39 protein-coding genes (1 of these 39 running past the window's edge) are annotated in these 42637 nt (G+C 45.2%); 37 read left to right on the top strand and 2 right to left on the bottom strand.

The annotated features are described in order from the left end of the window. Window positions 1-238: 238 nt before the first annotated feature. Window positions 239-1189: a mannose-6-phosphate isomerase, class I gene (gene manA, locus BM049_RS05865; protein ID WP_091529440.1), complete on the bottom strand. Its 951-nt coding sequence runs from the start codon at window positions 1187-1189 to the stop codon at window positions 239-241. Between the two features lie 191 nt (window positions 1190-1380). On the opposite strand from manA, the gene BM049_RS05860 reads away from it, so the two are divergent. The 17 genes from BM049_RS05860 (at window position 1381) to BM049_RS05775 (ending at window position 20061) form a co-directional block, all read left to right on the top strand. Beyond that, window positions 1381-1977 carry a thymidine kinase gene (locus tag BM049_RS05860; protein WP_091529438.1) on the top strand — a complete coding sequence of 199 codons (597 nt, stop codon included), beginning with the start codon at window positions 1381-1383 and terminating at the stop codon, window positions 1975-1977. A 5-nt stretch (window positions 1978-1982) separates the two neighbouring features. Then, complete coding sequence (gene prfA, locus BM049_RS05855; RefSeq protein ID WP_091529640.1) at window positions 1983-3059, top strand: peptide chain release factor 1; 1077 nt, start codon at window positions 1983-1985, stop codon at window positions 3057-3059. Continuing rightward, window positions 3049-3915: a peptide chain release factor N(5)-glutamine methyltransferase gene (gene prmC, locus BM049_RS05850; RefSeq protein WP_091529437.1), complete on the top strand. Its 867-nt coding sequence runs from the start codon at window positions 3049-3051 to the stop codon at window positions 3913-3915. Before prfA ends, prmC begins: the two co-directional genes overlap by 11 nt. A gap of 16 nt (window positions 3916-3931) precedes the next feature. Next, window positions 3932-4942, top strand: coding sequence for an L-threonylcarbamoyladenylate synthase (locus BM049_RS05845; RefSeq protein WP_091529435.1), 1011 nt, complete (start codon window positions 3932-3934; stop codon window positions 4940-4942). A gap of 93 nt (window positions 4943-5035) precedes the next feature. Then, window positions 5036-5665, top strand: coding sequence for a uracil phosphoribosyltransferase (gene upp / locus BM049_RS05840; RefSeq protein ID WP_091529433.1), 630 nt, complete (start codon window positions 5036-5038; stop codon window positions 5663-5665). Between the two features lie 158 nt (window positions 5666-5823). Then, window positions 5824-6054 carry a DUF1146 family protein gene (locus BM049_RS05835; protein ID WP_091529431.1) on the top strand — a complete coding sequence of 77 codons (231 nt, stop codon included), beginning with the start codon at window positions 5824-5826 and terminating at the stop codon, window positions 6052-6054. Window positions 6055-6265: 211 nt separating this feature from the next. Further along, the gene (gene murA, locus BM049_RS05830) at window positions 6266-7567 is read left to right on the top strand and encodes a UDP-N-acetylglucosamine 1-carboxyvinyltransferase (RefSeq protein WP_091529430.1); all 1302 of its coding nucleotides are present in this window, start codon (window positions 6266-6268) and stop codon (window positions 7565-7567) included. A gap of 217 nt (window positions 7568-7784) precedes the next feature. Then, window positions 7785-8771 (top strand): rod shape-determining protein MreB, encoded by a 987-nt coding sequence (gene mreB / locus BM049_RS05825; RefSeq protein WP_091529428.1) that lies wholly within the window; start codon window positions 7785-7787, stop codon window positions 8769-8771. Window positions 8772-8812: 41 nt separating this feature from the next. Then, window positions 8813-9001, top strand: a complete 189-nt coding sequence (locus tag BM049_RS05820; RefSeq protein ID WP_091529426.1) for a DNA-directed RNA polymerase subunit beta — start codon at window positions 8813-8815, stop codon at window positions 8999-9001. A gap of 152 nt (window positions 9002-9153) precedes the next feature. Then, entirely contained in the window at window positions 9154-9477 is a 324-nt protein-coding gene (locus BM049_RS05815; RefSeq protein ID WP_091529425.1) for a single-stranded DNA-binding protein, read from the top strand. 197 nt (window positions 9478-9674) lie between these two features. Next, window positions 9675-10385: a response regulator transcription factor gene (locus BM049_RS05810; RefSeq protein WP_091529423.1), complete on the top strand. Its 711-nt coding sequence runs from the start codon at window positions 9675-9677 to the stop codon at window positions 10383-10385. Further along, the gene (locus tag BM049_RS05805; RefSeq protein ID WP_245751872.1) at window positions 10363-11799 is read left to right on the top strand and encodes a sensor histidine kinase; all 1437 of its coding nucleotides are present in this window, start codon (window positions 10363-10365) and stop codon (window positions 11797-11799) included. Before BM049_RS05810 ends, BM049_RS05805 begins: the two co-directional genes overlap by 23 nt. 183 nt (window positions 11800-11982) lie before the next feature. Further along, complete coding sequence (locus BM049_RS05800; RefSeq protein ID WP_091529421.1) at window positions 11983-14136, top strand: LTA synthase family protein; 2154 nt, start codon at window positions 11983-11985, stop codon at window positions 14134-14136. 127 nt (window positions 14137-14263) lie between these two features. Next, window positions 14264-15445, top strand: coding sequence for a class I SAM-dependent rRNA methyltransferase (locus BM049_RS05795; RefSeq protein ID WP_091529420.1), 1182 nt, complete (start codon window positions 14264-14266; stop codon window positions 15443-15445). 519 nt (window positions 15446-15964) lie between these two features. Then, complete coding sequence (locus tag BM049_RS05785) at window positions 15965-16669, top strand: ABC transporter ATP-binding protein (protein ID WP_091529416.1); 705 nt, start codon at window positions 15965-15967, stop codon at window positions 16667-16669. Between the two features lie 25 nt (window positions 16670-16694). Then, on the top strand, window positions 16695-19679 hold the full coding sequence (locus tag BM049_RS05780; RefSeq protein ID WP_245751871.1) for an ABC transporter permease: 2985 nt from the start codon (window positions 16695-16697) through the stop codon (window positions 19677-19679). Window positions 19680-19725: 46 nt separating this feature from the next. Next, window positions 19726-20061 carry a thioredoxin family protein gene (locus tag BM049_RS05775; protein WP_091529415.1) on the top strand — a complete coding sequence of 112 codons (336 nt, stop codon included), beginning with the start codon at window positions 19726-19728 and terminating at the stop codon, window positions 20059-20061. Window positions 20062-20210: 149 nt separating this feature from the next. On the opposite strand, the gene BM049_RS05770 is transcribed toward BM049_RS05775, so the two are convergent. Continuing rightward, window positions 20211-20738, bottom strand: coding sequence for a Gfo/Idh/MocA family protein (locus BM049_RS05770; RefSeq protein WP_091529414.1), 528 nt, complete (start codon window positions 20736-20738; stop codon window positions 20211-20213). A gap of 284 nt (window positions 20739-21022) precedes the next feature. On the opposite strand from BM049_RS05770, the gene BM049_RS05765 reads away from it, so the two are divergent. The 20 genes from BM049_RS05765 to BM049_RS05675 all read left to right on the top strand — a co-directional run. Then, a complete protein-coding gene (locus BM049_RS05765) occupies window positions 21023-21523 on the top strand; it encodes a glycoside hydrolase family 73 protein (protein ID WP_177188609.1) in 501 nt (166 codons plus the stop codon). A 24-nt stretch (window positions 21524-21547) separates the two neighbouring features. Next, complete coding sequence (locus tag BM049_RS05760) at window positions 21548-22237, top strand: beta/alpha barrel domain-containing protein (RefSeq protein WP_091529411.1); 690 nt, start codon at window positions 21548-21550, stop codon at window positions 22235-22237. A gap of 22 nt (window positions 22238-22259) precedes the next feature. Then, entirely contained in the window at window positions 22260-24317 is a 2058-nt protein-coding gene (gene pbp4, locus BM049_RS05755) for a penicillin-binding protein PBP4(5) (RefSeq protein ID WP_091529409.1), read from the top strand. 98 nt (window positions 24318-24415) lie between these two features. Then, the gene (locus tag BM049_RS05750) at window positions 24416-25765 is read left to right on the top strand and encodes a hemolysin family protein (RefSeq protein ID WP_091529407.1); all 1350 of its coding nucleotides are present in this window, start codon (window positions 24416-24418) and stop codon (window positions 25763-25765) included. A 111-nt stretch (window positions 25766-25876) separates the two neighbouring features. Beyond that, window positions 25877-26452: a DUF2179 domain-containing protein gene (locus BM049_RS05745; protein WP_091529405.1), complete on the top strand. Its 576-nt coding sequence runs from the start codon at window positions 25877-25879 to the stop codon at window positions 26450-26452. 13 nt (window positions 26453-26465) lie between these two features. Beyond that, window positions 26466-27587 carry an ATP-grasp domain-containing protein gene (locus BM049_RS05740; RefSeq protein WP_091529403.1) on the top strand — a complete coding sequence of 374 codons (1122 nt, stop codon included), beginning with the start codon at window positions 26466-26468 and terminating at the stop codon, window positions 27585-27587. A 15-nt stretch (window positions 27588-27602) separates the two neighbouring features. Further along, a complete protein-coding gene (locus tag BM049_RS05735; protein WP_091529402.1) occupies window positions 27603-28253 on the top strand; it encodes a GntR family transcriptional regulator in 651 nt (216 codons plus the stop codon). A 142-nt stretch (window positions 28254-28395) separates the two neighbouring features. Then, window positions 28396-28605 carry a hypothetical protein gene (locus BM049_RS11735; RefSeq protein WP_143079462.1) on the top strand — a complete coding sequence of 70 codons (210 nt, stop codon included), beginning with the start codon at window positions 28396-28398 and terminating at the stop codon, window positions 28603-28605. 234 nt (window positions 28606-28839) lie between these two features. Beyond that, entirely contained in the window at window positions 28840-31077 is a 2238-nt protein-coding gene (gene pcrA / locus BM049_RS05730; protein ID WP_091529400.1) for a DNA helicase PcrA, read from the top strand. 19 nt (window positions 31078-31096) lie between these two features. Then, window positions 31097-33118, top strand: a complete 2022-nt coding sequence (gene ligA / locus BM049_RS05725; RefSeq protein WP_091529399.1) for an NAD-dependent DNA ligase LigA — start codon at window positions 31097-31099, stop codon at window positions 33116-33118. 22 nt (window positions 33119-33140) lie between these two features. Further along, the gene (locus tag BM049_RS05720; RefSeq protein ID WP_091529397.1) at window positions 33141-34361 is read left to right on the top strand and encodes a CamS family sex pheromone protein; all 1221 of its coding nucleotides are present in this window, start codon (window positions 33141-33143) and stop codon (window positions 34359-34361) included. A gap of 39 nt (window positions 34362-34400) precedes the next feature. Then, window positions 34401-34706: an Asp-tRNA(Asn)/Glu-tRNA(Gln) amidotransferase subunit GatC gene (gene gatC, locus BM049_RS05715; RefSeq protein WP_091529395.1), complete on the top strand. Its 306-nt coding sequence runs from the start codon at window positions 34401-34403 to the stop codon at window positions 34704-34706. After that, the gene (gene gatA, locus BM049_RS05710) at window positions 34706-36172 is read left to right on the top strand and encodes an Asp-tRNA(Asn)/Glu-tRNA(Gln) amidotransferase subunit GatA (RefSeq protein ID WP_091529394.1); all 1467 of its coding nucleotides are present in this window, start codon (window positions 34706-34708) and stop codon (window positions 36170-36172) included. Before gatC ends, gatA begins: the two co-directional genes overlap by 1 nt. A 3-nt stretch (window positions 36173-36175) precedes the next feature. After that, a complete protein-coding gene (gene gatB, locus BM049_RS05705; RefSeq protein ID WP_091529392.1) occupies window positions 36176-37609 on the top strand; it encodes an Asp-tRNA(Asn)/Glu-tRNA(Gln) amidotransferase subunit GatB in 1434 nt (477 codons plus the stop codon). 30 nt (window positions 37610-37639) lie between these two features. Beyond that, window positions 37640-38656, top strand: a complete 1017-nt coding sequence (locus BM049_RS05700; protein WP_091529391.1) for a diacylglycerol kinase family lipid kinase — start codon at window positions 37640-37642, stop codon at window positions 38654-38656. A 103-nt stretch (window positions 38657-38759) separates the two neighbouring features. Continuing rightward, the gene (gene rlmD, locus BM049_RS05695; protein ID WP_091529389.1) at window positions 38760-40142 is read left to right on the top strand and encodes a 23S rRNA (uracil(1939)-C(5))-methyltransferase RlmD; all 1383 of its coding nucleotides are present in this window, start codon (window positions 38760-38762) and stop codon (window positions 40140-40142) included. A 220-nt stretch (window positions 40143-40362) separates the two neighbouring features. Further along, window positions 40363-41760, top strand: coding sequence for a F0F1 ATP synthase subunit beta (gene atpD / locus BM049_RS05690; RefSeq protein WP_091529387.1), 1398 nt, complete (start codon window positions 40363-40365; stop codon window positions 41758-41760). Next, window positions 41750-42127, top strand: coding sequence for a hypothetical protein (locus tag BM049_RS05685; RefSeq protein ID WP_091529386.1), 378 nt, complete (start codon window positions 41750-41752; stop codon window positions 42125-42127). Before atpD ends, BM049_RS05685 begins: the two co-directional genes overlap by 11 nt. 12 nt (window positions 42128-42139) lie before the next feature. Further along, a complete protein-coding gene (locus tag BM049_RS05680) occupies window positions 42140-42454 on the top strand; it encodes an AtpZ/AtpI family protein (protein ID WP_177188607.1) in 315 nt (104 codons plus the stop codon). Continuing rightward, window positions 42447-42637, top strand: partial view of an ATP synthase subunit I gene (locus BM049_RS05675; RefSeq protein WP_091529383.1) — the 5' portion only. The gene runs 88 nt beyond the window's last position; the window shows 191 of its 279 coding nt (coding positions 1-191); it begins with the start codon at window positions 42447-42449; the stop codon falls past the right edge of the window. The genes BM049_RS05680 and BM049_RS05675 overlap by 8 nt, the downstream gene beginning before the upstream one ends.

The raw sequence follows: 42637 nt of genomic DNA, 5'->3' as shown, positions 1-42637 counted from the left end.
AGGCATCATTAGCATCACCCACCCCAGAATGGTCGCGAGTACGTTCAATGAAGGCGTCATTAGCATCACCCACCCCAGAATGGTCACGAGTGCGCGCAATGAGAGTTTCATTGGTTTTATTCAAAGTAGAATCAGTCACTACCAGCTATAAAGCACACTGTATAGTAATGCTTCACTGAAATTATAAAACACCCGAATACTCGATCCCAGCTGACCGAGTATTTGGGTGTACGTTTCTTTACTGTCCTGGATGAGAAGCGATCATATGCAGCGGCCCGTCGAAGTCCCAAGATTCAATAGAGGAAGGAAGGATGAAGTGATCTCCTTTTGAACAAGAGTAGGTCATTCCATCAACGATCAGTTCGCCTTGTCCATCCAATACACTGACCAGGGTGTAAGGTGCGTCCTTTTTAAACGATGCTTTGCCATCCGTCCGCCATTCTTTGACCGTAAAGAATGCATTGGAAACCAGTGTCGTTTCTGTGTAGCCGTCTTTTTCAGCTGACGCCATCTCGAGATCCGGATCGATGTGAGGAACCGTGGTTACTGCAACAGAGTCTTCGATATGCAAATCTCTTTTCTCTCCATTATCCTGGACGCGGTCATAATCATACACACGATAAGTGGTGTCGCTTGACTGCTGTGTCTCCAGAATCACTATACCTCCCCCGATAGCATGGATCGTTCCGCTTGGGACATAGAAGAAGTCGCCGGCCTTCACTTCTTTTCTTCTGAGGAGCTGATCCCACTGACCGTTTGCGATCATGCTCTCAAGTTCTTCCTTAGTTTGGGCATGATGGCCGTAGACGATTTCCGACCCTTCTTCAGCTTCTATGATGTACCAGCACTCGGTCTTTCCCAGTTCGCCTTCATGTTCTTTTCCGTAGACATCATCTGGATGGACCTGAACCGATAGATCAGTCTGCGCATCAATGATTTTAGTCAGCAGCGGGAAGACATCTCCTTCAGCGTTGCCGAATAATTCTTTGTGCGTCGACCAGAGCTCATCGAGTTGCTTCCCTTTGAATGGACCGTTCTGTACGGTGCTTGGGCCATTAGTATGTGCACTGATCGCCCACATTTCCCCTGTACGTTCACTTGGTATTGCGTAGTCAAAGAGGGCCTTCAGCTGTTCTCCGCCCCAGATTTTCTCTTTAAAGACACCGCTTAAAAATAAAGGTTCAGTCATGCAAAAAAACTCCTATCACTTTTTTCTTTAGTTTAGCATATAACTCTGAAGCATGCAGAAAAAAGCGGCAGTCTTCATTGCGGACTTGTACTTTTCCACTTCATCACTTATAATTTATTAGGATTGGAGTCTATCTGAAATAGACGAAGAATGCGTAGATAGAGTATACTAAGGAAAGTAGGTAATCAGTCATGGCACAACTGTTTTTCCGATATGGAGCAATGAACAGTGGAAAGTCGATCGAAATTTTAAAAGTCGCACATAACTACGAGGAGCAGGAGAAGCCGGTGGTCTTGTTTACCAGTGCGTTGGATGACCGCGATGGTGTAGGTTACATATCCAGTCGTATCGGTTTGAAGCGAAAAGCGATCCCTGTTACAGAAGAAATGGATATTTTTTCTGTCGTTCAGGATATGGATAAATCCATTGCCTGTGTGCTGATCGATGAAGCGCAATTTTTAAATAAACAACATGTCAGGCAGTTAGCCAAAATCGTCGATGACCTGAAGATCCCAGTCATGGCTTTCGGATTGAAAAATGATTTTAGGAATGAGCTGTTCGAAGGTTCCCAGGAACTACTGCTTCTGGCTGATAAAATCGAAGAAATGAAAACGATCTGTTGGTTCTGTCATAAAAAAGCCATTATGAATCTGCGTGTACATGAAGGGAAGGCCATTTATACCGGTGAACAGATCGCTATCGGCGGAAATGAGTCCTATTACCCTGTATGCAGAAAACACTACCATGACCCTTTGATAAACCGTGACCAAGAGAGAGGTAAAAAATAATGAGTATGATTGATCGATTAGAAGATGTTGAAAATCGTTACGATGAATTGAATGAATTGCTCAGCGATCCTCAAGTAATCAATGACACTGAGCGCTTAATGAACTTGAGTAAAGAAGAAGCGAGTTTAAGAGAGACTGTTGCGACATTCAGAAAATACAAGGATGTCGTTTCTGAACTGAAAGATACGGAAGAAATGCTTAATGACTCCCTGGATAAAGAAATGGAAGAGCTTGCGAAAGAAGAACGTAATGAGCTTTCAGAACAAAAAGAAAAAATGGAAGAAGAACTGAAAATCATGCTGCTTCCTAAGGATGAAAATGATGAACGTAACGTTATCATGGAGATCCGCGGCGCTGCAGGTGGAGATGAGGCGCAGCTCTTCGCCAGCGATCTGTTTGAGATGTATCAGAAATATTCAGACAACCAGGGCTGGAAAACAGAAGTGCTGGAAGCCAGTGCGGGTAATGCCGGAGGTTTCAAAGAAATCACTCTCATGATCACTGGAACAAATGTGTATTCGAAACTGAAATATGAAAATGGTGCGCATCGTGTACAGCGTGTGCCGCAGACGGAATCCCAGGGGCGCATCCATACCTCGACAGCAACGGTCGTCGTTATGCCGGAAGCTGAAGATGTAGAAGTGGATATCGACGAGAACGATATCCGGGTCGATATCTATCACGCCAGTGGAGCCGGCGGCCAGCACGTCAACAAGACAGCCTCTGCTGTCAGACTGACCCATGAACCGACGGGTATCGTGGTAGCCATGCAGGATGAACGTTCTCAGTTGAAGAATAGAGAGAAAGCGATGAAGATCCTGCGTTCCCGTATTTACGATAAAATCACTCAGGAAGCACAGGCTGAAATGGATGCAGAAAGAAAGTCTGCTGTTGGAACCGGGGATCGTTCTGAACGTATCCGTACGTATAACTTTCCGCAGAGTCGTGTGACGGATCACCGTATCAACTTGACTATCCAGAAACTGGACCAGGTATTATCAGGTAAACTGGATGAGATCATCGAACCGCTGCTGATGTGGGAAACGTCCCGTAAGATGGAACAGTTGAAGAATGAGTATTAAATCACTGAGCGAAGCCTCAACATATGCAGAAGTCCTATCCTGGGCTTCTTCTTTTTTAGAGCAGAACCACCTTGATCCTCAGATAGCCAAATGGCTGATGAAAGAGCGGTTTGTCTTATCACTAACAGATTTTATCCGCCTTCAAAAACAAGTCATGGACGAACGAGATAAAGATATTTACGTTAAAGACATCACAGAGGCAGGCAAAGGCAGACCGCCTCAGCAGATCGTAGGACATGAATGGTTCTATGACCGTCAGTTTGAAGTGACGGAAGCGACACTTATTCCCCGACCGGAAACGGAAGAGTGGTTCGACTCTTATATCAGGGAACTCCCGAACCGTCCGCTGCGTGTCATCGATATAGGGACCGGCACGGGTGTCCTCGCTGTCAGCCATAAGCTTGAGCGGCCCCAGGATGAAGTCATTGCTGTCGATATCAGTCAGGAAGCACTTGAGGTTGCCAGGAAGAATGCCAGTAACCTTGGTGCAGAGGTCACATTTTATCTGAGTGATATGATGAAGGAAGTAGAGGGGACGTTTGATCTGATCCTCTCTAACCCGCCCTATATCAGTCTGTCCGAACGGAGTGTGATGGATGAGTCGGTCATCGATTATGAACCGCATATTGCCTTGTTTGCAGAGGAAGAAGGGCTTTACTTTTATAATAGGATAGCAGCTGATGCAGTCAGCCGGTTGAATCCGGGAGGTTATATGATCCTTGAATTCGGCTATAAGCAAGGTGAACGGATCAGACAGTTGTTTCGCAGCTGTTTTCCAGAAGCAGATATAACGATAGGCAAAGATTTTAATGGTCATGACCGGACGATCCATATCAAAAATGAGACGAAGAAATAGAAAGAAGGAGAGTAATATGCAGACAGCTTTTCTTGACTCCAGTAAACTTGACGAAGCTGCGGAATATTTGAAAAGCGGCGAAGTCGTGGCTTTTCCAACTGAGACGGTGTATGGCTTAGGGGCAGATGCAACGAATGAAAAGGCAGTCAGAAAGATCTTTGAAGCAAAAGGGCGTCCCAGCGACAATCCGCTGATCATCCATGTTGCCTCTGTCGACCAGCTGGAGCGTTATGTTGAAACAGTCCCGGCTATCGCCAGAGAAGTCATCAGTCATTTCTGGCCGGGCCCCTGCACGCTGGTGTTGAATAAAAAAGGTCCTATAGCCTCATCGGTGACAGGCGGTCTGGAAACGATTGGGGTAAGGATGCCAAGTCATCCTGTCGCCCTCGCGCTCATCGAAAAGGCCGGTGTCCCCCTGGCAGCGCCCAGTGCCAATTCTTCGGGTAAACCCAGTCCAACGACGGCTTTGCATGTCAAGAGAGATCTGGAAGGCAAAATTAAAGCGATCGTTGATGGGGGAACAACGGGTGTGGGATTGGAGTCCACCGTTCTCGATTTAACTGATCCCAAAAAACCTACAATCCTCCGTCCGGGAGGGGTCACTTTGGAAGAACTGGAAGCTGTGCTGGGCCAAGTGTGGCTGGATCCCCATTTGAGAGATGACGCGGCTGTCCCTAAATCTCCAGGGATGAAATACAAACATTATTCTCCTGAAAAGCCTGTATGGGTATTGCCTGAATCTATAGACAGATCCAGAGCTGTTCTGGAACAGCTGGAAAAAGAAGGAGAAAAAGTGGGGGTGCTGGCAAGCGATCAATGGCTTGAGCAATTAAAGAGTGACCAGAGAAAAAGCTGCTCTTTAGGAAATGAGAACATGCCTCAGCAGGCAGCCGCCCGCCTGTTTTCTTCTTTGAGGGCGCTTGATGACGAAGCTGTATCGGTCATTCTGGTCGAACCGTATGAGAAAAAAGGCATCGGCACCGCTTATATGAACCGACTGGAAAAAGCCGCCAGTCGCATCTTATAAACAACAGGATAAATCCTGATTTTTCTGGAAACTTCTCCGGACTTTCTGTACAATAATAAAAGAAATAGAATAGCATAAAAAAGGAGCCGGATCATGGGAAACTTTCAAGTTATAGATCATCCGCTTATACAGCATAAGTTGACAATTATCAGAGACAAGAACACAGGGACGAAATATTTTAGAGAAGTTGTTAATGAAATCGCACGATTATTGGCGTACGAAGTTTCAAGAGAAATGCCACTTCAGGATATTGAAATCGAAACACCGCTCGTAAAAACCGTCCAGAAACAGCTGGCAGGTAAAAAAGTAGTGATCGTTCCTATTTTAAGAGCAGGCTTGGGTATGGTCGATGGCATGCTGGATCTCATTCCGGCAGCTAAAGTTGGGCATGTCGGTATGTATCGTGATCACGACACGATGGAGCCGGTTGAATACTTCATAAAAATGCCTTCCGACTTATCAGAACGTCAGCTGCTTGTCGTGGATCCAATGCTGGCAACCGGTGGTTCAGCCGTTGCTGCCATCGATGCATTGAAAAAACGCGGCGCATCAAACATTAAATTCGTCTGTTTAGTTGCTGCACCAGAAGGCGTCAAAGTGCTGCAGGATGCTCACCCGGATGTGGATATCTACACAGCCTCATTAGATGAAAAGCTTAACGAAAATGGTTACATTTTGCCTGGTTTAGGTGATGCAGGCGACCGATTGTTCGGAACCTTATGATCGTTATAGGAAAATGAAAGAATCCCGATAAGAGTTTTTGCTCTTATCGGGATTTTTCCGGTATTGCAGGTCTGAAAGCGTGTAATATTGGTGTAACATGCATAACAAATGAAATATTTGAAGGTTTATGCTAGTATTATAGCGAAAGGATGAATCCTATGCCACTCGTCATGATGCAGTCACTGATCGATCTGGTCTCGCATGTGTTCTTCGTACTTGTTGTATTCTGGGCAATGCAGGCGCTAAAGACTGATGTACTCATAAAAAAGCATCATATTCCTCAAGCACGGATATTATATATAGTGATCTCAATAGCAGTCGGATACAGTGTAAGTAATTTTTTTATCGATTTTGTTCTTTCGATTCAAAACTTATTCTTTCTCTTATAACCCATTGCAGGGTATTGACAAATTAGGGTTTATTGTCACAAAGATGTCACGAAGGAAGGGATTACATACTGTTCCCCTTCACCAAGCTTTCTGATATACTATATCAAGTATGTGTCAAAATACAACTACCGTTATTTTATTAATTGACAATGAATCAACCACTTAGACATGAAATGAAGAATCGCTGGAACAGAAAATTGGAGGCTATAGAATGGAGAAAATCATAGTAGGCGGAGGGAAACGGCTGAAAGGTTCTGTCGATATTGGCGGAGCGAAGAACGCTGCACTTCCCATACTAGCTGCCACAGTATTAGCGAGTAAAGGAACAAATGTTATAGACAATATACCGCTTCTTTCAGATATTTATATTATGAACGAAGTTTTGAACCATTTAAACATCGATGTTGCGTTCGACGAGGAAAATCAAGTCATTCGAACCAATGCGGAAGCAGAACTGAATAATGAAACACCGTTTGATTTCATGAGTAAGATGCGTGCATCGATCGTTGTCATGGGGCCTTTGCTTGCCCGTACCGGCTATGCCAAAGTGGCGTTGCCCGGTGGTTGTGCAATCGGCTCCAGACCTATCGACCTGCATTTGAAAGGGTTCGAAGCGATGGGTGTCGATGTGAATGTGGGAAATGGACATATCGAAGCTTCTGTAGACAAACTGAAAGCTGCTCATATTTATCTGGATTTCCCGAGTGTGGGAGCAACTCAGAATATTATGATGGCGGCTACCCTGGCCGAAGGGACCAGTGTCATTGAAAACGTCGCAAGAGAACCTGAAATCGTTGATCTGGCAAACTTCCTGAATAAAATGGGTGCTAAAATCATTGGAGCAGGCACAGATTCCCTGCGGATTCAAGGTGTGAAATCCCTTGAAGCAACAAGTCATTCCGTGATCCCCGACCGCATCGAAAGTGGAACATTTATGATTGCCGCTGCGATCACTCAGGGAGAAGTACTGATCAAAGAGGCTGTCAGTGAACATAATAAACCCCTCATATCCAAATTGAGAGAGATGGGTACGACCTTTGTTGAAACGGCCGAAGGACTGAGAGTTATCGGGCCTGAAAAGTTACTGCCGACAGATGTCAAGACTCAACCGTATCCCGGTTATCCTACAGATCTCCAGGCGCCGATGACGATCGCCCAGCTCGTTGCTGAGGGGACGAGCATCATGAGAGAAACAGTATTTGAGAACCGCTATATGCATATGGAAGAACTGCGTAAAATGAACGCGTCCTTTAAAATCGACGGACAAAGTCTGATCATTCAAGGCGGAAAAACACTTCAGGGTGCTGAAGTCGCTTCGACAGACTTGCGTGCTTCAGCATCACTGATCCTGGCTGGATTAGTGTCGAAAGGCCATACACAAGTGACCCAGCTCCATCATCTGGATAGAGGATATTCCAAGTTCCATCTAAAGATGAAACAATTAGGTGCAGATATCGAACGCATCAATGAAGAGGTCAAAGAGACCAGCGATTCTGAGACCGTATCTGCTTAAACATCTTCAATAAAAGAGAGAGAAGGAAAGAAGCCTGGCTTCGCTCTTCTCTCTCTTTTTGTCTATCCCTTGACAGTGCTTAACAAATCCTAAAGATTGTCAATTAGGTGTTGCTCTTTTTTATCATCTTAAGTATCATAGAAAGGGTGAAAACATTTTTAGAACAATGCATCCCGATACAGTGAACGTTTAACGAAACGGTGAGAGGAGAAACACGATGGCTAGAGATATTGGCATCGACTTAGGTACAGCAAATGTACTTGTACATGTAAGAGGCAAAGGTATAGTATTAAACGAGCCCTCTGTCGTGGCTCTAGATACAAAAACGAATGAAGTATTGGCAGTTGGTTCAGAGGCTTACATGATGGTAGGCCGTACACCAGGAAATATCAAAGCGATCCGTCCCTTGCAGGGAGGAGTTATTGCTGACTTTGATATCACAGAAGCTATGCTGACCTACTTTATCGATAAATTGAATGTAAAAGGCTTTTTAACGAAACCCAATATTCTTATCTGCTGCCCGACGAATATTACGGCAATCGAGCAAAAAGCGATTATTGAAGTAGCAGAAAAAAGTGGCGGAAAGAATGTATACCTTGAAGAAGAACCGAAAGTCGCTGCGATTGGTGCGGGTATGGACATTTTTCAGCCAAGTGGTAACATGGTCATAGATATTGGTGGAGGAACCAGTGATATCGCCGTCTTGTCCATGGGAGGCATCGTTACAAGCCGTTCCATCAAGATAGCCGGAGATACATTGGATAATGATATCACTCAATATGTCAAGAAAAAACACAAACTGCTCATAGGTGAGCGGACAGCTGAAACGATCAAAAAAGAAATCGGTGTGATGTATGATCATGGCCGAAATGATGAAATGGATGTCAGAGGCCGCGATATGGTCACAGGTCTTCCGCGTACGATCACTATTTCATCATTAGAAGTGCTGGAAGCAACACGTGAATCGATGGTCATCGTTGTAGAAAAAGCCAAAGCTGTTTTAGAACAGACACCACCTGAACTGTCTGCAGATATCATCGATCGTGGCGTCATTCTGACAGGTGGCGGAGCACTTTTAGACGGAATCGAGCTCTTATTTGCTGAAGAGTTGAAAGTTCCGGTATTTAAAGCAGAAAACCCATTGGATTCTGTTGCATTGGGAACCGGGATCCTTCTTGAAAATTTAAAAAACAGAAAAAAATAAAGAGATAAACTATTCTGGAAAATCGACTGAGGTGGATGCTGATGACATGGAAAACAGTAGTTAAAGACATACTTATATATATCTTGAAAGTTTTAATTGTCATCCTATTGATTGCTGCGGCTTTTGTAATAGGAACGATGATCGGATACAGTGTCATTGGCGGAGCAGGCGAGCCAATGGATGTATTCAATCCTGAAATCTGGCAGAATATTCTGGATTATATATTTTAAGGAATACGTTAAAAAGTAGTTTGCAGAGGCGATGCCTTTTCTGCAGACTACTTTTTTTAAATTTATTCATGAGATTTTTTTTCTTTTCACAATATTATTATATAGAGGAAAGAGAAGGCTCATTCCTACTACTATATGAAAAGAGGAAGAACATGAATACAGTCTCATTGATAGGACGAATAGTCAAAGATATCGATTTGAGGAGTGTGGGAGACAGTCGCATGGTCACTAATAATGTACTGGCGGTAAGGAAATCATTTAAAAAAGATGGAAGTACGGATGCGGATTTCATTCCTTTTGTGGCCTGGGGAAAGAAAGCAGAGATCCTTGAAAAACATTGTGGTAAAGGGGATCTTATTGCATTAAATGGTAAGATGCAGTCCCGTTCTTACCAGACAAATGAGAATGAAACGAAATATGTCATCGAGATGCTTGTGGATGATATAGAGTTTATACAGAAAAAAGTGAAAACGTAAAGATTCAAGTAAATACTGTAGAAAGCTTTGGCGCGGTATGCAGCGGCACATTCTTACAGGAATGTGGTCCGCCTGCCGTGCTTTTCAATTAACTGTCACAAATACTGTGAATTCTAGGTTTCATGCATTGATTTACACAAAAAATTCAACTATGGTATGTATAATAAAGTAGAATGAAAAAAGAAAGAAGGTAAATCATGCATATTTTAATGATCGAAGATAATGAATCTGTATGTGAAATGATTGAAATGTTTTTCTTGAAGGAAGAATGGGAAGCCACTTTTGTTCATAACGGTAAAGAAGGTCTCAACGTATACCTTGCGGCTCCTGACCAGTTTGACCTGATCATATTAGATATCATGCTGCCTGAAATGGATGGCATAGCTATCTGTAAAGAAATCAGAAAAGAATCCCCGTCGGTGCCGGTCATCATGCTGACGGCTAAAGACTCAGAAAGCGATGAAGTGATCGGTCTGGAAATCGGTGCGGATGACTATGTCACTAAACCCTTCAGCCCGCTGACACTTGTCGCGCGGATAAAATCACTGCTGAGACGAGTATATAATAAGGAATCCGCTCATTCAGAAGAAATAACCTATGACATTGAAACAGAACATCTGAAAATGGACCGTATGACTCGCGAAGTCAGTCTGTATGATCAGCCACTGAACAATCTGACTCCAAAAGAATTCGACTTGCTCTTTACTTTAGCAAACAGTCCAAGACGTGTTTTCTCCAGAGAGCAGTTGCTTCAGCTGGTCTGGGACTATGAATACTTCGGTGATGAGCGTACAGTGGATGCACACATAAAAAAACTGCGCCAGAAGGTCTCTGCTAATGGTCCGCAGGTGATCAAAACAGTATGGGGAGTAGGGTACAAGTTCGATGATACCGAAACGATTGACTAAAATGAAACTCCCTTACTTTTTCCAGCAGTTTCTTGGTTTTTTAGCTGTGATCATTCTCCTAATGACAGTAACTGTCTTTTCTCTGGTCCTGTTTGGGAGACGCACTGCTTTGAATGCCACAGAAAACAGGTTGTTCACTTATGCAGAATCTGTTGTCAACGAAGATTTGGATCCGACACAGCTGGACACCATCCGCCGTGTGCTCATTGCTCAGGAAGTATCGTTTTTTGTCTTTGACGATGATGGAGCGATCGTTTATCCGGATCTGCCCCGAAATTTTCGAGCGAATATCGATGATGAGCAGCTGAACCAGCTGGAATCAGGTGAGCGGATCGCCTTAAAGACACATCATGAGGATCTGCTGGGCAATCCCAGAGAAACAACCTTGGTGTATCTCCCGTATTTCAGCGAAAACACTGAGGAATTCGCAGGATTTATCACTGTCAGCGCGCCGATCAGCCACATTAACCGCCAAATGGAAGAGTTGAAAGGGAATCTCTTCAGTGCCTTTCTTATCTCTGCGGTCGTTGCGATCCTCATGAGTTTAGTCTTTGCTCATTACCAGGTCAAACGTGTCAACCGTCTGCGGAAGGCTGCTCATAAAGTGGCTGAGGGGGAATATACGATCCAGCTTGAGCACAATGAACGGGACGAAATAGATTATCTCACCCGAGATTTCAACCGAATGGTGATCGCCCTGAAAGAATCACAGGACGAGGTGATCAAACAGGAAGAGCGGAGAAAGAGTTTCATGCAGGATGCCGCTCACGAGATGCGGACACCGTTGACGACCATCAATGGCCTCCTGGAAGGGCTGGAACATAATGTTATCCCGGAAAGCCAGCGGCTGAGAAGTATCAAACTGATGAGAAAAGAAACCAGACGGCTGATCCGTCTGGTCAATGAAAATATGGATTATGAAAATATCCGTTCCAATCGTATCATCTTAACGAAACACAGTATTCCACTTTCAGAAATCGTCGAGGAAATCAGCGAACAGATGAAAGATATCGTTAAGGAATCTTCGAACGAGCTGATTATTGGAGAAATGGATGATATCCATGTTTACGCTGACTATGACCGGCTGAAACAGATCCTGGTCAACTTGATAAAAAATGCCCTTCAGTTCACGAAGAATGGCACAATTCAAATAGCCAGTCAGTATACATCTGAAGGCACCGAGATAACAGTCAGCGATACAGGTATCGGAATGACAGATGCGCAGATGGAAAACATTTTCGAACGCTATTATAAAGCAGACTTATCCCGTACCAAAACAAAATTTGGAGAATCCGGTCTGGGTCTGGCGATCGTTCAGCAGTTAGTTCATCTTCATGGTGCCAAAATCACTGTTGAAAGCGAAGTGGATAAAGGGACGACCTTTAAGATCGTTTTTCCAGAAAAAATAAGTTAAGACATTAACGACCCCTGTGTATGGCAATCAGCTACTACATAGGGGTCTCATTTATGAGAGCTTTTTAATTGCTAAAATCATCTCATTTGCCTTATAATGAGGTTTCGTTTAGAATGTTCGAGAGGATAGAAACAATTAAAAAACGGATTAACATGAAAATTAAAATAAAAAGGAGGGCTATTTATGTTTAAAATCAAACAGCTCACAAATAAACGGAATTTATTGTTCGGTTTAGTGAGTGTTATATTCTGGATAAAGACATACTTGGCCTATTGGATCGAATTTGACTTGGGTGTGACTGGAGTCATCCAGCATTTCCTGTTGTTTATCAATCCACTAGCTATAACACTTATACTTTTCTCTATTTCACTCTATTTCAAGAAATCCAGAACGTCCTGCTTCGTTTTATTTGGACTTTTGATGGGAGCGACGCTGTTACTCTATTCTAATGTATTGTATTATAGAGAGTTTTCGGACTTTCTGACAACCAATATTCTCGTTGGTTCCAATAATGTATCATCCGGGTTGATTGCTTCGACCTTTGCCATGATGAGACCCTGGGATTTAATCTACTGGTTCGATATCGCGTTATTTATCGGCATCTATTTTCGCAGACGAGAGGTGTTTGCCAAGTATTATAGAAAACCGGCTAAAAAGCGAGATATTTTCGCTGTCACAGCTTTAGGATTGTCTTTGTTCGCAGGGAATCTGGCATTAGCTGAAATCGACCGGCCGCAGTTACTGACACGAACATTTGACAGAAACTACATCGTCAAATATCTGGGACTGAATTTCTTTGCGGGATATGATCTCTTTCAGACGGCCCAGAACAGTCAGATCCGTGCCAGTGCAGACGAAACACAGTTGAACGACATTATTGATTTCTCTAGAGAGAACTACAGAGAACCGGATGAGGAATACTTTGGCGCTGCAGAAGGCCGCAATGTCATCGTCATTTCTCTGGAAAGCGTCCAGCAGTTTTTGATCGATTATGAACTGGAAGATGAACATGGTGTAAAACATGAAGTCATGCCTTTTGTTAACAGCCTATTCAATAGTAACGACTCATACAGTTTCAATAATTTCTTCCACCAGACCAGTCAGGGGAAATCAAGCGATGCTGAAGTCCTTGGTGAAACGTCCCTTTATGGCTTGCCGGAAGGGAGTGCGTTCCAGACCCTCGGTTCGACAAATACTTTCCACGCCGCACCAGCTATCTTGGGAGAAAAAGCCGGCTATACTTCAGCTGCTTTTCATGGAAATGTCGGATCCTTCTGGAACAGGACAGATACCTACCGTCATTTCGGTTATGATTACTTCTTTGATTCCCAGTTCTATAACGTCGCAGGGGACCGTTCACTGGAATATGGCTTGAAAGATAAGCTGTTTTTCAACGACTCAGTTGAATACATTGAACAGCTGCCGCAGCCTTTCTATACCAAGTTCGTTACGGTGACGAACCACTTCCCGTATCCTTTGGATGAAAAAAATCAGGGGTTCCCGGAAGCACAGACATCTGATGAGACCATAAACCAGTACTTTGCGACTGCCAACTATCTGGATCAGGCTGTAAAGGAATTTTTCGATTATCTGAAAGCGAGTGGACTTTACGAAGAGTCGATCATCATGCTGTACGGAGACCATTACGGTATTTCCAATATGCGTAATCCCCGTCTGGCTGAGCTGGTCGGAAAAGAACGAGAAGAATGGGACGACTTTGATGACGCTCAAATGCAGCGTGTTCCTTTGATCATGCACGTACCCGGCGTCAATAATGGTGAAGTATTTGAAACTTACAGTGGACAGGTGGATATGCTGCCGACGCTGCTTCATTTACTGGGGATCGAAACGGATGAATTCCTGTTCATGGGACAAGATCTCTTGTCCGGGGAACATGACAACACGGTGCCTCTGAGAAACGGCCGCGTCATGACAGAAGACTATGCGTTCCTCGGCCAGTCGGTTTATGACCGGGAAGGTAATGATATTACTGAAGAGCTGACTGAAGAAGAGCTGCAAGAACTGCATAAGCTACGTGATGAAGCCAGAGAAGAGTTGACGCATTCTGACAACATCATGATGATGGATCTGCTGCGTTTTTATTCTCCATCATCCATTCAGGGATTTAAACCTAACGATTATATTTATGCCGATCAGCTGAATATCCTGAACGAAGAGGCTCAAAGCGGCAATAGTCTCTTGAAAGCAAGAGATGGCCAGTCGAGTGAACCACTTTATGATTCTGATGCGCCGGAACTGATCGATGAAATGGATTTTAGTGACTTCATTCAGACACTCGATCCTGATATCAAACCAAATATTGAAAAACTGAACTAAACGTAAAAGTGGGTGTTGATCTCTTTCGCACCCGCTTTTTATATATGATCGACTCTGTGGACGCACATTATCTATGGTATACTGGGTGTGAAAAGTAAAAAAGATAACCATCAAAAAGGAGCACGTTATGAACGTATTAAAAATCAAAGAATTAGCAACGAAACGCATAAAAAACGGCTTTCCCGTTTTAGAAGAACTGGATTTTGTCAATAAGGATCATCTGGTGGAAGGGGACTTCGTCAAACTGGTCGATAAGCACAATAAATTCGTGGCTTATGGTTATATCGGGGACGAAAGAAAAACAGCAGGTTATGTGTTGTCACTGGATGAATCAGATGATTTGGATTACGCTTTTTTTGATAGACGCTTTAGAATCGCACGAGAAAAAAGAACGGCCTTTTATGCTGATGACAAAACCACAGCTTTCCGTTTCTTCAATGGAGATGGAGATGGCATTGGCGGGCTGACGATCGATTACTATGAAGGATATTACGTCTTTTCATGGTACAGTGCCGGCATTTACATGCACCGAGACATGATCATTAAAGCGTTCAAAGTCGCGATCCCTGATTTTAAAGGTATCTATGAAAAATGCCGTTATCCTGATGCGCCGCACAAAAGCCGTTTCGTTGAAGGAGAGATGGCAGAGGAACCGCTGGTCATTTCTGAAAACGGGATCCATTATAATGTCTATCTCAATGAAGGGTGGATGACAGGACTTTTCCTTGATCAGCGTAATGTCAGAAATAAAATCATGGAAGAGTGGGGACTGGGTAAAACAGTCCTGAATGCCTTCAGTTATACAGGCGCCTTTTCTGTAGCTGCCGCTATGGGTGGTGCACTCAAAACAGTCAATGTGGACGTCGCAAATAGAAGTAAAGATCGGACAAAAGAGCAGTTTGAAGTGAATGGTCTGGACAGTGACCAGCACGAGATCCGTGTGATGGATGTCTTCTCATATCTTGATTATGCACAGAAACATAAACTCCAGTTCGATCTGATCGTTCTGGATCCGCCAACCTTTGCCCGCACCAAGAAAAGAACATTCAGCGTCGATAAAGACTACACAGAACTAGTGAAGGATGCCGTTCAGGTCCTGGCACCCGGTGGCTTGATCATTACATCGACCAATGCATGGAACGTCTCAAGAGATGATTTCTTTGACAGTGTCAACTTGGCCTTTGAAGATATGAACGTCGATGCGTATCTGGTAGACGAGTTCAAATTACCTGAAGATTTCGCTGTGAATAAGCAGCATCCAGAATCAGACTATCTGAAAGTCTTTGTACTTGAAAGAGCGAAAAGCTAATTGGACTGAAGAAGCAGGGTCTCCTGCTTCTTTTTTTATGCTGTTGAAAAAACCTTGGAGAGAGCTTATAGATGATTCATGAAGTTAAGATAAATACTTATGTGCCCTTCACGGGTGGGAAGCTTCCACAAAGGTCACAAAACCAGTGGATAAGTGCCCTTCGTGATTGGAAAGTCTCCACAAAGGTCACAAAACCAGTGGATAAGTGCCCTTTGCGAGTGGAAAGGTCCCACAAAGGTCACAAAACCAGTGGATATGTGACCTCCGCGAGTGGGAAGTTCCCACAAAGGGCACAAATACAGATATTAAAAGGCTTTCGCTTTAGTGATTAAGAAGTGTTTTGCTTTTACCAGTTATCCTAGAAATATTATAAAGATAAAAATTGTTCACAAATCGTCAATATAAGTTAAATATGATTTATTAGTGAAGATTTATTGAATCGGGCAAATAAACGAAGACTGTCTAGTTTTATATGATAAAATATAGAGATAGGTACACGAGTAGAAAGGACGAAAAGATATGACAGCATATATATCTGTAAAGAATGAAGTGAAACGATATCAGTCAGGAGAAACTGTAGTCGTTGCCAACGACGGGATAACGTTCGATATCGAAAAAAATGAATTTGCTGTGATCGTCGGACCCAGTGGAGCCGGAAAAACAACGGTTTTAAATATTCTGGGCGGAATGGATTCTGCTGATGAAGGTGATGTGATCATCGATGGAACGAATATCGTCGGCTTCAAAGAGAAGCAGTTGACAGAATACCGTCGCAATGACGTCGGCTTTGTTTTTCAGAACTACAATCTGATCCCTAATCTGACTGCTAAAGAGAATGTGGAACTGGCTGCAGAGATTTCACCGAACGCCCTGGACGCTGAAGAAATACTTATCAGTGTCGGTTTGCAGGACCGTATGGACAATTTTCCCGCTCAGTTGTCAGGGGGGGAACAGCAGCGTGTGGCTATTGCCCGGGCACTGGCCAAGCAGCCTAAACTCTTGTTGTGTGATGAGCCTACGGGTGCATTGGACTTTGAAACAGGTAAAAAAGTTCTGGACCTGTTAAGCCGCTCTAAAGATGAATTTGGGGCGACAGTCGTTGTCATCACGCACAACCGTGCGATCGCTCCAATGGCTGATCGAATCATTGATATTAATAACGCAAAAGTCAGAAAGATAACGATGAATGATCATCCCCAGCCGGTCGAATCGATCGAGTGGTAAAAGGGATGCGAAATGAGGGTTTAAAGTGAAAAAAGGTGCAATATGGAAGGATACATTCAGAGAGATCGGACGAAGCAAGACACGTTTCCTGTCTATTTTTGCGATCATTCTGATCGGTGTCGCATTCTTTGCCGGCTTGAGTGCCACAGGACCCGTCATGATCGAGACGGCGGATTCATACTATGACGAACAAAATTTAAGTGATCTGCATGTCTTCTCGACGATGGGACTGGAGGAAGAAGACAGCGAGCTTCTGAATTCTGTTGATAATGCAGAGGTCGATTATCTTTACAGTCAGGATGTCATCTTTGATGGATCCGGACTGACGTCAAAAGTCTATGGCTGGGATGCAGTCCAGCATACCATTAATGAATTCGAAATCATTGAAGGACGTTTCCCAAAAGAGACTAACGAGATCGCTTTAGACCAGACGAACAGTTACGCTGATGAGTATGCCATAGGTGATACGATTCAGATTACCGAAGAACAGTCAGAAAATCAGGATAACGTCTTTACAGAAGACACTTTTGAAGTCGTCGGATTCTTGAAGACCCCCTTGTATATCGAACGGGCAAATAGAGGAAACACGACGATCGGCAGTGGTAACCTTGATGGCTTCTCTGTCGTTTCTCCGGAAGTGTTTGATATGGATGTCTATACGGATGCGTTCGTTTTATTTGATCGATCAAATCAGTATGTCTCTTATTCAGAAGAGTATCAGACTTTTATCGATGAACAGACGACCGACATCGAAGAGCGCGTCGCTCACCGGCCTGAGGAAAGATATGAAGAACTTTATGCTGAAATAGAAAGTGATATCGAAGAAGGCTATGCAGAAATCGAAGAGGCAAGGCAGGAGCTTGAAGACGGCCGAGAAGAACTCGAAGAAGCACGAACTGATATCGAAGAAGGCTATGAGGATTATGAAGCCGGCTTAGAAGAATTTGAAGCGGAAGAAGCTAATGCCCGAGCTGAAATTGAAGATGAGCGTCAGCAGCTGGAAGAGGCACTCAGTGAAATCGAAGCGAATAAAGATCAGCTTGAAGCCGCTCAAATGCAGAACACCCCCACTTACGAAGAAGTACTTGCTCAGGAAGAACAGGTTTTAGCAGGGCTTCAGGAACTGGAAAATGCTGAAAGTGAACTGAATGCTGAACTTGCAGCTTCAAGAGAAGATCTTGAGCAGGCACGGATAGAGCTGGGAGAAGCTGAGGCCGATTATGAAGAAGGTTTGGCTGAATTCGAAGCAGAAGAAGCAGACGCAGAAGAAGAAATCGATGAGGCACTGGTCGATCTCGAAGAAGCGGAGGAAGAACTGGCAGAGCTGGAAGAACCGGAATACTTCGTCTATGACCGGACATCCTATCCAGGATACGAAGAGTTTGACGAAAACGCTGAAAGGATCAGCGCGATCGCAAGGATCTTCCCGGTTTTCTTCTTTATGCTTGCGGCTCTTATATCCTTGACGACTATGACCCGAATGGTGGATGAAGGAAGGAATCAGATCGGTACCCTGAAAGCTTTAGGGTATGGGAACATGGCCATTGCGGCAAAATACTTTGTTTATGCCTTTATTGCCACATCATTTGGCAGTATATTGGGCTTATTCCTAGGGTACTGGCTCTTTCCTAATGTCATTCTGGATGCGTACAGTTCCTTATATAATCTGCCGTCAGCACAGACGCAGTTTTACTGGGATTACGCTATTATCTCGATTGCTGCCTCATTACTGGCGACTGGCTTGTCTACGCTGGTTTCTGTACGCTTGTCACTAAGGAGCAATGCCGCGACCCTGCTGCGTCCAAAAGCACCGAAGAAAGGCAAGCGGATCTTCCTGGAGTATATCCCATTCATCTGGAAACGATTCTCCTTTACTCAGAAAGTGGCTTCGCGTAACTTGTTCAGATACAAACGCCGCATGCTGATGACACTGTTTGGCGTGGCTGGCGGAACAGCGCTGCTCCTGACGGGTTATGGCCTTTCAGATTCGATAGCAGATATTGCAGATATACAATTTGGTGAAATCAATCTTTACCAGGCTATTGTAGCAGAAGACCCTGAAGCAACAGAAAGTGAACAGGATTCACTCCTGTCTTCACTTGAAGAAGTGGATGGTTTTGAAGCACAGCTTCAGTCGCTGCAGGAGAGCATCACTGCCACGAACTCAGGGGAAAGTCGTGATGCGACGCTCCTCGTTCCGGAAGACACAGAACTGTTTGAGGAATTCGTGGTATTGAGAGACAGAAACGATCAGTCCAGGCTGTATGAGCTCCCGGAAGATGGCGTTATCATCACAGATAAACTGGCTGATCTCCTGAATGTCACAACGGGTGACAGCATGGAAGTGGCATGGGACGAGGGAGAAACGGTAGATGTCGCCATTGGCGGTATCTCTGAGCAATACGTCCAGCACTATATTTACATGTCAGAAGATTACTATGAGCAAGTCGTTAACGAAGAAATCGATTATAATACACGACTGCTGAAATATGACGATTCCGTCGTCAGCAACGATGAACTGGGTGAAAATCTGACAGAAGAGGATGCTGTCCTGGGCGTGACGTTTGTCTCTTCTATCAGAGAAAGCTTTCAGGATTCGATGGACAGTTTAGATGTGGTTACCGTCGTTCTGATCGTTTCAGCGGCCTCTCTGGCCTTTGTCGTCCTCTATAATCTGACAAATATCAACGTATCGGAACGGATCAGAGAATTATCAACGATCAAAGTGCTGGGATTCTTTGACAAAGAAGTCACGATGTATGTTTACCGTGAGAACCTGGTCTTAACGATCATGGGGATCCTTGTCGGCTTTGTCCTGGGGATCTTTATGCATATGTTTGTACTTCAGACCGCTGAGCTTGATATCATGCGTTTTCTTCACCAGATATCCTGGACGAGTTATCTTTATTCCTTCCTGCTGATGTTCTTCTTCAGCAGCATGGTCATGGTGGTCATGCACTTCAAACTGAAGCACGTGGATATGGTTGAAGCGCTGAAGACTCAGGACTGACAATGAATCAGGCATCAAAGTGTCTAATGATAAGGAGGTAAGTAAAATGGATGGATTTAAAGAAGCACGATCACTTGAAGAACTACAGGACCATGTTAAAGAGAACGATGTAGCCTTATTGTATCTGTATGGCGAGCACTGTTCTGTCTGTCATGCCGTCCTCCCCCAGATCAAACCGATAGTGGAGAGTTATCCGGAGATCAGGCCGTTGCAGGCTGATGTCCAGAATCTTCCTGAAATAGCAGGAGAATACACGGTGTTTACCATCCCCGTGGTCCTGCTTTTTGTAGATGGTCGAGAAGTCATGCGATTTGCCCGATTTATTGAAAAAAACAAACTGAACGAACAACTGGAAAAAATAACAAGTGCTCTAAAAGGTTGATAAATAAAGCTCCCTCTGAAACGAATCTCTTTGATGAAGATCCTGTCTGATCTTTTTGAGATTTCCGTTTGAAAGGGAGTTTTATCTGTTAAATGTCGGGAGAATATAATCGAGGGATTTGCCACTCTCTGAGCGCCCAATCCATAAGGTCACTGACTTCTGTGGTGACAGCGAGAGGTAAAATCCTTCTCAGTCAATAGCGTATGCGTGATGGAGTTTATTTCATAAGCGAGTGCTTTTGAATGGTCACCGTCCTGTCCTGTTTCGGTCTCTTCCGTCAGGTCTTTATAAAGAAGCAGGTCGTGAATCGTCATAGTCTCTGCGACCAGCAGATTCTTTTTTTGAGCGAGGGTCAGCACCTCATCGAGCTGCTGATTATTTAATGCGATTGAATTTTCATAAAAAACATGTTTACCTGCATTCAATGCCATGAGCATGTTAGTGTAATGAGAATGATTCGTAGGCGCAATATAAAGGATGTCTATCTCTGGATCGATGGCCAGTTCTTCGTAAGTACCGTAAGCTTTTTTTATATTAAACCGAGTCGAAAACTCAAAGGCTTTTTGCAGTGTAGTGGAAGCAACCCCCGTAAGTTCTGCATGAGCGTCTTCAAATTGTGAAGCAAACTGGTGAGCCGCATCACCTGATCCTATGATAGCCCATTTTATTTTACACATGTTCTGCCTCCTTTCTATTTGTTCACCTGCTTGAATGACCGGGTATAAAAATATACTTTTATTGTGTTATCTGTTTAGATTTATCAGAGTATGGTAAAATAAAACTACGTGAAACTGGAGTACGCAAAAGGAGAAACGTTAAGAATAATGTCGTATACCTTAAGTATAAATGATTAAGCAACAAAATAGGAGGATGAATTCTGAGTTATAAAAAAAGGAAAACATCTTTCCCCGTTTTTAAGCTGATTGCGATCCTGCTGCTTACCTTTACAGGCGCGCTGGCAGTGATCAGTCAGGCTGTAGATAACGAGCCGGCCAATCAGAAAAACTGGACAAAAGATGAGTTTATAAATGAAGTCGCCAGCCATGCCGTTCCTTTACAAGCCTCCCACGGAATCACACCAAGTGTCACAATTGCTCAGGCGATTCTGGAATCAAACTGGGGAAAGAGCAGCTTATCCCGTCAGGAGAATAATTATTTTGGGATAAAGGGCGGATCGACAGGCCGTAAATATGCCACGCGAGAATATGAGGACGAATGGAAAGACATTCATGCGTCCTTTCGAAGCTATCCGTCGCTTGAAGCATCGGTCAAGGATTATGCCGAGTTGATCAATGGCGGGACAGAATGGGATCCTCAACTTTACAGTGGCGTTCAGGAGGCATCCAGTTATCAGGAAGCCGCTCGGGCACTTTATTCAGCTGGTTATGCCACAGATCCCACATACCCCGAAAAGATAATCGAGATCATAGAGATTTACGATTTAGATCGTTTTGATAAATAGACTAATAGATAAAGAGGCTAAGATATGGAAAAAAGAAAATACCCGTCAGTAAAATCCGATTTGTATAATGGATACGTTGAAGTTCCGTCGGTCATCAGGAAGGCCAGCGGTATATTGATCAATGGAAAACGTTTTAAGGCATTTATGTTCACCACTGATATCGCACTGATCATGAATAATGATGCCGATGCGATCATGGCTGTCTACCCTTTCACCCCACATCCGGCGATTCTTGAAGCGATAACATCAGTTTCTACGATTCCTGTCATAGCCGGTATTGCTGGCGGCAAGACGCAAGGTGTCCGGTCGGCCAACATGGCTCTGTTCGCTGAAGCACACGGCTGCAAGGCAGTTGTCGTCAACGCCCCTACACCGATAGCAACCATTGAAAAGATCAATGAAGTGATCGATATCCCCATCATTTTGACGGTGGTATCCGAATACACATCGATAGACAAACGCCTGAAAGCCGGTGTGGACATCATCAATGTTTCCGGTGCAGGCAGGACGAGCACCATCGTAAGAGAATTGAGAGAGAAGTACCCTGATCTGCCCATCATCGCGACAGGCGGACCGACTGAGAAAAGCATCCTGGAAACGATTGAAGCGGGAGCCAATGCCATCACCTATACACCCCCTTCTAATGGTGAGCTGTTCAGCAGAAAAATGATGGACTACAGGGAAAAAGAAAAGGACCGGTATGAAGACGACTAACTAATGATAAGGAGTCGATGACGTGAAAAACAGCAGGAAGCAGTGGAAGGCATCGAACAGGAAAGTGTTCGGGATAGCAGCGGGTATCGCTGTGTTCATTCTCATAAGTATCAGCGGCTATTTCTACTACCGAAACTGGCAGGAGGAGCAGCTGGCTTTAGAGCGGCGTGAAGAGATTGAAGGTCTGGTGGACGAGTACCTGGATGCCAAGGCTTCCACACGTTTTAAAGAGTATGTGGACACCCTTTCAGAAGGATTGGTTTCAGCAGAAGGCTACACGCGCCAGGAACTGGCTGAAAGATACGAAACGGTTTTTCAGGCCATTGGCGTTGACACACTCGATATAACGGATCGCGAGATCCTTTACGATGAAGAAGCAGATACTTACGCGTTCCGATACACCACTTTAATGACGACTGTTTTGGGTGAGACAGAAATGATGGCTTATCAGGCAGAAATCAGTGAAACAGAGGAAGCTAAAGCCGTTCAATGGGACCATTCACTTTTCCTTCCCAATATGGAGGAAGGCGATACTGTGAGTCTTTCCTACACTGAGCCGATGCGCGGTTCAATCTATGACCGAGATGGAAATATGCTGGCTGGTGAGGGAAAGGCCTATGATGCAGGCCTGTATCCTGCTGTCTTAGGCGAAGGAGACCAGCGGGAGGAACGTCTAGCTGAAATTAGTGAAACGTTTGACGTTTCTGTGCCCACACTTGAACGTTTACTTAGTCAGAATTGGGTAACAGAAGAGAGCCTTGTTCCGTTTAAAGTCGTCGATGTCGGTGAAACACCTGAGGTCCCGGGGGTGTTGTACCAGCAGACGACCGACCGGCTTTATCCCTTAGGGGAGGCAGCTGCTCACTTGACCGGCTATGTGGGCGATGTTTCAGCTGAAGATATTGAGAACGATCCAAAGCTGCAGTCGGGGCAGGTCATCGGTAAAGGCGGTCTGGAATACCGGTTCGATCAGGAACTGCGTGGTGATATGGGGGGACAGATCGCCCTTGTTGACAGTGAAGGAGAAGTGAAAGAGGTCATCGTCGAGAGAGAAAAACAAGACGGCGAGTCACTGACCCTGACGATCAGCAGTGCTGTCCAGTCAGAGCTGTTTGCCGCCTTCGACTCAGAGCCTGGATCCGCATCCCTTATGGATCCGGAAAGCGGAGAACTCCTGGCACTGGTAAGCTCGCCTTCTTATGATCCGCAGCTCTTTGCACGGGGGATCTCTCTGGAAGAGTTTAATGCCTACAATCAAGACGAAGACCAGCCTTTTCTGAATCGTTTCACAGCCCGCTATGCACCGGGATCGACCTTTAAGATCTTATCTTCCCTCGTGCTGCTGGAATCAGGGACGACAACGCCTGACAAAGTGAATACGATCGAAGGCCTCAGCTGGTCCCCGGAAACGGCTGCCTTTGGAGACAGAGAAATCACTCGTGTCAATGACTCGGTCACAGAAGTGGATTTAAAGGATGCACTGGTGTATTCGGACAATATTTTCTTTGCGATGGAAGCTTTTGAAATGGGGACAGAGGATTTTGTTGAAGGATTATCTCAGTTTCCGTTTGGAGAATCGTTCGAACTGCCGTTGACAATGAACCCGGCTCAGCTGGCAAACAATGATCGCATCGACGAAATCACCTTGCTTGCCGACACCGCTTATGGCCAAGGGGAGATACTTATGAATACCATTCATCAGCAGGTTTTCTATTCGCCAATTCTCAATGAGGGCACACTCGTCTATCCTAAGCTTCTGAAGGAAGCGGAAGGTGATAGCGCTGAAGGAATAGTTTCTGCTGAAAACGCTGAACTTGTGAGGGAGCTGCTTTTAGAAGCAGTAACAGACCCGAACGGGACATCACATGCGCTGGACCAGCTGGACTATGCTGTCGGTGCCAAGACGGGTACAGCGGAAATCGGCGGCGAGGAAGAAAATGAGACCAATGGCTTTTTATATGTTTTCGATGAAGAAAAGATGTCTTACTCATTCGTAGGGTCTCTCGAAGGGCAAAAAAGCGGTGATGTTATCGACCGTTTCGTCCCGTTCTTTTCATCCGTCCCGGGCCTGTTGGAATAAGGAGCTCAAACGGACTGAAAAAAGCATTGTAAGGAATAGATTTATATGATATAGTGACTGTGTTTTTATATGATCGGAATTTTAAAAGGAGACAAGTTATGAACAGCGACCCCTGGAGTATACAGCCCTTTATTGGGCCACTAGTAGTTATTATCGGTTTAATTGTATTGCACGGATTTTTTTCAGCCGCAGAAATGGCTATGATATCTATTAATCCAAACAGAATGATGGAAGAATCCCTGGATGGGAGTAAGAAAGCCAAGCGGATCCTGCGTATCTTAGACAATGCAGATGAATTTTTGACCACGATTCAAGTGGGCATATCACTTTCCGCATTATTTACCAGCGGTATGTCTGCGATAGTGATGTTGCGTCTATTCGATTCATTTGAAAATCCGATTCTTTCTTCACAAGTATTCAGTCTGACCGTTAGTGCGATCGTACTGACATATTTACTTTTGTCATTTGGTGAAAAGCTTCCTAAAGCGATAGCAAAACAGAATCCGGATGAGATAGCAATGAAATTATCAGGGATGGTTTTAGGACTCAGATATTTATCGGTTCCCATTGTATGGTTAGTGAACGTCACAGTCAGAGGAATGAAACACCTCCTGCCGATTGATTTTACGGCGAATGACGAGACCATCACGCGAGATGAATTCCGTTCGTTCATTGAACACAGTCATCAGCACGAAGTCATCGATATCGATGAATTTTCCATGCTGAAGGGAGTCCTGTCTCTGGACAATAAAATCGCCCGTGAAGTCATGGTACCGCGCACAGATGCATTCATGCTCGATTATGACGATCCAAATGAAGAAAATATCGAGGCCATGCTAGAAACGCCTCATTCACGTGTCCCATTATATTTTGAAGATAAAGATAACATCCTTGGCATTGTTCATGTTAAAAACCTGCTGCAGGCTTCTAAACATAAACCGTTGTATTCGATCGATCTAAAAGAAATCAGCAACCGTCCTTTATTTGTTCCTGAAACGATTTTTATCGATGACCTGATCTTTCAGATGAAAAAGACGCAGAATCAGATGGCTATTTTGAACGATGAATATGGCGGAGTCGTGGGGATCGTTACCCTTGAAGACCTGCTTGAAGAAATCGTCGGAGAAATCGACGATGAGTATGATGAATCAAACAATTTGATTGAACAAATCGACGACTTTATTTATAGTGTAGATGGAGCGACGCCACTGGACAAATTCAACGACTACTTTGACATGTCGATCGATTCTGAAGATGTGGATACGATCGCCGGCTACTTTATCACTGAATTTGGAAGCATCCCGGGAGAATCAGAGAAGGCGTACATCCGAGTAGATGACTTGTGTCTGACCGTTGATAAAATGGAAGGCTCGAGGATATCTACGCTGATCGTCAAAAAGCATCAGGAAGAAAATACTGAAGAGACAACTGAAAACGAGCAGGAGTAAACAGCGGATCGACCTGTACTCTTATAGACGAAGGCTGAGACAGGCGTTATATTGTCTCAGCCCTTGTTGCATATTTACGCAGAATCAATTTTTAATTTTAGGAGAGATAAAGTGGAGTTTAACTGGGGAATAATTGTAACGATTTTGTTGATCAATGTGGTTTATGTCACATTAAATACGCTTAGAATGATGCTGACGATGAAAGGTTATCAGTTGGCGGCCCCGTTCATAGCCATGGTCGAAGTGGCCATTTACGTTGTCGGGCTGGGACTGGTGCTGGATAATCTGGATAATGTGGCGAATATCATTGCTTATGCCGTCGGTTTTGGGGCGGGCATCTATGCTGGCATGAAAATTGAAGATAAACTGGCCCTGGGACATATCCTGGTCACGACGATCGTACCTGAAAATGGCTGGGAAGTGGCAGAAAAGCTTCGAGGCGAAGGCTTTGGTGTGACGATCACTCAGGCCCATGGGAGAGAAGGCAGCCGTTACGTGCTTGAGATCCTGACCCCACGCTCAAATGAAAGATCACTGTACAAACTGATTCATGAAATAGAACCCAAGGCCTTCATGATTTCCTATGAACCGAGATATATCAATGGCGGCTTCTGGACAAAGAGAATGAAGAAAAATAAAAAACAGGTCAAAAACAATCCGCAGGAGAATCCGTTTACCGAACTATAAGATGGAGTGACGAATGATGACAAATTGGATAAAACCCGGCAGTACAATAGGTGTAATCGGTGGGGGCAGTGTCGCCCGTCTCCTGGTCCTTTCAGCCAAACAACTGGGCTACCACGCAGGTGTACTCGATCCGAGCGAAAATTGTCTGGCTGCAGGTGTTGCTGACTGGCATATTAAGGCTGACCTGTCAGATGAACCGGCATGTCTGGATATGGCGATGAAAAGTGATGTTATTGTATACGAATCTGATGCGTTTCCTTCACGACTCGTTGAGAACATCACACGCACAGTGCCCGTACCACAGGGAGAAGAACTGCTGGCTGTCTCTCAGGATCGAATGCTTCAGAAAGCCTTTCTGGAATCCGTGCGGGTGAACATTGCCCCGTTTGCCACGATCATCTCCATGGATGATATCAGAGAAGCCGTGAATAGCATCGGATTTCCCTGTGTCCTAAAATCTAACAGTACAGATGAACGCTTTAAAGCACACCACGTCCTGTTCAGCGAAGAGGATATTGATGCTTCCGAACGGTTTCTTTCACAGGGGACATGCGTTCTTGAAGCCTGGATCCCATCTGAAAAAGAGGTCTGTCTTGCTCTGGTTAAAAACAGCCAGGGAGACGTGTCTTCATTCGCCATAACAGAAATGAAGTATAGAGATGATGTGTTTCATCAGGCGATTGCTCCAGCAGAGCTGAAAGGCGAAGTGGAACAGGAAATCAAACGTATTGGTCAAGTGATTGCAGAAGAGCTTGATTTTGTCGGTGTGATGGCAATTGAGATATTCTCGACTGGGAGCGGAGCGCTCTATGTCAATGAGATCGTCGCCCACCCGCATCGTGCCTTTCACTATACATTCAATTACCCTCATTTTTCCCAATATGAAGCGCTGATCAAGGCAGTGACAGGCTGGCCTGTCCGAGTGACAGACAGAGTGCACGATACGATAGTCATGAAAGTGATCCGAACAGATGAAAAGGATCTGGCCTATACTCAGGCACAGATCAAACCGGACTGGCTGTTCACTTTCTACGACAATGAGACCGGTCTGGATGCAGAGGAATTCGGGCATATCGTTGTTCCGACAAAACAGCTGAAAAAGACACTCGAACAAATGTCAAATATCTTTGATTAAGTAAAGGATGCCTCAATGAAAAAAATGAATAAGATGGAAGCGAAAGCCTATACCTTTATGATCAGTCAGATGAAAGAAGCTAATTGGACAAAAGGCAAGCAGTTGAAAGAGCTGGATATCTCCAGACAGCTGGAAATCAGTCGAACACCGGTAAGGCGTGCGTTGAATCGGCTAATCGAAGAAGGTTATGTTTACCGGATTCCGAATAAGGGAGTGTTTGTCGGAGACATCTCTTTGGATTTGAATCAGCGTAAGGAACGGATCTATTTTCTGGAAGCCTTGCTCCAGCACATCTTTTATACGCTGCAACTTGATGAAGTGACAGTCGATACTGTGCCGCTGACTGATCTGATGGATGACTTGAAAGAGACCGTTTCCTTGAAGTCAGATGATTTTGAGGCATTGGAAATTAAGTTCTGGCGCCTGCTGCTCGCTTATCACTCGAACAGATATATGAACGAGCGAGTAATCGAGACGATGCTGAGTCTGTATCAGGATTCCAGTCAGACCCCGATCATCTTCAAAAAAAGCCGTGCGATGAAGGTGACACACTACGCTAAACTGATCGAATGGCTCAACGATAATAATTATACCTATGCCAGACGGGAGATTCGGATACTGCTCAACCAGATCCTCATCAACCTCATTCAAGGCATAGATGACTAAGTCGACCCTGTGTCGACTTTTTTGATAAAAAATCTGAGATTTTTCTCCTTCATACTAGAAAAGTTTTTAGGTATGTAGTACTGAAAGCTTATGAAAGGTCTGAATAGAGGGATCTATTTAGTTCACTAAAAGTGAATGACGGGTGAGTGATGCCCATGACGCCTTCATTGGACGTACTCGCGACCATTCTGGTTTGGGTGAAGCCAATGAGCGGCACAAAGGACGTGCTCGCGGAAAATCCCGGGTGAGTGATGCCGATGACGCCTTCACTGGACGTGCTCGCGACCATTCCGGTTTGAGTGATGCGAATGTGCGGTACAATAAACCTGCTCAGAGGACATCTATCGTATGAGTGGGTACTATTAAAGTTATCAAAGATACTGATGAATGGGGAAAGCATGTATGCTGCGGCAAACATGCTTTTTTGACCTGGGCAAGAGTTCCTTGCTTCTAAACTATTCAACAACAGCAGAAAAGCTGAAAGACACACAGTTGTGGCGTATAATCTCTGACAAGATGTATGGAAAGAGAGCATCGTTTTCTGTTATAATAAAACAATGTATGAACACCTGAAAGGATGAAAAAAGTGGTACTGCGAGAAGATATTTTACAGGGGATGAACCCCAGGCAGAGAGAGGCTGTTGCGCACACTGAGGGCCCGTTACTGATCATGGCCGGAGCCGGATCTGGAAAGACGCGTGTGCTGACGCACCGGATCTCTTATCTGATACAAGAAAAAGGCGTGAATCCTTGGAACATTCTGGCGATCACCTTTACGAATAAAGCCGCTTCAGAAATGAAAAACCGGGTAGCGACCCTGGTGACAGACGGCGGACTGGATGTATGGGTCTCGACCTTTCACTCCATGTGCGTCCGTATCTTGCGGAGAGAGATCGACCACATCGGATACAGTTCGAGTTTCACGATCGCCGATCCCGGTGAACAGCTGACACTAATTAAAAAGATACTTAAACGACTGAATATCGATCCGAAAAAATATAACCCGAGAGCGATCCTTTCGGAAATCAGCAATGCAAAAAACAATCTGCAGAACGAGAAAGAGTACCGCGTGGAAGCAACGGATTACTTCGGCAAGATCGTGGCGGACTGCTACGATCACTATCAGCGTGAGCTGAGACAGGCGGAAACCCTGGACTTTGATGACCTGATCATGCTGACGGTTCGACTGTTCGAAGAACACAAAGACGTCCTGCAGTACTATCAGACCAAATTTCAGTATATCCACGTGGATGAGTATCAGGATACCAACCATGCCCAGTATAAACTTGTAAACCTTCTGGCTGAGCGCTTCAGAAATATCTGCGTCGTCGGTGACGCTGACCAGAGTATATACGGCTGGCGCGGGGCTGACATGGAAAACATCCTGAACTTTGAGCGGGATTACAGTGATGCCAAGGTCGTTTTACTGGAGCAGAATTACCGGTCCACGAAAAATATCCTGAAAGCGGCCAATGATGTCATCTCGCATAACTCCAAACGAAAAGATAAAAGCCTCTGGACAGATAAAGATGGCGGCGAATCCATCACCTATTACCGTGCAGGTAATGAACACGAAGAAGCGCGCTATGTCATTCAGCATATCCAGCAGGAACTGGAAAAGAATCCTAATCGGGAATACGGCGATTTTGCCGTATTATACCGGACCAATGCCCAGTCCCGTGTGATGGAAGAAACACTGATCAAGACGAACATCCCTTACCGCATGGTCGGCGGACACAAGTTCTACGACCGTAAAGAGATCAAGGATGTCCTGGCGTATCTCACACTCATCGCCAATCCGAAAGACAATCTCAGCTTTGCTCGGGTCGTGAATGAACCTAAAAGGGGTATCGGAGCGAGCACAGTCGAAAAACTGGCGTTGGCCGCAGAAGAAATGGGCTGGAGTTTGTATGAAGCTGCCTTGAATGCCAACAGTATCAACTTATCTGCGCGTGCCGTGAAAAAAGTGGAAGGCTTTGCCCTGATGATTCAGGATTTCCGAAAAATGGCAGAGTTCCTGAGCATCACAGAGCTGACGGAAGAAGTTCTCAACAAGTCGGAGTACCTTCCAACACTTAAGAAAGAACGGACCCTGGAAGCAGAAACGCGCGTCGAGAATATCGAAGAATTCCTGACGGTGACCAATCAGTTCGATAAAGAAGAGCAGGAAGATGACAGTCTGATCGCTTTCCTGACTGACTTGTCACTCATTTCCGACATCGACAAACTGGAAGAAGAACCAACGAGCGAGATCACCCTGATGACCCTTCACGCTGCCAAGGGACTTGAATTCCCTATCGTTTTCCTCATTGGGATGGAAGAAGGGCTTTTCCCGCTTTCCCGTGCTGAAATGGAAGAAGATGCAATGGAAGAAGAGCGACGTCTGGCTTATGTCGGGATCACACGGGCCGAAGAGAAACTGTACTTGACCAATGCCTTGTCCCGTGCCCTGTACGGTCGTGTCCAGTCCAACCGTCCTTCCCGTTTCTTGGAAGAGATGGATGACGAGGTATTGGATGTTGAGGAATCGAATTCACTGAAACCTTTCTCAAGCGGGATGTACAAAGGCTTTGGGAACAGTTCGAATGATCCGTTTGATAAAAAGACGAAGAAAAGAAAAAATTATGTTTCTCACGCTACAGGAAACAGCGGTGCTGAAAAGCTGGACTGGCAAGTGGGAGAAAAAGTAAAGCACAAGGTTTGGGATATCGGGACAGTCGTGAAAGTCAGTGGCGAAGGCGATGACCTGCAGCTGGATATAGCCTTTCCCGGCATAGGCATCAAACCCTTACTGGCAAGTTTTGCTCCGATCGAAAAAATCTAAGTGTAGAAAGGATAATCCAATGGCTGAAGAAATAAGTTTTGATCAGGCTCGAAAACGGGTAGATGAACTGAAAACCTTGCTGGACCAGTATAGTCATCAGTATTATGTGCTGGACCAGCCCACTATCCCGGATGAAGAATATGATCAGCTGTATAGAGAATTAGTTGAATTGGAAGAAAAGTATCCGACATTGGTTCAGAGTGACTCACCGACGCAGCGGGTGGGCGGGTCATTACTGGAAGGCTTTGAAAAGGTCCAGCACGACATCCCGATGCTGAGTCTGGATAATGCCTTTTCTAAAGAGGAACTGCAGGATTTCGACCGGAAAGTCTCTCAGATACTGGACGACCAGCCGTATGCCTATCACTGTGAACTGAAAATGGACGGGCTGGCTGTGTCTCTGAAATATGAGAACGGAAAGTTCACCCAGGCAGTCACCCGGGGGAACGGTTCAGAAGGCGAGAATGTGACGGCTAACGTGAAAACGATCCGTTCTATTCCACTGACATTAAAAGAACCGCTCACCTTAGAAGCACGCGGGGAGATCTATATGCCTAAATCTTCCTTCATTGCGCTGAATCAGCAGCGCGAAGAACAGGGGGAAGCCGTCTTTGCCAATCCCAGGAATGCGGCGGCCGGAACGATAAGAAATCTGGATCCTAAAGTCACAGCTTCGAGAAACCTGAGTGTCTTCTTGTATTCACTTGCCCAGCTGGACGGGAAAGAAGTCCAGAGTCAGTCAGAGGCCTTGGCGCTCCTGGATGATCTGGGGCTGAAAACCAATCCTGAACGGCAGGTCTTTGAATCGATCGATGAGGTGTGGGACTTTGTGGAGGTATATCAGGAAAAGAGAACGGACCTGCCTTATGAGATCGATGGAATCGTTATTAAAGTGAACGAACTGGACAATCAGGAAAAAGCCGGATTTACAGTCAAGGCACCGAGATGGGCGATCGCTTATAAGTTCCCGGCAGAAGAAGCAGAGACCTTGCTGAAAACGATTGAATGGTCGGTCGGCCGGACGGGAGTCGTCACCCCAACAGCGATCATGGAGCCTGTTCAGCTTGCCGGGACGACCGTTCAGCGCGCGAGTCTGCACAATGTGGACCTTATGAAGGAAAAAGATATCCGACTGGGCGACACCGTTGTCGTGCGCAAAGCAGGCGACATCATTCCTGAAGTGATCAAAGTGAATAAGGATAAACGCCCCGAAGGCAGTCAGCCTTATGATTATCCGACCCACTGCCCGGCATGTGACAGCGAGCTGATGCATCTGGAAGATGAAGTGGCTTTGAGATGCATGAATCCAAGCTGTTCTGCTCAAGCGAAAGAAAAGCTGACACATTTTGTATCTCGAAACGCTATGAATATTGAAGGACTAGGCGAGCGCATCGTTGAACAGATGTATGATGAATCCCTTGTCAACGACCCGGCAGATCTCTATTACCTGGAAAAAGATCAGCTGCTGACGCTGGACAAAATCGCTGACAAGTCGGCAGACAATTTACTTAAAGCAATAGAAGACTCAAAAGCAAATTCACTGGAACGGCTGATTTTCGGTTTAGGCATCCGTCACGTCGGAGCGAAAGCCGCCCGACTGCTGGCTGAAGAGTTCATTACCATGGAAGAGTTGAGGAAGTCATCTAAAGAAGCCATCGAAGCCATCGAAGGTATGGGTGAAACCATTGCAGAAAGCATTCATGCCTTTTTTGAACTGGAAGAGGTGGACGAACTGCTGCAGAAGTTGAAAATTGCCGATGTGAACATGGAATATAAAGGTAAACGTAAAGAAGAAATCGAACAATTGTCTACTTTCTTTACAGATAAGACATTAGTCATTACAGGGAAACTTGAACAGTTTACCCGTAATGAACTGAAAGAAAAACTCACCAACCTTGGAGCGAAGGTCACAGGGAGCGTGTCAAAGAACACAGACTTCCTGATTGCAGGAGAAGAAGCCGGCAGCAAGCTGACGAAAGCCCAGGAACTGGATGTGCCCATATTAACCGAACAGCAAGTCCTTAAGGAGATTGATGAATGATTAGAATAGAGAGTGAGAACAAGTGAAAAAGAAATCAGTTCTCAGTTTAGTAATTGCTCAAGCTGTGTTTCTTGCGGCCTGCAGTGCTTTCCCGGACAGTACTGATCCAAATGGCCCAGGTCAGGGAGAGAGTCAGACAGAAGAAATGGTAAACCAGCTGGACGAAGATGAAGTCACCACGATAGAAGAACAGGTGGATGCGGACTATTACAGACCCGTCATCACAGAGGAAGGGACGTATGCACCGAGTCAGAACAGAGGGATCACACGCAGTCTGAATTCCAGTGTTAACATGCGCATGTTCGAGATCGACCTGATGCGCCACTCCCAAACCTACTTCCCTACAGACAACCATTTTTTCCAGGAAGGTCAATACCTGTCTTCCGACCTGGTCAGTAGCTGGTTAAGAAGAGAACAGCTTCCTCAAGAAAATGAAAATGAAGAGGATGGCGAAGAAACCACAGAACCGGAAGAGATCGATGAACAGATGCAGGGACTCAATCCTCCAGAAGCTGACAGCGAAGAGGGTGAAGAGCGTGTACCGAATGTCTTGAACTCGATCCTTGAACAGAATTTTTATGTTCAGACAGACAATGGTCTGGAACTGGCTGGAGTCAGCATAGGACTGGCCCTGAATTCTGTTGATTATTACCGCCTCGAACAGTATGGGGCAGTGTACCAGCAGGATATCTCCCGGGAAGAGGTCCTTGAAGAAGGCCAGAGAATTGGCGAGGAGGTGGCCTCCCGCATAAGAAATATCGAAGGACTGGAAAATGTTCCCGTAATGATCGGCTTGTATGAACAGTCGACACAGGACGATCTGGCTCCCGGCACCTTTATCGCTGAAGGGTTAGTCGAAGACGGAGAAGCATCGGTGTCGGATTGGACAATGATCAATGAAGACCGCATCGTGTTCCCGCTGGAAGGTATGCAGAGTGCAGAAGGAAACAACTTTGCCAACTTCAGGTCAGAAGTAGAAAGCTTTTTCCCGAATGTCAGCGGCGTGACCGGCCTGGGTCATTATATTGAGGACCAGCTGATGAATCTGGAAATAACCGTTACAACTCAGTTTTACGGCAAAGGAGAGATCATTGCTTTCACCCAATTCCTGAATGAAGCTGGTCAAACCTATCTGCCGGGCAATGTATCGACGCAGATAAATGTGGAGTCACTGAACGGTATGGAATCTTATCTGAACCGGGAAGCTGATCAGGAAGATTATGATGTGTATATATTCAATTGATGACAGCAGCGCAGTCAAACAGACGAAAGGAAGAATCATATGGCTATTAACGAAGAAACAGTCAAGCAAGTGGCTAAACTGGCAAAACTTGAAATAGAAGAAGAATCCATTCACACATTCACGAAAGAGCTGGATCGGATCGTCGACATGGTCGAACAACTGGAAGAACTGGATACAGAAGGTGTCGAAGGCACGTATCACGGTCTGCCTCAAAAGAATGTCTGGAGAGAAGATAAGGTTCAACAAGGAACGGACAGAGAAGCACTGTTCAAAAACGTTAAAACACGAAAAGATGGCTACATTGAAGTACCTGCCATGTTTGATAACGGGGGGAGTGAAGCGTAGTGAATTTTTTAGCTCATACTTTAGAAGAGTTGCACGAAAAATTAGTGAACAAAGAATTGACAGCCGTCGAGCTGATGGAATCTGTCTATGCAAATATTGAAGAGACGGATGAAAGGGTCGGAGCGTTTCTGACTTTAAATAAAGAAGAAGCTCTGGCAGCGGCACGAGAAGCTGATGAACAAGGCATCGATCCTGACAATGTCCTGAGTGGACTGCCTGTGGGGATCAAGGATAACATCTCTACCAAAGGAATCAGAACAACAGCGGCTTCGAAAATTCTGGAAGAATTCGTTCCTGTCTATGACGCAACGGTCGTTGAAAAACTTAAGCAGGCGGGGATGATTTCTGTCGGCAAGCTGAACTTGGATGAATTTGCCATGGGCGGGTCAACGGAAAATTCTGCGCTGAAAGTGACACGCAATCCTTGGGATCTCTCTAAAGTTCCCGGTGGTTCGTCCGGCGGCTCGGCAGCCGCGGTTGCAGCCGGTCAAATTCCGGTCTCACTTGGTTCGGATACGGGCGGCTCGATCAGACAGCCAGCGTCCTTCACTGGTCTTGTAGGTATGAAACCGACTTACGGCCGCGTTTCCCGCTATGGTCTCATTGCGTTCGGATCAAGCTTGGATCAAATCGGACCGTTTACCCGTACAGTCAAGGATAATGCCCTGGTACTTAACGTCATCAGCGGAACAGATGACAGAGATGGCACATCTTACCGCGGGGACACACCCGATTTCACAGAAGGAATCGAAGAAGGCGTCAAAGGCCTGCGCATCGGTGTGCCGAAAGAATACTTCCATGAAGATGCCAAAGAAACCGCCATCGTGGAATCGGTACGTGCAGCACTAGAACTATATAAGGAGATGGGCGCTGAAATCGTAGAAGTCAGCCTGCCGCATTCCAAATATGGTATTCCCGCTTATTACATCATCGCTTCTTCAGAAGCCTCAAGTAACCTGCAGCGTTTCGACGGCATCCGCTACGGCTACCGTTCAGAAAACATCGGGTCGCTAGAAGACATTTACGTTAAATCCCGTTCAGAAGGCTTCGGACTGGAAGTGAAACGTCGGATCATGCTTGGGACATTCTCATTAAGTTCCGGTTTCTATGATGCCCACTTCAAAAAAGCGGCGCAGGCCCGTACCCTGATCAGACAGGACTTTGAAAAGACCTTTGAAGATGTGGACGTTTTGGTCGCACCGACAACGACATCGACAGCTTTTGAAATCGGCGGAAAAATCGATGATCCCCTGGCTATGTATATGGCAGACGTGTTAACTGTTCCAGTCAATCTGGCAGGCGTCCCGTCACTGTCCATTCCATGTGGCTTTTCTGAAGACATGCCGATCGGGATGCAGATCATCGGTAAGCATTTCGATGAACAGACGATTTACCGAACAGCATATGCCTACGAAAAAGCTACTGATCATCATGAGAAAAAACCATCATTCAAAGGAGGAGAATAAGCGATGAATTTAGAACCAGTTATAGGATTAGAAGTGCATGTGGAATTAAAAACGGATTCTAAAATGTTCTCCCCGTCTCCCGCACATTTTGGTGCTGAACCGAATACGAATACGAACGTCATCGACTGGGGACACCCAGGGGTCCTTCCGGTCGTCAATAAACGGGCGATCGAATTCGGGATGAAAGCGGCGCTGACATTGAACTGCAGCATCGCAAACGAAACAAAATTTGACCGTAAAAACTACTTTTACCCGGATAACCCGAAAGCTTATCAGATCTCACAATTTGACCAGCCGATCGGTTATGACGGCTGGATCGAAATCGATGTCAAAGGCGAAAAGAAAAAGATACGTATCGAACGTGTTCACCTGGAAGAAGATGCAGGTAAAAACACGCATGGGGATGACGGCTCTTCTTATGTGGACCTGAACCGTCAGGGCACGCCCCTTATCGAAATCGTGTCTGAAGCGGATATGCGCTCGCCTGAAGAAGCGCAGGCTTATCTGGATACAGTGAAACAGCTCATTCAGTTCACAGGCGTATCCGATGTAAAAATGCAGGAAGGGTCCATGCGCTGTGACGCCAACATTTCACTGCGACCAGTCGGACAGGAAGAATTTGGGACTAAGACTGAGCTTAAAAACCTGAACTCCTTCAATAACGTCAGAAAAGGTCTGCAACATGAGATCAAGCGTCAGGAAAAAATCCTGAATGCCGGTGGAGCGATCCAGCAGGAAACCAGACGTTTTGACGAAACCACAGGCGAAACGATTCTTATGCGTGTCAAAGAAGGATCAAGTGACTACCGTTACTTCCCGGAACCGGACATTCCAAATCTTGAGATCAGCAATGACTGGATCGATGACGTCAGAGCGTCCCTTCCGGAAATGCCGAAAGAACGTATGGAAAGATACGTGAAAGACTATAAGCTGCCTGAATATGATGCCGGCGTATTGACTGCGACAGTCGAAATGTCCGATTTCTTCCAGGAAACGGTCGATCACGGAGCGGATCCCAAGCAGGCATCCAACTGGCTGATGGGCGAAGTCTCTGCCTACTTGAACAGTGAACATAAAGAATTGCATGATACACAATTGACGCCTAAGGCACTGGCTGAAATGATCAAGCTGATCGCTGACGGAACCATTTCTTCCAAGATCGCCAAGAAAGTCTTCAAAGAACTCATCACCAAAGGCAGCGATGATGTGAAAGCATTAGTTGAAGACAAAGGCTGGGTCCAGTTAAGTGATCCGGCTAAACTGCTGCCGATCATTTCTGAAACACTGGATCAGAACGAACAGTCTATCGAAGACTATAAAAACGGCAAAGACCGTGCACTAGGTTTCTTAGTCGGAAACGTCATGAAACAGACGAGAGGAAAAGCCAATCCTGGCGTGGTCAACAAACTTCTGAAAGAAGAAATGGACAAACGCTAGGAGCGTTAAGAAAAAGGGGGTGGATGGACGGTGAGAAAACGTGCGCGTTTGATTTACAATCCGACATCCGGTCGTGAAACATTAAAGAAACAATTGCCGGACATCTTAAATGAATATGAAAAAGCCGGTTATGATACCAGTGCCTTCTGCACTACAGCAGCAGCACTCAGTGCGCAGAAAGAAGCAGACCGCTGTACCAAAGACGGATTTGATCTGATCGTTGCGGCGGGTGGCGATGGCACCATCAATGAAGTGATCAACGGTATGTCTCCCCATCTTCATCGTCCCAAGCTGGCCATCATTCCAGCTGGTACGACCAATGACTACGCCAGAGCACTTAAGATCCCGCGCTATGATTATGTCAAAGCCGCCCAGCTTATTCATAAAAAACAGACGGTGCATATGGATATCGGAAGAGTCAAGACGAAATCCGATGACAAATTCTTTATGAATATCGGCGCAGCGGGGTTTTTGACCGAAGTCACCTATGACGTGCCGCCGAATATGAAATCACTGTTCGGTTCGCTGGCCTACTTTGTCAAAGGGGCAGAACTGCTCCCTCGTGTAGGTAAAGTACCAGTCAAAATAACTTATGATGAAGGCATCTATGAAGGGGTCGCCTCATTGATATTTGTTGCCTTGACAAATTCAGTTGGCGGATTTGAAAAAATCGCCCCGGACAAGATGCTGGGTGACGGGAAGTTCACACTGATCGTTGTGAAAACGACGAACTTTGCCGAGATCCTGCGTCTGATCACACTGCTGATGAATGACGGCAGACATACACAGCATCCCAAAGTGCTGTATAAAAAAACCAGTTACGTCAAAGCTGAAACCCAGAACGACCAGCAGCTGATGATCAATATCGACGGGGAATACGGCGGGGATGCGCCTGCAGAATTCACGATGTATAAGCAGCATCTGGAGATCGTGACAGATCTGGACCGGATGCAATTGTCCATCAGCGCCCAAGACTTGATGACTGAAGAAAAAGAAGAAGAATTCAAAAAACGCGTCATGGAACTGCAAGATAAGGAAGAAGAATAATTAAAGCGCACAGCCTGAAACCTGTGCGCTTTCGTCTTTTACAGGAAACCTGTATACTTCAAATGAGACGTCATCGCAAACAAGCGAAAAAAAGGAGAATACCATGAGTAAGAACAAACAGAATTTCAAAGCACCAGTAGAAAAGAATGAGACCTATCAGGGGGAGATCGTCGATCTGACGCATGAGGGATTAGGCGTGGCCAAAATCGACCACTATCCGCTGTTCATCGAAGGTGCTCTTGTTGGAGAAACCATTGAATTCAAAGTCATCAAAATCGGCAAGTCATTTGGTGTAGGCAAACTGACGAAAATCATCGATCAGAGTCCAGACCGTGTGGAAGTCAAAGATAAGGCTTACGCACAGACAGGCACGATGCCGCTGCAGCACCTTTCTTATAAAGGCCAGCTGGCATTCAAAAAAAGCCAAGTGGAAAACGTCATGCAGAAGATCGCTAAGCTGCCGGATGTACCTGTCTATGGCGTCATCGGCATGGAGAATCCTTTTAGTTACCGCAACAAAGCTCAGGTTCCTGTCAGAAAAATCAAAGGAAAGCTGGAAACCGGTGTTTACCGAAAGAACAGTCATGACCTGATCCCGATGGAAGACTTCAAGATCCAGGATCCTGAGATCGACAAAGCGATCGTGACGGTACGTGACATCATGCGCACCTATAACGTGAAGCCTTACAATGAAAAAGACAACACCGGAAATCTGCGTCATATCCTGGTCCGTCGCGGCTACCACACCGGCGAAATGATGGTCGTACTGGTAACCCGTACACCGAAACTGTTCCCAGTCAGCAAGATCGTTCCGGACATTCTTGAAGAATTGCCGAACGTGGTCAGTATCGTTCAGAACGTAAACCCTAAGAAAACGAACGTCATTCTGGGACAGGAAGTTATCGTGCTGCACGGGGAAGACAAGTATCACGACAAACTGCTGGATCACACCTTTGAGATCTCTCACCGTTCATTCTTCCAGGTCAACACGCCTCAGGCCGAAGTGCTTTACAGCAAAGTCATCGAGTTTGCTGAATTGACGGGAGAAGAAACCGTCATCGATGCTTACAGCGGTATCGGCACGATCACCCTGGCACTGGCTGAAAAAGCCAAAGAAGTTTACGGCATAGAAGTGATTGAACCGGCTGTCGAAGACGCCAAGCGCAATGCCGAGCTCAATGGTGTGGAAAACGTCACATATCAAGTCGGTGCAGCCGAAGACGTGATGCTGGAATGGAGCAAGGAAGGGCGTTCAGCAGATTTACTGGTCGTTGATCCACCAAGAAAAGGGCTCGATGAACAGTTTGTCGACGCTGTTCTTACAATGAAGCCGAAGAAAATGATTTACGTCAGCTGTAACCCTGCCACACTCGCCCGCGATCTGGCCCTGCTCGTTGAAGGTGGCTACACCGCACAGAAAGTACAGCCTGTCGACATGTTCCCGCAGACGAGTCATATTGAGAGTGTCACACTGTTAACAAGGTAATGCAAAAAGGCTGAAAGATAAAGGATCAAAATCGAATACTGAAGATCATGATAAATCGTGTTGGTGAGTTCTAACGAGCTTGCTGACACGTTTTTTTAGAACCCATTTGTTTGACAAATCTGATGAATAGGTGATAAGGTTTTTGTATAAAATATTGGATAATTTTTAAAGCGCTTACAAAAATATGATAAAATGAGTACACTATCGAGGATGATACTTTATGGATAAAAATCTTGGTTATATAAAAAGTATCAGAGGAAGCATCATTGATGTTGTGTTTGAGCACGAGTTACCATTTATCAACAATAAACTTGTGACCGGAGCAGACGATCAGGTGATCATGGAAGCTGCATCTTATATCAATGATTCTACCGTTCGTTCAATTGCTTTGACTTCTACTTCGGGGCTTTCCAGAGGGGATACAGTAAAGGATACTGGGGCGCCTATAAAAGTTCCTGTAGGTGAAGAGATTTTAGGTAGCATGTTCGATGTCTTTGGAAATACCTTAAATGGTGAAGGGAAATCAAAGGCAATGACAAAATCGATTCATCAAAGACCTGTCCCTTTTTCCGAAAGAAACACAACGAATGAACTGTTTATAACGGGCATTAAAGTCATCGATATTCTTACACCACTGGCTCGAGGCGAAAAAGCGGGGCTATTTGGAGGAGCCGGTGTAGGAAAGACAGTTTTGATCACTGAGCTGATAAATAATACTGCAAAAAAAACAAAAGGCTATAGTGTGTTTTGCGGTATTGGTGAAAGATCAAGAGAGGCAGAAGAACTGTACAGAGAAGTCAAAGAAGCTAAAATATTAGACAATGCTGTCCTTATTTTTGCTCAGATGAATGAACCGCCTGGTGCAAGGTTCAGGGTGGGGCATGCAGCTCTTACCATGGCGGAATATTTCAGGGATGTTCAAAAAAAAGATGTCCTCCTTCTGATCGATAATATATTTCGGTTCATACAGGCAGGTTCGGAAGTTTCTGGCCTTATGGGCAAGATGCCTTCAAGAGTCGGCTATCAGCCTACGTTAGCAAGCGAACTGGCGGAACTGGAAGAACGGATTTCTAGTACGAGATCCGGTGCAATTACTTCGATTCAAGCTGTTTATGTGCCGGCAGATGATTTTACCGATCCGAGTGCAACGCACACGTTTTCCCATCTATCGGCATCCATTGTGCTGTCAAGAAAACGAGCAAGCCAAGGTCTCTACCCGGCGATCGATCCTTTAAGTTCTTCCTCAAATATGCTGAATGCGGCAATTGTAGGTGAGAAGCATTATACGATCGCACGCGAAATAAAAAAGACTCTCGCAACTTACGAAGAGCTTAAAGATATTATTGCTATGTTAGGCATAGAAGAACTCTCTGTGGAGAACCGCAGTGTGGTACAGCGGGCAAGAAAATTGGAACGGTTTTTGACACAGCCGTTCTTTACGACAGCAGACATCACGGGAAGCGAGGGCCGGTTGGTGGAACTCGAAAATGCTCTTGATGGCTGCGAACGGATATTAAATGACGAGTTCCAAGATTACCGAGAAAGTGATTTTTATATGATTGGCGGTATAGAAGAGGCGGAAGAGCGAAAAAAGAAAAGAGAAAAAAATGAGACTTAAAATCAATCTACCTTACAAAACAATTTTAGATATAGATGTGAAAAAAATCACAGCGCCAGGCTCCAATGGTGTTTTCCAGATCCTTCCAAAACATATAGACGCTACCTGGATTTTAAGGCCGGGTATTCTGCAGGTAAATGCAGAGAAGGAGCTTTATTTTGCGGTCAGTCATGGCGTAGCGGTCAAACAGGGAGCAACCGTATATCTGGCTACCATGCAGGCGATTGCCGGAGAATCTCTAAGCGAGTTGAGTCAGACAGTAGAAGACACGTTCAAAAAAATAGACGAAAAAGAAAAAAAAGCTCGGGAAGTACTTGTAAGTTTGGAAACAGAGACGATCCGGAGATTTGCGGAACTTGATACGTAGAGGGGGATACTGTTGAACAAGAAAAAAGAGTCAACTGAAGAAGAACTTCTAAAATCAGTTAAAAGTGATGCTGACAAAAAAATGAAAGCCCAGGATGAAGGTAGTGAAATCATGTTCGGGCTGAACCTCTTTGGGATCGTTGGATGGTCCATTTCGATACCAACATTATTGGGCACTGCCCTAGGCATCTATTTAGATAGAAGATTCACTCATAGTTTTTCGTGGACGATTACGCTCTTATTCTTAGGTGTCATTATAGGTTCGCTTAACGCATGGCGTTGGATAAAAGAAAAAACAGAGATGGGTAGGAAGGATCACAATGACTGAATTTTTCATTGGTATAATTTTGGGCATCACTTTCTTTGGTGGGCTTTATTGGACGGTTGAAAAGTTAACGGAAGTGAAACGACCGGCCCTTCTTATGACCGTCAGTCTTATACTCCGGATGACTGTCCTGCTGAGTGTACTATTTTACGTATCGAAAAGTGGATACATGGGGATAATATATAC

It is taken from the genome of Alkalibacterium subtropicum (genome assembly GCF_900112455.1).
Lineage (GTDB): Bacteria > Bacillota > Bacilli > Lactobacillales > Carnobacteriaceae_A > Alkalibacterium > Alkalibacterium subtropicum.
This window is presented reverse-complemented; position numbering and strand designations above follow the sequence as displayed.

Excerpts from the sequence above, each read along its gene's own strand:
- gatB (WP_091529392.1), top strand. The coding sequence starts at position 36,176 with ATGAATTTAGAACCAGTTATAGGATTAGAAGTGCATGTGGAATTAAAA.
- BM049_RS05760 (WP_091529411.1), top strand. The coding sequence starts at position 21,548 with ATGGAAAAAAGAAAATACCCGTCAGTAAAATCCGATTTGTATAATGGA.
- atpD (WP_091529387.1), top strand. The coding sequence starts at position 40,363 with ATGGATAAAAATCTTGGTTATATAAAAAGTATCAGAGGAAGCATCATT.
- BM049_RS05800 (WP_091529421.1), top strand. The coding sequence starts at position 11,983 with ATGTTTAAAATCAAACAGCTCACAAATAAACGGAATTTATTGTTCGGT.
- BM049_RS05775 (WP_091529415.1), top strand. The coding sequence starts at position 19,726 with ATGGATGGATTTAAAGAAGCACGATCACTTGAAGAACTACAGGACCAT.
- BM049_RS05685 (WP_091529386.1), top strand. The coding sequence starts at position 41,750 with ATGAGACTTAAAATCAATCTACCTTACAAAACAATTTTAGATATAGAT.
- BM049_RS05805 (WP_245751872.1), top strand. The coding sequence starts at position 10,363 with ATGATACCGAAACGATTGACTAAAATGAAACTCCCTTACTTTTTCCAG.
- BM049_RS05810 (WP_091529423.1), top strand. The coding sequence starts at position 9,675 with ATGCATATTTTAATGATCGAAGATAATGAATCTGTATGTGAAATGATT.
- BM049_RS05815 (WP_091529425.1), top strand. The coding sequence starts at position 9,154 with ATGAATACAGTCTCATTGATAGGACGAATAGTCAAAGATATCGATTTG.
- BM049_RS05795 (WP_091529420.1), top strand. The coding sequence starts at position 14,264 with ATGAACGTATTAAAAATCAAAGAATTAGCAACGAAACGCATAAAAAAC.
- murA (WP_091529430.1), top strand. The coding sequence starts at position 6,266 with ATGGAGAAAATCATAGTAGGCGGAGGGAAACGGCTGAAAGGTTCTGTC.
- BM049_RS05860 (WP_091529438.1), top strand. The coding sequence starts at position 1,381 with ATGGCACAACTGTTTTTCCGATATGGAGCAATGAACAGTGGAAAGTCG.
- BM049_RS05735 (WP_091529402.1), top strand. The coding sequence starts at position 27,603 with ATGAAAAAAATGAATAAGATGGAAGCGAAAGCCTATACCTTTATGATC.
- manA (WP_091529440.1), bottom strand. The coding sequence starts at position 1,189 with ATGACTGAACCTTTATTTTTAAGCGGTGTCTTTAAAGAGAAAATCTGG.
- prfA (WP_091529640.1), top strand. The coding sequence starts at position 1,983 with ATGATTGATCGATTAGAAGATGTTGAAAATCGTTACGATGAATTGAAT.
- BM049_RS05835 (WP_091529431.1), top strand. The coding sequence starts at position 5,824 with ATGCCACTCGTCATGATGCAGTCACTGATCGATCTGGTCTCGCATGTG.
- upp (WP_091529433.1), top strand. The coding sequence starts at position 5,036 with ATGGGAAACTTTCAAGTTATAGATCATCCGCTTATACAGCATAAGTTG.
- ligA (WP_091529399.1), top strand. The coding sequence starts at position 31,097 with ATGGCTGAAGAAATAAGTTTTGATCAGGCTCGAAAACGGGTAGATGAA.
- mreB (WP_091529428.1), top strand. The coding sequence starts at position 7,785 with ATGGCTAGAGATATTGGCATCGACTTAGGTACAGCAAATGTACTTGTA.
- BM049_RS05785 (WP_091529416.1), top strand. The coding sequence starts at position 15,965 with ATGACAGCATATATATCTGTAAAGAATGAAGTGAAACGATATCAGTCA.
- BM049_RS05740 (WP_091529403.1), top strand. The coding sequence starts at position 26,466 with ATGATGACAAATTGGATAAAACCCGGCAGTACAATAGGTGTAATCGGT.
- BM049_RS05845 (WP_091529435.1), top strand. The coding sequence starts at position 3,932 with ATGCAGACAGCTTTTCTTGACTCCAGTAAACTTGACGAAGCTGCGGAA.
- BM049_RS05770 (WP_091529414.1), bottom strand. The coding sequence starts at position 20,738 with ATGTGTAAAATAAAATGGGCTATCATAGGATCAGGTGATGCGGCTCAC.
- BM049_RS05750 (WP_091529407.1), top strand. The coding sequence starts at position 24,416 with ATGAACAGCGACCCCTGGAGTATACAGCCCTTTATTGGGCCACTAGTA.
- BM049_RS05820 (WP_091529426.1), top strand. The coding sequence starts at position 8,813 with ATGACATGGAAAACAGTAGTTAAAGACATACTTATATATATCTTGAAA.
- gatC (WP_091529395.1), top strand. The coding sequence starts at position 34,401 with ATGGCTATTAACGAAGAAACAGTCAAGCAAGTGGCTAAACTGGCAAAA.
- rlmD (WP_091529389.1), top strand. The coding sequence starts at position 38,760 with ATGAGTAAGAACAAACAGAATTTCAAAGCACCAGTAGAAAAGAATGAG.
- prmC (WP_091529437.1), top strand. The coding sequence starts at position 3,049 with ATGAGTATTAAATCACTGAGCGAAGCCTCAACATATGCAGAAGTCCTA.